Origin of the sequence: Streptomyces sp. ISL-11, from assembly GCF_018614525.1 — a bacterium.
Taxonomy (GTDB): domain Bacteria; phylum Actinomycetota; class Actinomycetes; order Streptomycetales; family Streptomycetaceae; genus Streptomyces.
The window spans coordinates 113,829-160,184 of the sequence record NZ_JAGGOL010000017.1 but is presented as its reverse complement, the minus strand read 5'-3'; the positions used below and the strand labels follow the sequence as shown (position 1 = coordinate 160,184).

The following is a 46,356-nucleotide window of genomic DNA, read 5'->3' as shown; positions in this document are numbered from 1 at the left end:
GGCACGACGGGCGCGGCGGTGGACGCCGCGCCCGTCGTGCCCGTACCGGACGCCGCCCGCCGGTGGGAGCGGGGCGCCGACCCGGCCTGCGGCCGGCGGGCGGTGCTCCGGGCGGCCGACGGCATCCGCACACCGGTGCAGATCGCCCGCGCGCTCGGACGCCCGGCCTTCGCCACCCTCCTGGACGTACGCCGGCTGGCGGCCCTGGGACTGATCCGCACCCCCGAACCGGTGGCCGCGCCGGCGGCGGCTCCGCGGCCCGCGGTCCGGGACGCCCCGGAGATCTCCCTGCTCTTCAGGATCCGTGACGCCTTGGAGGCGCTGTGACCGAGCCGCACTCCCGCCCGTACGCCTGCCGGACCCGCCGACTCCCATGATGAGGCGCGCCTTGAGACAGTTCACCGGAAGGAGACAGTCGATGACCGCCATGCCCGAGGTGCTCGCCGAGCTCCAGGGATTACGGGTACGCGTACCGCATCTGACGGGCGCGCTGGTGGCGAGCACGGACGGGCTGGTGATCGCGCACCACGTCACCGACATGGAACCCGACGGCGTGGCCGCGCTGACCGCGGCCGCCCTCGGGGTGGGCTCCCGGCTGACCGACGCCGTGGGCCACGGCGGATTCCGTGAACTGCTCGTCCGCGGCGAGCGGGGGTACGTGGCCACGTACGCGGCCGGGGCGTCCTGCGTCCTGACGCTGCTGGCCACGGGTGACGCCAACGTGGGCCGGCTGAATCTGGAGGCCCGCCGGGCGGGTGCCCGCGTCGCCGAGCTCGTCGCCGACGCGCTGGCGCACCGGCGGCAGGGCTGACCGCACCGCCCTCCCTCCTCCTCTCCCACCTTTCCTTTTCCTCATCCGACAACGGCATTGACGACGAAAGCGGGATTCTCATGGCGAACACCGAAGCGGCGCTGCAGGACGCGATGACGGCGATCGAGGGAGCCGTCGGGGTGGCCCTCGTCGACTACAGCAGCGGCATGGCCCTCGGCACGCTCGGCGGAACGCAGACCCTCGATCTGAACGTCGCCGCCGCCGCCAACACCGACGTGGTGCGCGCCAAGCTGCGGGCGATGGAGATGCTCAGCCTCCAGGACAGCATCGAGGACATCCTCATCACCCTCGGCACGCAGTACCACATGATCAGGCTGCTGACCGGCCGGAGCGGCAAGGGGCTGTTCCTCTACCTCGTCCTGGACGCCAAGCGGGCCAACCTGGCGATGGCGCGCCATCAGCTCAAGCGGATCGAGGCGGAGCTGGAGGTCTGACGGGCCCGGCGGGCCGCCGCGGGCTTCCGTGACGGCCCGGCCGGCCGGGCCCGGGTCAGGCCCGGGCGCCGCTCCGGTCGTTCTGGAGCAGCCACAGCTCGCGGAAAAGCCCCTCGGCCGCCGTGAGTTCACCGAAGGTGCCCTCCTGGATGACGCGGCCGTGGTCGAGGACGACGATGCGGTCCGCGACGGCGACGTTCGCGAGCCGGTGGGTGACCAGGACGACGGCCCGGTCCCGGGCGACCTCGCGCAGGCCGGTGAAGATGCGGTGCTCGGCCCGCGCGTCGAGGGCGCTGGTCGGCTCGTCCATGACGAGCAGTCCGGCCCGCCGGTAGAAGGCGCGGGCGATGGCGATGCGCTGCCACTGCCCTCCGGACAGGTCCACGCCGCCGAACCACTCACGGGCCAGGAGGGTGTCGAGACCGCTGCGCAGCCCGTCGACGACCTGGTCGGCGCCCGCGTGCGCGGCGGCCCGCATGACGGCGTCGTCCTCGCCGTGCGGCTGGCCGAGGGTGATGTTCTCCCGGGTGGACATGGGCCAGTGCGCGAAGTCCTGGGGCACGACGGCCGTCTGCCGCCACAGGGCCTGCGGCTCGAAGTCGCCGATGTCCTGGCCGTCCCAGGTGACCGCGCCCTCGGTGGGCAGGTACAGCCCGGCCAGGAGCTTGCTGAGGGTGGTCTTGCCGGAGCCGTTCTCCCCCACCAGCGCCAGGACCTCACCGCGCCGCACGTCCAGGCTGACCTTCTCCAGGGCCGGGTGGTCCGTGCCGGGGTAGCGGAAGGTCAGCGCCTCGGCCCGGACGGCCAGGGGCGCCGTGGGCACCTTGGTGCCGCGGCGCAGCCGGTGGCCGCCGGCCTCGTCGATGAACTCCGCCCAGTCGTCGAGGTAGAGCCCGGTGCGGAACAGGCGGGTGCCGTAGCCGACCATGCCGCGCAGGGACGAGCCGACCGTGCGCAGGGCGAAGACCGCCGTGCCGGCCGAGGCGACCGACATGCGGCCCGAGCCGAGCAGCAGCACCAGCGCCACCCATACGAGCCCGGAGGCCGCTCCCCCGGCGAGCGAGCCGAGCAGGGCGTAGCGCGCTCCCTGGTGCACGGCCCGGTCGGTGGCGCTGTCGATGCGGTTGCCGATCGAGCGGTAGCGGCCGAGGAGGAAGCCGGCCATCGTGCCGGAGCGCAGCTGATCGGCGAAGATCTTGTCGGTGGCGTGCCAGCGCAGGTGGCTCAGCACGCGGCGCTCGGCGCTCAGCGAGCGGGAGGTCCGGTAGTGGACGCGGGCGCCCTTCACGCTGGCGATGCCCTGCGGGAGGGTGGCCAGGACGAGCAGCGGCAGCAGCACGGGGTGCAGGAGGGTGACGACGCCGGCCGCGGCGACGAGGGAGGCGACGCAGGCGATGAGGTCCTGGGACTCGATGAGCAGGTCCTGGGCGACGTCCGCGCCCCGGTCGGCGGCCTCGCGCTTGTCGTTGAAGCCGGGGTGGTCGTAGGCGGCGAGTTCGGCGTTGATCGCCGCGTCGAGCATCTGCATCTCGGCCTCGCGGGAGATCCGCGGGGCGAGCCGGCTGGAGATGTTGCTGACGGTGATGCCGAGCAGGGCGCGGATCCCCGCGGCGCCGGCCAGCACCACGAGTGAGGGCAGTGCCTCCGCGAGCCGGTCCTGGATGTGGCCGGAGGCGATCAGTGCGGTGATGGTGCGGGTGGTGGCCAGCAGTCCGAACGCCTCGAAGGCTCCGGAGAGCACCTGGCAGCCGAGCAGCGCGATCACGGCGCGGCGGTCGACGCGCCACGCGAGGGAGAGCGCCTTGCGGACGAGCTGCGGGAGCCTTCTGCTCATCGAGCGTGCGGTCAGCGGGTTCTTGTCGAAGACGGCCAGGGTGGGAGATCGGAACCGTAATTCCTCGGTGGGCGTCCCGGTGATCTCGGCGGCCAACTTGTCCCTCCCGGTGATGTGTGGGCGAGTCGCGGCAGGAGCGGTTGCACGATGCCGCACGGCCCGCCGGGAGCGGGGACGAACAGCGGCAATTCACTCTAAGGTGGGGCGAGTTCGAGCACACAGGGACGGGTGGGACGCAGGTGGGGGCAGCTCCGCCGTGGTGCGGGATGCGGGCCGCGGGCTCTCCCGCTGTGCGGGGGCCGCCGCCGGCCCGAGTGGGTCCCGCGCTCACTTCTCCGGCACGACGACGCACGTACGGTCGGCGCCGGGCAGCCTCCCGTCGGCCAGGTAGGCGTTGACGGTGTCGTCGACACAGGCGTTGCCGTACGCGCCGTACACCCCGTGCCGGAACGAGCCCTCGACGATGACCAGCCGGGAGGAGTGCCACCGGGCCCGCATGGCGCGGGCCGTCGCGTACGGGACCCGGGGGTCGCCGGTGGCGTTGAGGAGCAGCGCCGGGACGTCGTTGTCGACGACGGTCGGCCGTTCGCGCGACGGCGTCCAGAAGGCGCAGGGCGTCACGTCGTTGAGGAGCGGGCCGAACAGCGGGTGCCGCGCGCGGGAGCGCTCGACGGCCCGCCGGAAGACCTCCACGTCCCGGGGGCCGGGCGTGTCCGCGCAGAGGTAGGCGGTCTGCGTGCTGCCGTAGGGCGAGCCCTTGGCGGTCAGCAGCTCCGGGAGCAGTTCGGCGAGCAGCTCGTCCGGTTCGGCCCGGCCGGTCCCGGCGGCCTGCCGGAGAGTGCGGACCATGCCGGCGACGTACGCGTCGCCCCGCGCGGTGTCGTCGCCGAGGGAGGCGAGCAGGAGGAGCGGTACGACGTGCTGGTCGAGCCGGTACGTCCCGACGGTCAGCGGCCGTTCGACGGCGGCGGTCTGGATGCGCGCGACGGTGGCCAGGACGGCGTCCGCGGTGCCGCCCAGACCGTAGGTGCCGTGGTGGGCGGCGGCCCGGTCCGCCCAGTCGCGCAGGGCGTCGTCGTGCGCCTGCTCGGTGCCGTGGATGGGCCACGGGGCGAGGCGGCCGGGCTCGTGCACGCCGTCGAGGACGACCCGGTCGGTGCGGCCGGGGAACATCGCGGTGTAGACCTCGCCCAGGTACGTGCCGTAGGAGATGCCCAGATACGAGATCCGCCGCTCGCCGAGGACGCCGCGGACGAGGTCCATGTCACGGGCGGCGTTCCGGGTCGAGGCGTACGGGAGCAGGTCGCCGGCCTGCTCCCGGCAGCGGGTGGCCAGGTCGCGTTCGAAGGCCGCCATACGGTCGAATCCTGCCCGGTCGGTGCCCGCCCAGCGGAAGTAGGAGGCGGTCGTCCAGCCGCAGTCCAGCGAGGTGTTGCGGCCGGTGAACCGGGGGTCGACTCCCACGAGGTCGTAGCGCGCGCCGACGTCCTTCATGGCGGCCCGGCGGGCCGTCAGGTTCTCGATCACGGGGTCGGCGGGCCCGCCCTCGTTGACGACGAGCGTCCCGGCGCGGTGGGCGGTGTCCGTCGCCGGCACGCGGGCGACGGCGACGGTGAGCGTGCGGCCGCCGGGGCGGGCGTAGTCGAGCGGGACGGTCACCTCGGCGCAGCGGCCCCCGACGGCCTCCAGCTCCTTGCCGGGCGCGTCCTCCGGTCCGCGCACACAGCTGTGCCAGGCGGGGCTCTGCCGGGAGAAGCGGCCGAGGGGGTCGCCGCCGGCGGGCCGGGCGGCGGCCCCCGCGGGGAGGGCTGCGGCCCCCGCGGGGAGGGCTGCGGCCCCCGCGGGGAGGGCTGCGGCCCCCGCGGGGAGGGCTGCGGCCAGGATCGCGAACGCGGCAAGTGCCGCCGCCCCGGCCCGCGTTCGATGCGTGAACATCATGTGACCGAGGGTAGCCGTCGCGCCGGGAGCGGCGCATGGGGGACAACCACCGGCGGCGGGTGGGGCCCGCCCCCATGCGCCCGCCCCCTTCCGACCGGATCGCATCACCGGGATTTCACCGGAACCAGGACGACGATTCCTACGCCGAACGACGGACCGCCGAACGAGTGAATTCCCGCCGCCGCCACCCGATCGCCCCTACGCTTTTCCCATGGTGAGCGCAGTGGATCCACGCACAGCCAAGACCTGTAGCAATCCGGTGGCCTTGCCGGTCGGTGAGGCATTCAGGCCCTTCTCCACCGTGACGATGTATTCTCTCCCGTTTCACGCGCCGGCCGGGCGGGCCGTCGACGTCGATCTGGCGGCGGAGTTGGACGATCCGACGGGCAACCCGGCACTCGGTTCGGTCGGGGTCCGGGTATTCCAGTGCTGTTCCGTACTCGACTCCGAGATCACCGATGCGCAGAAGAACGGCTCGATCGGGGCGGCCGGCCATCCCGCGGCCACGCGTCTTTCGCTGACGCTGAGCAACAAGTGCACCATTCCCACCAAGTTCGGCGAGGAATTCGTCTACTACCTTCAGCTCCGCATCAGCTTCGGCTCGGGCTCGGTGCACTTGTCGTATTCGGTGCGCTGATCCCGGTGCGCTGCGGTGGCGCCGCTCCCGGCCGCCCGGGCGGGAGCGGCATGCCGGGGGTGGCCGTACCGACATGTCCCGACACCGGCGAACTACTGCGTAAACGTTTCTCTTTTTCGCGCAACCGTACAAGCGTGCAGATCATCTAGCACTGCGGTGGCTTCGGCCGCCGCACGGCAGGAGCGGCAAGGTCGCGGCCCGCCGCTCCGTTTCTTTGGTTGCTGGAAAGGTCGATGCACGTGCACGTCGGTTCGGGCCGTCGCTCCACTCTCGTGATATCCGCTCTCATGGGCTCCCTGGTCCTCACCTCCTGTGCGGGAGGCTCCTCCGGCACCGGTTCGGAGGCCGGCGCCGAGGCGAGGATCACCATCAGCCCGGCCGGTGGCAAGGAGGTCCCGCCCGGCTCGCCGATATCGGTGAAGGCCGAGGGCGGACGGCTCACCGAGGTGGAGGTCAAGGACGACAAGGGCAACAAGGTCGACGGCGAGCTCGCCGGTGACGGCTCCACCTGGACGTCGGACAGCAAGGCCGGCCCGCAGACCACGTACACCGTGCGCTCGACGGCGAAGGGCGGCAAGAAGGGCGGCGGCAAGCAGTCGTCCTCGACCGCCACCTTCAGCACCGAGCGGGTCGAGCAGCTCAACAAGCTGACGAACACCCCGGCCAACGGACAGACCGTCGGCACGGGCATGCCCGTCTCGATCCTCTTCGACCACCCGGTGGACGCCGGAAAGCGCGCGGAGATCGAGAAGTCCCTCGAGGTCACCACGCAGCCGCGGGTGGAGGGCGCCTGGGGCTGGGTGAAGGACTGGTCGGGCCAGGACCGCGTCGACTGGCGGCCCAAGGACCCGTGGCCCGCCGGGACCAAGGTCTCGGTCAAGGGCTCGCTGGCGGGGATCAACACCGGTGAGGGCGGCTGGTTCGCGCGGAACTACGCCTTCGGCTTCTCCATAGGCGCCGACCGCAAGGCCGTCATCGACGTCCCCGGCCACACCCTGACCATGTACGAGAACGGCAGGCCGGTCGGCGACATCAAGGGCTCCGCGGGCTCCCCCGTCGACCCGACCCGCGGTGGCATCCACACGGTGCGCAGCAAGAACGCCGCGGAGACCATGGACTCGGCCACCATCGGCCATGGCAAGGAGTGGATGCTGGACTCCCAGTGGGTCACCCACCTGACCGCCTCCGGCACCTTCCTGCACTCCGCGCCCTGGAACAACTCCCTGGGCGTCGAGAACAACAGCCACGGCTGCTTCGGCATGACCACCAGCGATGCCAAGAAGGTCTACGACTTCCTGCCCATCGGCGCCACCGTGGAGGTCAAGGGCACCACCAGTACCAAGCAGACGGACGTCGGCAACGGCCTGGAGGTCTGGCAGGAGAACTGGCAGCAGTGGCAGAAGCGGAGCGCACTGAAGTGAGGTGAGCGGGCGCTGCGGGCCGTGTCGTGCGCACCACCGCTGCGCGGTGGTGTCCTCAAGCGCCGGACTGGCTGAAGGCAGCTGAGCCCAGCCACAATCAAGCCCGTCCGGCGTTTGAGGACGCGCCCGCAGGGCGCCCGCCGCCGCAGGCGGCGAAGACGGCCCGCGGCCGGGCCTAGGTGAACCGCCCGGCCGGCTCCGGCGACAGCGTCTCCAGCCCGGCAGGCAGCACCCCCGCGTGCACCACGCCCAGCCGCTGGGTCGCCCGGGTCAGTGCGACGTAGAGGTCGCTCACCCCGAACTCCGCCGGTTCCACCACGATGACCGTGTCGAACTCCAGGCCCTTGGCCTGCCGCGGGTCGAGCAACACCACCGGGCGGGTCAGGTCCGGGGCGGCGCCGGCGGAGGCGTCCGGGAGGACGGCGGTCAGGGCCGCGTGACGCTCGCGCGGCGCGATGACCGCGAGCCGCCCATCCTCGTGCCCCTCCCGCGCGACGGCGTCGGCGACCGCGCCGGTCAGGTCGTCCGCGCGGCGCGCCCAGGGCGGTACGCCCGTGGAACGGACCGAGCGCGGCGGTTCACAGCGGACGCCCGCGGACCGGAGCACCCGCGCCGCGGTCTCCATGAGCTCGGCCGGGGTGCGGTAGTTGACGCCGAGCCTGACGTGTTCCCAGCGGTCGCCGACGTACGGGGCGAGCGCCGTCTCCCAGGAACCGCAGCCGCCCGGTTCGGCGGTCTGCGCCGGGTCGCCGACCAGGGTCATCGAGCGGGTCGGACAGCGGCGCATCAGCAGCCGCCACGCCATCGGGGACAGCTCCTGCGCCTCGTCCACGATGATGTGGCCGAAGGCCCAGGTGCGGTCGGCGGCGGCGCGTTCGGCGGCGCTGCGGTGGTCGGCTTCCTCGTGCCGCTCCGCGAGCCGTTCCGCGTCGACCAGGTCGTGCGCGCCCAGCACCTCGGCGTCCTCGTCGTCGCGGTCCTCGAACTCCTGGGTACGGGAGCCGTAGGACAGGTCGAGCACGCCCTGCGCGTAGGCGATCCGTTCCTCGCGCTCGGCGTCGGCGGCGGCGCGGGCCGCCGAGTCGTCCTCGCCGAGGAGTTCGGCGGCCTCGTCCAGCAGCGGGACGTCGGCGGGTGTCCAGCCGCCGACGTGGTCCGCCGCGCGGCGGACGGCGTCCGCGTCGGCCTCCGGGAGGTGGACGGGGTCGGCGAGGAAGTCGGCGACCAGCTCCTGCGGGGTACGGACCGGCCACAGCTCGTCGACGGCGGAGCGCACGCCCGCGGAGGCGGCGACGGCCTTGCCGAGCTGGGCGATGTCGTCGGGGCCCAGGAAGTTCGGCCCGCCGTACGGGTCCGCGCCGAGCCGGTCGGCCAGTTGCGCGGTCAGCGCGTCGATGACGCGGAACGCGAAGAACGGACGGGCGAGGTTGTGGGGCAGCCCGGTCTCCCGGGCCCGGCGCCGCGCCTCCTCGGCCATGGCGGCGTCGAGCCGCAGCTCGCCGTCCTCGTGGTCGATGACGATCACGGGGTCGGGCAGGGTCTGCTGGTCCCGTACGAAGCGGGCCAGGGCGTCGGCCATCGCGGCGCCGCCCTTGACCTCGGCGGCCCTGGCGGTGTCGGTGCCGGTCGCGGTCACGCCGGGGAAGAGCTCGCCGGGGGTGGCGAGCAGGACGCCCGTCTCGCCGAGCGAGGGCAGCACCTCCGAGATGTAGCCGAGGAACGCCGGGTTGGGGCCGACGACGAGGACGGCGCGGCGGGCCAGTTGTTCGCGGTGCGCGTACAGCAGGTAGGCGGCGCGGTGCAGGGCGACGACGGTCTTCCCGGTGCCGGGGCCGCCCTCGACGACGAGCACGCCGCGGTGCGGGGCGCGGATGACGCGGTCCTGTTCGGCCTGGATGGTCCGGACGATCTCGTGCATCCGGCCGGTGCGGGCCGCGTCGAGCGCGGCGAGCAGCACCGCGTCCGCGTCGGCGCCCTCGTGCCCGGTGCGTTCGTCGTCGGTCAGGTCGAGGATCTCGTCGTGCAGGGCGGTGACACGACGGCCCTTGGTGGTGAGATGACGTCTGCGGCGCAGCCCCATCGGGGTATGGCCGGTGGCGAGGTAGAAGGGGCGCGCGACCTCGGCCCGCCAGTCGATGACCAGCGGGGTGTGGTCGGCGTCGGCGCGCCGGATGCCGATCCGGCCGATGTGGTGGTCCGCGCCGTCGCGGAAGGCCAGCCGGCCGAAGCAGAGGCCGTTCTCCCCCGCGTCGAAGGCGGCGAGCAGCCCGGACTGCTCGGCCACCAGCACATCGCGCTCCAGTCGTGCCTGGAAGGTGGTGCCGGCCGCCGACAGGACCTCCTTCATCGCCGCCTCGGCTCCGGTCCGCAGCTCGGCGAGGCGCTCGTACAGCAGGTCAATGAATTCCTGCTCGTCACGCATTTCGACGTTTGACAATTCGACTCCCGCCCGGGTATTATGGCCTCATAAAGCTTCCCCACTCCTTGAGTTGACCGACGGATCAGCCGGTCGGACGCAAGACAGGGAAACGTTTAATATACGCAGAGAAATACCTCGGACGTCAACACGGGTCCGGGGTTTTTGCATTCCCGGAGGCGTCGGCGGGTGTGCCCCTGCCGTCCGCGCGGGGCACGGGTCCAGACTGGACGCAGAGGCCGAAAAGCCCTTGTGCTCCGAAAGCCGGCCGAAGGGACGGAGGCACTGGTCATGGATCCCGTCATCACGGTAGGGCTCGACGGTTCCGCGGAAAGCCGGACCGCCGCGCTGTGGGCCGCCCGGGAGGCCGCGCTGCGCCACCGTACGCTGCGGATGCTCCACGCGTGGATTCTGCTCTCCGTCCCCGAGAAGCCGGCGACGGACGGCACGGCCGGGAGCGACCGCAATTACTGGGCGAAGAGGATCGTCGACGGTGCTCAGCTCGACGTCCACCAGCGCTTTCCCGAGCTGCCCGTCGTCGGGGACATCGCGGCGGAGGACCCCGGCCCCGCGCTCGTGGCGGCCTGCGCCGAATCGGAGATGCTCGTGCTCGGCTCCCGCGGGATGAGTCCGATCAGGGCCTTCTTCCTCGGCGACATCGGTCTGTACGTGGTGGCGCGGGCGGACCGGCCCGTGGTCCTCGTCCGCGCCCAGGAGGACCTCCCGGAGGACACCCCCCGGGACGCGGCGGCGGCAGGACCTCCGCCGGCCGCCGAGGGCGCGGTCGTGCTGTGCCTGGGCCTGCACGGCCCGTGCGAGGACCTCTTCGCGTTCGCCTTCGACATCGCCGCGCGGCGCGGCGCGACCCTGCACGCCGTCCACGGCAGGAGCCTGCCGGCGCAGGCGTACGCGCCCTGGGGCGTGGACCCCGACGTCGCGGAGGAGCTGGCGGCCGACGCGCGCGGGGCGCTCGGCGACGCGGTACACCCATGGCGCGAGAGGTTCCCGGAGGTGCGCGTGCGGGAGAGCGTGTATCTGGAGAGCCCCGCCCGGGCGGTCGCCCAGGCGGCGGCCGGGGCCGGACTGCTCGTCGTCGGCCGTCGCCGCCGGCGGCCGGCGCTGACGCCGGCCATCGGCCCCGTGCTCCAGTCGGCCCTGCACCACGCGCCGTGTCCCGTGGCGGTGGCCCCGCACGACTGAGCGGGCGGCTGCGGGCCGTGTCGTACGCACCACCGCTGCGCGGCGGGTGTCCTCAATCGCCGGACGGGCTTGATTTCGGCTGAGCTCAGCCGATCCCAGCCCGTCCGGCGTTTGAGGACGCGCCCGCAGGGCGCTCGCCGCCGCAGGCGGCAAAGACCGGCCCGCAGCCGAAGATCCGCCGACACGGCCTAGGAGCCGGGGGCCCGCTCCCCGCCCGTAGCGGTTCTGTTCGTGCGGTCGGTGACCGAGACGACGCCGTCGACCGACCGGCACAGCCGCAGCACGAGCGGCACCAGCTCGGGCGGCTCGATCGTGCCGCTGAGCACCACCTGGCCCTGTTCCACCTCGACGCCGACCGCCGCGGGGCTGACCCCCCGCACATCGACGAGGACCTCCTCCACGATCTCGTTGCGGATCGACCTGTCGTCGCGGAGGAACACCCGCAGCAGATCGCCCCGGCTCACCATGCCGATCAGCCGGCCGTCGGCATCCACCACCGGCAGACGCTTGACGTGGCGGGTGGCCATCAGGCGGGCGGCGGCCACCACGCTCTCGTCCGGCGTGATGCACACGGCGGGGCTGGTCATCAGCTGTCCGGCGGTGACCGCGGGCGGGCCGGACGGCGGCGGCGCGGGCGACGGGCCGCGCTGGTCGGCCTGCGCGGCCTGGGTGTGGATCAGATCCGCCTCCGAGACCACCCCGGCCGGCCGGTCCTCGGCGTCCACCACCGGGACGGCGGTGATGTCGAACTCGGTCAGCAGGTTCACGATCTCGCGGAAGCCCGTCTCGGGTACCACCCGCACGACCTCCGAGGTCATCACGTCCTTGACGGCCAGGTGCTGCATATCCGCTCATTCCCCGCGACCACGATCGGCCGGACGGCCGCCGTACGTCACCATCATCGCCGGTCGGGCACCGGAACCACGGCTCCGCTGCCGCCGTGTGCCGACCGGCCGGCCGGGCCGTCGCGTATCCCCCGGTGACCGTGACCGTGCGCGACGGCCGGCCCGGCACCGCCCGATCCGGCCGTCGCGCCGGGGCACCCCCGCACCGTCACCGCCTTGGACTCCATGCGGCCGGGCCGTTTCTCCCACGGATTCCGGGGGCCCGCACGGGCGCTCTACCGACGAGTAGGGGAACTCGCGACCCCCGCCGCCCACCGCGGCGGTGCGGATCGGGTGGCTCAACCGGCACTCTCCCGCTGATCGCTCCCGGCGATTAGCGTCCCACGGCGCGGGGGTCGCTTCCGGAGAGAGGGCTCACTGAGTTGTTCTACTACGTGTTCAAGGCCGTCGTGCTGGTGCCACTGCTGCGGTGGATCTTCCGGCCGCGCGTCGAGGGGCTGGAGCACGTGCCGACCGAGGGTGCGGCCATCATCGCGGGGAACCACCTGTCCTTCTGCGACAGCTTCCTCATGCCGACGATGGTCAAGCGGCGGGTCACCTTCCTGTGCAAGAAGGAGTACTTCACCGGTCCGGGCCTCAAGGGCCGGCTCACGGCGGCGTTCTTCCGGGCCGTCGGGCAGATCCCGGTGGACCGGTCGGGGATGGACGCCGCGCAGGCGGCGGTCGAGGAGGGGCTGGGCGTGCTGGGCCGGCGGGAGCTGCTCGGCATCTACCCCGAGGGGACGCGCTCGCACGACGGCCGGCTGTACAAGGGCAAGGTCGGAGTGGCAGCGATGGCGATACGGTCGGGGGCGCCGGTGATCCCGTGCGCGATGATCGGGACGTTCGAGTCCCAGCCGATCGGCCGCCGGCTGCCGCGCGTCATGCCGATCACCATCCGTTTCGGTGAGCCGCTGGACTTCTCCCGCTACGCGGGTCTGGACGGGCAGCGCGAGGTGCTGCGCGCCGCCACGGACGAACTCATGTACGCGATCCTGAAACTGTCGGAGCAGGAGTACGTCGACCGCTACGCGGCCGAGGCCAAGGCGGAGCACCAGCCTCCCGTCCTCCCGGTCCGGCCCGCCGCCCCCACCACGTCGAGGCTGCCCGCGCGGGGCCGCGCGGCGTAGGGTCGGTCCATGCTCCTGTGGCTCAACGGTCCCTTCGGCGGCGGGAAGACTCAGACCGCGCACGAGATCCGGCGGCGGCTTCCCGGCAGCGTCCTCTGCGATCCCGAGCATGTGGGGTTCGGCCTGCACCGGATGACGCCGCCGGCCCTGCGAAGGGATTTCCAGGACCTGCCGGCCTGGCGGCAGGGCGTGTTCGAGGTGCTGGACCTGGCTCTCGGCGAGCACGAGGGGGCCGTGATCGTGCCGATGACGGTCGTGGAGCCGGTGTACTTCCGGGAGATCGTCGGACGGCTGCGGGAACGGGGCCACGAGGTGGCGCACTTCGCGCTGCTGGCCGAGCGGGAGACGGTGCTGCGCCGGTTGCGCGAGCGCGGGTTCGGGCACGCGGTGCGGTTCGTCGCCGGAAGGGACGCCCCCTTGCGCCGGGAGAGCTTCGCGGTGTCGAGACTCGATCTGTGCCTGGAACGGCTGCGGGACGCGGAGTTCGCCGAGCAGGTGTGGACCGATCACCTCACGGTCCCGCAGGTCGCCGACCGCGTCGCGGCCTCCGCCCGGCTGACGCTCGTACCGAACACCGACGGCGCCCTGCGGGGGCGCCTGCGGCGGGCGTGGACGGGGGCGCGGCACATCCGGTTCGACTGACCGGCGCCGGCCTGTCCTGTTCCGGTCTTGCCGTTCCCGCGGAGGCTCCTCCCTGTCGCCACCTCGGTGTCGGTGGTCCGGCCGCGCCGGGGCCGCCGACGGCGGGGTGTGCGCGAGGGACCGCGCATCATTGCGGAGGGTCTTTTCCATGTGCCGGAAATCCCTTTTCCCGCGTGGGCGCGCACGGCCGTTCCCGTTCCCGTCTCCTGGACACCAGCCGCCCGATCGTCAACTCCGAACGCCGAAGGGCCCGTCCGGCTTCCGCCGAGGGGAGGGCGGCGAATGCGGCGCGACCGCCCGGCGCACGGGAGCGCGGTATCTCCGGTTCCCGTATTTCCGGAGTGCTTCCGGCCGGATTTTTCACGTACCGGTGAGCGGTCATGACTTATCGCGGCGGCGGGTGAATATACCCCTCCATAAATCCTGAAGGGCCCGCCGAAACAAAAAAGTTGTGATCTTACCGCCGGGTCAACTAGCATCCCAGCCATGCTGACGACGGGTCAATCCCGCTTGCTCTTATCGATCCTTTCGCTCGCCGCGTTCATGGCCGGTCTGGATCTTTTCATCGTCAACGTGGCATTTGATGACATCGGGCGTGACTTCCAGGGCGAGTCACTGTCCAATCTCTCCTGGATTCTCAACGGATACGCGATCATTTTCGCCGCGTTGCTGGTGCCCCTGGGCCGGCTCGCCGACCGGTACGGGCGCAAGGAGGGGTTCCTGCTCGGCGTCGCGCTCTTCACGCTCGCCTCCGGTGCCTGTGCCGCCTCGAACTCGCTGTGGATGCTGGTCGCCTGCCGGGTGCTGCAGGCCGTGGGCGCCGCCGCGCTGACACCGGCCAGTCTCGGGCTGCTGCTGTCGGTCTTCCCGCCCGAGGGACGCCCGGGCGCCGTGCGGATCTGGTCGGCCAGCGCGGCGCTGGCCGCCGCCGCCGGGCCGGTGTTCGGCGGCCTGCTGGTGAGCGCCTCCTGGCGCTGGGTGTTCCTGGTGAACCTGCCGGTCGGTCTGCTCACCCTGGTCGTGGCGGCCCGCAAGCTGCCGTCCTCGCGGGACGAGACGCCGTCGCGGATGCCCGACCTGGCGGGCGCGGGCGTGCTGACCGTCGCCGTCGGGCTGCTGTCGCTGGGCCTGGTGAAGATCGACGACTGGTCCGCGGTCCGGGTGGTCCTCGTCGTGGCGGTGGCGCTGCTGGGCATCGCCGGCTTCTGGCTGCGCTCCAGGCGCCACCCGTCACCGGTGATCGAACCGACGTTGCTGCGCGTGCCGGTGTTCGCCTGGTCCAACGCGACGGCGGTCGTCTTCAGTGCCGCCTTCGCGGCGAACCTGCTGTGCGCGATCCTGTGGATGCAGAACGTCTGGGGCTATTCGGCGCTGCGTACGGGCCTGGGGGTGGCGCCCGGACCGCTCATGGTGCCGTTGGGCGCGATCGCGGCGAGCAAGCTGGCGCGCCGCGTGGCGCCCGGGCGGCTCGTCGCCGCGGGCTGCCTGCTGTGCGTCGTCGGCGTGACCCTGATGTGGCGGCAGCTGGGACAGGAAGCCCACTACGCGGGAACGCTCCTGCCCGGCTGGCTCGTCGGCGGGGTGGGCGTCGGGCTCGCTCTGCCGACCATCCTGTCCACGGCCACCGCCGACCTGCCGCAGGAGCGCTTCTCCACCGGCAGCGCGGTGGTCAACATGAGCCGGCAGATCGGCAGTGTGCTGGGCATCAGCCTGCTGGTGGCGCTGCTCGGCACCCCGAGAACGTACGAACAGACCCATCGCGCCTTCGGGCATGCCTGGATCGCCATCGGCGTGTTCATGCTCCTGGGCGCCGTCACGGCCGTGGGAATGTCTCCGGTCCCGCACCGGCGGACCGTGCCGTCCCGCACTCCGAATTCCGCGTGAAGCAAAGCTCCACCAGAGGTCGAGGGGGAAGCCTCATGAACCGTAACCGTACCCGAATAGCCTACGTCGACTGTCTGCCCGATATCCGTCCGGAGGGACAGCTGTCCCTGGCCAGGTTCGGCGAGATCGCCCTCGACCGTCCCCGGCCGGACGCCTTCGAGCGTTATCTGCACGAACTCGCCGAAGGAGACGTCCTCGCGGCGGTCTTCGTCGGCGGCAGCGGATCCTCCGCTCCCGACGCCGTGCGGAAACTGCGCGGTCACCGGAAATTCGCCAAGACCCGGGCGTACGTCGTCGGAGAAGGCGCCGGCGGGCGCGTACCCGGCTGGGCGGAGACGCTGGACGTCGAGGACATTCTCGCGCCCTCGGCCTTCGCCGGTTACGGCTTCACCGACAAGGCCGAGATCGGCATGCGCGCCTACCACTCACTGGTCCAGGACGAGAACTACACGGACTACTACCTGGACATGACGTACAACAAGATCTTCGACTGGTTCGAGACCACCCGGTGGGACTGGAAAGAACTCGACCTCGACCGGATGCGGCCGGAGATGCTGGACGAGGACGAGATCGACTTCCTCACCGAGGCCGCGATCATCGAATTCGGCACCCTGCCGGGCGCGCACAACTTCCTGCGGGAGTGGGAGGGCGAGACCAGCTTCTCCTCCTGGGCGCTGATGTGGGGTGCGGAGGAGGCCCGCCACTCGCTCGTCCAGGCCCGCTGCCTCGACCGGCTGGGCGTGAAGGTGCGCTCCAAGCACGCGCTGTACAAGCGGGAGCCGTACCCCATCGGTGACACGCGCGCCGGCACGCTCATGATGAACATCATCTCCGAGTGCCGCGCGGCCGAGCTGTACAAGGCGCTCGCGGCGGACACCACCGAGCCCGTCATCAAGCGCGTGTGGAAGCTGCTCGGCCGTGACGAGTCCCGGCACGCCCGGGCGTTCTACGTCTTCACGCAGGAGCTGTGCGACGGCGGCCCGGAGAGCCGGATCGCGGCCCTGAAGATGGCCTACGTCTGGCTGGCCGACCGCAGCCAGGGCATCAAGCACCCGGCCGGCCACTTCTACCCGCACTCGACGTCGGCCAACGGCATCCGCCGGATCGAGACGGTCGAGGCGGGCGCGACGGACGCCGCCGACGAGAAGGTCCTGTCGATGGTGCGCCGGCTGGCCGAGGACGACAGCATCGAGTCGTCGAGGGACATCAAGAGGAAGCTGCGGACGCTCATCTAGCGCCACATCCGCCCGGTCGCGGCCGGGGCCGTCGGGGGACTCCTCGGCGGTGCCGGTCCAGCGGGCGGGCGCCGGTGTGCCGAAAAGGTTTGACGGGGGAAATGAACAACCGATACCAGTACGTTCCGTGCCGGTTCTTCTCGTCGATCCACAGTACGACCACAGGACATGACGAGAGGAGCCCGGAGTGCCCGAGTCCGTGACGGCGGAGACCGAGTCCAATTGCTTCGGCTGCGCCCCCAGGAATCCCATCGGTCTGCGCCTGGATTTCGAACGCCACGGTGACGTCTTCACCACCCGGGTCAAGCTCGGGGTGGACTACGAATCGTTTCCCGGAATCGTCCACGGCGGCATCGTCGCGTCGATCCTGGACGAGACCCTGGCCCAGGCCGTGTACCGCTCCGGCCGCGTCTCCGCCTTCACCACCGGTCTGCGGATCCGCTACGCGCGGCCGATGGAGACCGGTACGGAGCACACCGCGTACGCCGAGATCGTCAAGCGGGACGCGATCTCGATGCGGGCCACCGGCCGGGTCGAGACCGGCGACGGGGAGACGGTCGCCGTGGCGGACGGCACCTTCTACCTACTGACGGAGGACGCGCTCGGGCAGAACGCCGAGCGCATTCCCACGGATCTCATCAAGGTGCTGCGCTCCGCCAACGGGCCGGCACGACAGGGGGATTGATCACCATGGACATCCGTGCGCGCGTCTGCGCCATCATCAGCCGGCAGCTGTCCGTACCGGAGGCCGACCTCACCTCGGACCAGCACTTCCGCGCCCTGCCGAATGTCGACTCCATGCGCATTCTGCAGATCATTCTGGAGACGGAGAACGCGTTCGGCATCGAGATCGACGACGATGCCACCTTCCGGCTGCAGACCGTCGGCGAATTCCAGGACCTGGTCGAGCGGCTCTGCCGGCAGGGAGCCGCCACGTGACCCTGACGGCGGCGCTCAGGGATGTGGCGGAGCGCGGCACCGGGCACGGCGTACGGCTGTTCCGCGGCGACCGGGAGCGGGAGCGCGCCGGGTTCGACGAGCTGTACGCCCAGGCCGGCCGCGTGGCGTGCGGTCTGCTGGAGCGCGGGGTCCGGCCGGGCGAGCGGGTGGCCATCGCGCTGCCCACCTCGATCGACTTCGCCCGCGCGCTGTTCGGCGTGCTCGCGGCGGGGGCGGTACCGGTGCCGGTGCCGCCCCCGGCCCGGTTCGCGTCACTGGAGATCCACATGCGGCGCATCGTGATCGCGATGCGCCAGTCGAAGGTCCGCGTCGTGCTCTCCGACGCGGCGCTGGGCAGCCTGCTGGGGCCGGTGCTGGGCGGCGACGGCGAGGAGTTCCGCGTCCTGGACATCGCCGCCGTACCGGCTTCGTCCGCCGTCTACACCGATGTCGGGGTGGACGCCCCCGCCCTGGTCCAGTACACCTCCGGCACCAGCGAGGACCCCAAGGGCGTGGTGCTCACCCACGCCAACCTGCTGGCGAACGTGGAGGCGATCACCAAGGGGATCGGTCTCACCGACGCGGACGTCGGCTGCTGCTGGCTGCCGCTGTTCCACGACATGGGACTGATCGGGGCCCTGCTGTCCTCGGTGCTGGCCGGTGCGGACACGTGTCTGATGCCGCCGGAGGACTTCCTGCGCGACCCCGGGCGGTGGCTGCGCGTCATCAGCCGGCAGCGGGTGACGCTGAGCGCCGCGCCCAACTCCGGATATCTCCACGCCCTGCGCAAGGTCCCCGCGGAGGCCGTACGCGAACTGGACCTGTCCTCCTGGCGCCTCACGCTCAACGGTGCCGAACCGGTGGACGCCGAGCTGATGCGGAGGTTCTGCGCGCACTTCGCCCCGGCGGGCTTCCGCCGGACGGCGTTCCTGCCGGTCTACGGGCTCGCGGAGGGATCGCTCGCGGTCACCATTCCGCCCACCGGGCGGGAGGTGCGCAGCGTGTGGGTGCGGCGCGACATGCTCGGCGAGGGCATCGTGGAATTCGGCGGCCCGGACAGCGGTCACTGCCGGGAGATCGTCTCGGTGGGGGTGCCGGTCACCGGTACGGAGGTCCGGCTGGTGGGTGAGGGCGGCGGCGTGCTGCACTCGGACGCCGCGGTGGGGGAGATCCACATCCGTGGCGCCTCGGTGATGCGCGGCTACGAGGCCAACGAGCCGGCCACCCGGGCCACCGTGGGCGACGGCGGCTGGGTGTCCACCGGCGACCTCGCCTTCCGCAAGAACGGCGAACTCTACGTCGCCGGCCGGAAGAAGGAGATGATCATTGTCTTCGGCCAGAACTACTACGCCAGCGATATCGAGTCGGTGGCCGGGCGTCTGCCGGGGGTGGCGCATCACGGCGCTCTGGCGGCGACCGTCCCGTTCGCGGACGGAGACGGTCTGGTCGTCATGGTGGAAACCCGGGAAACCGAGCCGTACGCTCGGTCCGAGCTCGTCTCGCGCGTACGGTACGCCGTCTCCAGCGAACTGGGCATCACACCCCGGGAGGTCCTCCTCGTGCGCAAGGGCCGACTGCCCCGTACGTCGAGCGGGAAGCTGCTGCGACACGGAGCCCGGGCCGTCTACGAGCAGTGGGCGTCGGCCTCACCGGACGCGGAGCAGCCCCTGACCACCGATCAAGCCACCGTGGAGTGATCCGATGACCGAGAACGCCCATGACCCGGCCCCGCTGAGCGCCACGGAGAGAGAGGAGCTCCTGCGGAGGTCCTGGATGGCCACCGACGGCCTGTGGTACTACCAGACCGCCCAGGCACGCGGCATCGACGGCGCCAACGAGGCCAACATCCAGGTGGTCCGTGAGTTCGGCCGCCAGGAGATGCGGCGGCTGATGCGCGGTCTCGGCATCGCCCGGGTGGAGACCGTCGAGCAGTACCGGACGCTCTTCGCCACCGCCGTGGACCTCTACCTCGGCTCGCTGCTGGAGGCGGAAGAGACCCTGGAGGGTGACACGCACACCATGAACGTCACGGTGTGCTTCGCCTACAAGGGCGTGAAGAAGGCCGGCATCGACAAGGTCTACCACTGCGGTCCCGGTGAGCGCCTCACCGGCTGGTTGCAGGCCATGGACATGCCGACCGCGCTCGAACCGGGTGTGGGCCTGTGCCAGATGGCCCACACCGGAAGCTGCTCCTACCGCCTGAAAGTCGTTCCTCCGACCGGCGGTTGACGCCCGTCCCGGGGTGCACCGCGGCTCCTCCGGGCCGATCGCGTGGACCCCGGCCGGCCTCACCGCCGCTCCCCTGGAGATCCCATGACCCGGCACACGCCCGTTCGTCGCGCACCCGTCCGCCTCTCCCCCGAAGGGCTCGACCAGCACGGGGAGAACGCCCGGCTGAGGGCGCTGGGCGCCGCGGTCGAAGTGGAGCTGCCGGACGGCGTCACGGCGTGGGCGGTCACCCGCCACGAGGAACTGCAACGCCTCCTGGGCGACCCGCGCGTCGTCAAGAGCCTGGACCACTGGGCGGCGTGGGCGCGGGGCGAGGTGCCCGAGAGCTGGCCGATGCTGAGCTTCGTGACCGTGCGCGCCATGACCGCCACCGACGGGGAGGCCCACCGCCGGCTGCGCGGGCTGGTCGCCCAGGGCTTCACGGCCCGCCGCATCGAGGCGCTGCGGCCCCGCGTCGAGCGCATCGTCGACGACCTCCTCGACGGGCTCGCCACCGACGCGCCGGGCCCGGTGGACCTGCGGCAGCGCTTCTCCTATCCCCTGCCGATCAGCGTCATCTGCGAACTCCTCGGCATACCCGGGGAGCGCCGCGAGGAGCTGCACGCGCTGTCCGCCGTCATGACCGACACGACCATGGACCGTGCGGGGGTCCTGTCGGTGCAGCGCTCGATGTACGCGGGGCTCGCTTCCCTGATAGCCGCCAAGCGGGAGAACCCCGGCGACGACCTGACGAGCGACCTGATCGCGGCCCGCGAGGAGGGCGACCGGCTGACCGAGGAGGAGCTGGTCGGCACCCTGCTGCTGATGTTCGTCGCGGGCCACAACACCACCCTCAATCTGATCACCAACGCCGTGCGCGCCCTGCTCACCCACCCCGGTCAGCTGGCCCTGGCCCGCAGTGGCACGCGACCGTGGAGCGCGGTGACGGAGGAGACCCTCCGCTGGGACGCCCCGGTGGGCCGGTTCCCCCTCCGCTTCGCCACGGAGGACATCGAGGTCGGCGGCACGGTGATCCCCGAGGGCGCCGCCATCCTCGCCGCGTACGGCGCCACCGGGCGCGACGAGGTGCTCCACGGCCCCGACGCCGAACGGTTCGACATCACCCGGGACTCCTCCCGGCACCTGGCCTTCGGCCACGGCCCCCACTTCTGTCTGGGGGCCTCGCTCGGCCGCCTGGAGGTCGAGGTGGCGCTGCCCGCCCTCTTCGACCGCTTCCCCGGCCTCGCCCTCGCCGTGCCGGAGAAGGAGCTGCGGCCGCTGCCCTCCCTCGTCAGCAACAGCGTCCGCGCGTTGCCGGTGCTGCTCACCGGTTGACGGGGAGCAACACCGGCAGACGGCTCACACGGACAGCAGACGCTCCACGAGCCTGCGGTAGTCGAGGAGGACCAGCCGCAGGTCCTCCGTCCCGGGCCGGGCCGCGTCCTCGTGCCACGCCGTGCGCAGCGTGCGGCGGCGTTCGCCGAGGAGGTCGCCGAGGCGCGCGGTGAGGGTGTCGAAGACGGTGTCCACCTCCTCGACCGCGCCGCGCGGGCCGTCGATGAAGCCGTTCATGGCCTGCTGCAGCCGCGTGGTGAGCGCGTCGCGCTCGGCCGCCGGCAGGAGGGGTCCGTCGGTCGCGCCGGCGGCGGGCGCGGCGTAGGGCGGTGCCTCCCCCGCCGTCTCGACGGGTGTCCCCGCTCCTGTCGGCCGTTGTCCGGCATGCTGGTCCATCACACGTTCTCCTTCCGCGTCGCCTTCGCCTGCCCGGGGCCGCCCCGCCGCGCGTGCCGCTGCGGGCGATGATCCTCGGGGTGCGCCGTGACCAGTTCCTCGAAGAGTCCTCGCGCGCGTACGAGCGCTTCGCGCAGTTCCTCCGTCGGCGCCCGGTCCGCCCGGGCCCGCGCCGACGCGTTGTGGATCTCCCTCAGGCCGTGGACGGTCCGGGGGTGGTGCACGGAGAGGGCGTCGACCAGTTCGTCCCGCTCGCCGGCCGGGAAGCCGCGCTCGCCGGCGAGCCGGCCGAGCAGCACCTCGGCGTCGGTGACGGCCCGCGTGGGGGCGTCGACGAACTGTTCCTGGATGCCGGCCCACTGGGCGACGTACTGCTCGCGTGCCGCCGCCGGCAGGGGCAGGACGCGTACGTCCTTGTGGCGGCGCAGCCGCTCGTCGAGGTCCTTCTCCGCCGCTTTGGTGTCGCCGTCGTGCCGGGCGACCGCCGCTTCGTACTCGGGGCCGAAGCGCCGCCGCAGCTTGCGGCGGCCGCCGCCCCTGCCGCGCGCGACGGCCCGTACGGCCAGGGCGACGCCGATGACGATGACGGCCATGGCGACAACGAAGGTGAGAATGGCGCCGGTTGACATGGGTCGCCTTTCGCCGGTGCCCCCGCCTGTCGGGGGGCGATGGCGCCCGGGTAGCCCGGGCCCATGTGCCCAAACTCCCTTGTGAACAGGCACTGTTGTGCGGTGACACGGGTGCCCCGGGGGCGCTTCGGGTGCGGGCGTGGGGCTTGAGGAACAGGGCGGCGGCCGGGGAGAGGGTGCGGGTGCGGGCGGTGCCGATCCACCCGCACGCCGCCGTTCACCGATCTTGCTCATCAATCGGTCGTCAGACAAGCAAGATCAACATGGGGTGTCTCGCACCGTCACCTCTTCCGCCGCCGTGTCGTCAGCGGACGCGTGTTTGCCTTGGCGCTCGATCGCGTGCATGACGGTGTGGGCGTCTGCCGAGGGAGCGCCGGCCGCCCCTGGCGCGCCGCCGCGGCCGTGACATGCCCCACACCGCCGGCGCGGCGGTGCACGACTCTCCCGTGCCGCGCTTCCCCCGCCCCGCTCCGGCGGCGCGGCGGGGGCCCGCGCCGATTACCGCCGGGCGCGCGTCTTGGGCAGGATGGGCGCCATGACCGAGATCCGCACCCCCCGCCTCATCCTCCGCCGCTGGCACGACGACGACCTCGTCCCGTTGGCGGACATCCACGCGGACCCGCAGGTCATGCACTGGATCGGCGACGGGTCGCCCCGCGACCTGGAGCAGACGGCGGAGGACATCGAGCGGTGGGAGGAGGACTGGGACGAGGAGGGTTTCGGCGTCTTCGCCGTCGAACTGCTCGGTTCCGGTGAGCTGGCCGGCGCGGTCGGCCTGTCCGTGCCGGAGTACCTGCCGGAGGTCCTGCCCGCGGTGGAGATCAGCTGGCGGCTCGGCCACCAGTTCTGGGGGCAGGGTTACGCCTCCGAGGCCGCCCACGCCACCTTGGAGTTCGCCCTCCAGGACCGTGGCCTCGACCGCGTCATCAGCGTCGACCGGCTGGGCAACGACGCCTCCGAGAACATCGTGCGCAAGCTCGGCATGACGCCGGAGCGCGAGACGGTCCACCCGGTGTACGGGCACGCGCTGCACATCCACGCCATCGACCTCACCGAGTTCGAGGCATAGGTCTTCCGGGGGGCTCAGACGTCGCCGCCCCGCGGGTGCGCGGACGCAGGCAGCGGCTGTTCGGTCCAGACCGTCTTCCCCTCGCCCCCGTAGCGGGTGCCCCAGCGTTCGGTGAGCTGGGCCACCAGGAACAGGCCGCGGCCGCCCTCGTCCGTGCTGCGCGCGCGGCGCAGGTGCGGCGCGGTGCTGCTGGTGTCGGACACCTCGCAGATCAGGGAGGGGCCGAGGATGAGCCGCAGGGTCACCGGACCGTCGCCGTAGCGGTAGGCGTTGGTGACCAGCTCGCTGACGATCAGCTCGGTCGTGAAGGCCATGTCCTCCAGGCCCCAGGCGCTGAGCTGGTCGTTCATCAGGGATCGGGCCTGTGCCGCGGCCCGCGCCTCCGCCGGCAGGGTCCAGGTGGCGACCCGGTCCTCCGCCAGGACGTGCGTACGGGCGATGAGCAGGGCGACGTCGTCGTCGGGCTGTGCGGGCAGCATCGCCTCCACCACGGCCTTGCACATCTCCTCCAGGGGCCGGGCCGGCGCGGAGAGTTCGTGTGCCAGGCGGGCGAGCGCATCGTCCACGTCGGTGGTGCGCGTGTCGATGAGCCCGTTGGTGTAGAGCGCGAGCAGGCTGCCCTCGGGCAGTGGCAGTTCCATGCCCTCGAACGGCAGGCCGCCCAGTCCGAGCGGCGGACCGGCGGGCAGCTCCGGGAAGCTCACCCGGCCGTCCGGGGTCACCAGGGCGGGCGGCGGATGGCCGGCGCGCGCCAGCGAGCAGCATCCGGTCACCGGGTCGTACACCGCGTAGAGGCAACTGGCGCCGGTGACCTGGTCATTGGGGAAGTCCCGGCTGTTGCTCGCCTGCTCGGCGGCCAGGCGGTGCACGAGGTCGTCCAGGTGCGAGAGGACCTCCTCGGGATCGAGGTCCAGTTCGGCCAGGGTGTGCACGGCGGTGCGCAGGCGGCCCATGGTGGCCGCCGCGTCGATGCCGTGGCCGATCACGTCGCCGACGACCAGGGCGACGCGGGCGCCGGAGAGGGGGATGACGTCGAACCAGTCGCCGCCCACGCCCTCCACCGCGCCGGCGGGGATGTACTGGTGGGCGACCTCGGCGGCCGGCAGCTCGGGCAGTTCGCCCGGCAGCAGCCGGCACTGCAGGGACAGGGCGGCCTGATGCTGCCGGGTGTAGCGGCGGGCGTTGTCGATGCACACGGCGGCGCGGGCGGCGAACTCTCCGGCGAGGGTGAGGTCGTCGTCCTCGAACGCGGCCGGGCAGCGGGCCCGCCAGAGGGTGACGAATCCGAGGACGAGGCCGCGGGCGGCCAGGGGAACCATCATCACCGAGTGGACGCCGAGCTTCCGGGCGCCCTCGGCCCGTTCCTGCGCCACGGCGGCCAGGCCCGCGGTGCCCGCCACGTGCGGGACGAGGATGGGGCTCCGCTCGTCCAGACAGCGGGCCTGGGGAGTCCCCGGCGAGAAGTGGATGAGCCCGCCGACCGGGTACAGGACGTCCTCGGCGCCCGGGACGACGGAGGCGATGGCCTCCCTGCGCACCGGACCGAAGCCGTCGAGGGAGGGCTCCTCACCGCGGCTGACGGGTTCGAGCAGGTCGACGGTGGCGCAGTCGGCGAGCTCGGGCACCATCACGTCGGCCAGCTCGCGGGCGGTCGTCCCGACGTCCAGGGTGGTGCCGATGCAGGCGCCGGCGTCGTTGAGCAGCGCCAGCCGGAGGCGGGCCCGGTGGCGCTCGGTGACGTCTTCCACCAATTGGGTGACGCCCAGCACCCGGCCGGCGGAGTCCTCGGTACGGAAGGCCGAGACGGAGACGTACCGTACGTGCGCCGGATCGGAGCGCAGCCGGCAGGACTGCTCGGTGAAGATCATCGGACGGCCGGTCTCCAGGACCGGGCGCAGCCGGGCCTCGATCGTCTCGGCGTCCTCGGCCACCAGGTAGTCCCCGATGCGGTGACCGCGCGTCGTCTCGGCCGGCATGCCCCCGATGTGGGCGATGGCCCGGTTGACGCGCAGGACGGTGAGGTCCGGGGCGTGGACGGCGAGTCCGATGGGCGACCGCCGGAAGAGCCCGTCCAGGACCGACCGGTCGGTCTCCCACTGGACGACGTCCTCCGCCGGGGCGCCGACCAGGAACCACTCGCAGAACGGTCCGTCCCGCGTGACGCAGCGGGCGCGGACGCCCAGCCGCACGCGGTGCCCCTGACGGTGGACGACGGGTACGACGCCGAACCAGCCGCGCTCCCGCCGGCAGACCGCCGCCGCCTCGGCGAGCAGTTCCTTGTCGCCGGGGGCCACCAGGACCTCGGCCGCGGGCCGGCCCAGCACCTCGTCGGCGTGGTGTCCGAGCAGGTCCTCGGCGCGCTGCCCCCAGCCGACGACCGTCCCCCGGTGGTCCAGCACCGCGGAGGCCGCACGGCCGATCGAGAAGGGGTCCTCCGGGCTCTCGCTGAACAGCGTCATCGATGCGTCCGTCACCACCGGCCTCCTTCCGCGGGCCGCCGACCGTCGCCGGTGCGGTCCTTCCCCCTTCCACAGTGACGGGTGTCCGACATCGGCGCTTCTCACACACGCGGCACGGGGGGCCGGGGCCGGAGGGGACTCAGGCGGCGTGCCGCGCCCGGTCCTCGCCGGAATCCGCCGGGGACGGCTCACGGGAGGGCGGGCCCGGGACGACCCGCAGGTGGCGCCGGCCGTGGCGCGGAGTGTCGGCGTCGGCGTCGGGCGCCCCCAGAAGGCGCTCCTCGTAGCGGCCCATCGCGAGGATCCCGCACAACAGCAGAGGGGGAAGGAGGAGGGCGACGACGACCATGAGGGTGGTACTCCTTCCGCGAGGGCGGGGTTCACCTCCCTCGCGTTGCCCTGCATGGCCGCGCCAAACCCGCGCGCGGCAACACGAACGAGTGGCGAAGGTTCGTTCCGCACGCATGCCCGGCGGCTTCCGGCCACCCGTCGGGAGACCGGAAGCCGCCGGGTGGGCTCAGGCCGAGCGGCGCCGGCGGCGCAGGTGCGCGACCCCCGCGCCCGACGCCGCCAGGACGGCCGCGCCGGAGGCGGCGGGCACCCAGGGGCGGGAGGGGCCGGACGGGTCGGCGGAGGCGGAGGTGGAGGTGGACTGGTCCTCGGCGAGGGCGTAGCCGCCGGCGAGACCCTTGCGGTCGTAGGACGAGCCGGGGAGCTTGTCGCCGTAGCGCTTGGTGACGAGCTGCTGGTACGCCGCCAGGGTGACGCGCGGCTTGCCCTGGAGGGCCACGCCGGCCTCCTTGTTGAGCGGCTCGACGGCTCCGCCGTCCGTCAGCCGGTACCAGGCGTGGATCTGCGGCTCCATGAAGGTGCGCGCCCGGTCCGTGCCGCGTTCGGCGGCACTGATGTCCGCGTCGCCGTCCCGGATGCCGGCCAGCTGCCAGGACCCGTCGTCCTTGCCCGGCTTCCCCGGCGCGAGCAGGACGGCGGCCTGGTGACCGTTGGAGGCCGAGACGCGGGAGGCGAGGTAGGACAGCCGCAGGGCCGACCCGGCGGTGGGCCGGTCCTTGCCGGTGACGAACCCGGGCGCGAGCTCGTAGAGCGGCACCGGCTTCTTGAGGTCGAAGCCTGGCGCGGCGGCGGGGGCCTGCGCGAGGCCGCGCGGGGCGCCCGCCGTGCCGCCGTCCGCACCGGCGGCCGGGGTCCGCTGCTCGGCGGCCGTCAGGAAGCGGGAGACGGTGTCGTGGACCTGGCCGGAGCGCAGCGCCTGCTGAGCGGAGGCGTAGTCGGTGGGGGCGGGCGTGGTGGGGGTGTCGGCGGCCTGCGCGGGGACGACTGTGCAGAGGGTGGCGACGGCGGCCGCGAACAGGGTGGCGGCGCGTCGGTTCGTACGGTGCATGGTGGGTCGTCTCCTCTAGCCGTGGATGCCGATGCGCGTGTGGGTCCACCGGAAGGAGTTGTTTCCGGCGTAGGTGGAGTAGTTCCACCAGGTGTACGTCTGCGTGCTGGGCCAGGGGTCGCCGACCGCGACCATGTTGCTGCCGCTGTCGTAGCCGTAGACGACGTTCATGTGGCCGCCGCCGGAGGTCCAGCCGATGCGGACGGCGAACGGGCGCCCGTTGGCGACCTCGTTCTGGGTCTCGCCGAAGGAGGCGCTGCGGTAGAGGTCGGTGCCGCTGTTGCGGAAGCCCATGTTGTGGAGGGCGTTGGCCATGTCGCCCAGGGTGGCGGGCCGGTTGTTGCAGTCCAGTCCGCTGTTGCCCTGGGCGGCCAGGCGGCAGAAGTCGTACTGGTTGTCATTGGTGTAGCCCCAGTAGTTGGCGATGGTCAGGCCGGAGGCGTCCCAGCACCACTGGTCCCGGACCTGCTTCTGCATGCCGATGTTCAGGAGCTTCTGTCCGGCCGGCTGGCTGGAGTTGCAGACCGGCAGTCCGCCGGTGTCCTCCCGGATGAAGGCGTCGGCGATGTAGAAGGTGCCGGACCAGATCCAGCGGGAGTTGTTCTCGACGACGTCACCGGTGGTGCGGCAGGACATCGAGACGCGGTTGCCGACCTGTGAGGTGCCGGTGATGTTGGAGGACACGGACGGCAGGGAGCGCTGGTTGACGGTGCTGAAGTTGCCCTGTCCGCCGGTGACCGTGCCGGTGACCGCGGCCTGGGCCTCGGGGGCGATGCCCATCAGGAGTCCGCCGGACAGGACGGCGGCCATGGTGGTGAGGAGGGTCTTTCCGCGGCCCGTTATGCGGGCCGGCCTGCGGAGTCTGCGCATGGGGGGTTTTCCTTCTGCTGATCGGATGTCGGTCAGGCGCTCCGGCGGGTGCGGCGCCGCCGCAGCCAGAGCGCGGCCGGTACGCCGACGGCGGCGAGGGCCAGGGCGGCGACGCCGTACGTCACCGCGCCGGGCCCCGGTCCGCCGTCGGACGCGGCACGGGAGTCCGGCGGCGTGGCCTCGGCCGTCGCGGTGGGCGACGGTGTGGGCGGACCCGCCGGTACGCCGGTCGGACCGGCCAGGGACGCGGCGGTCACCTCGGCCCGGTGTTCGGTGCGGCCGAGCGCCGGGAAGGCCGTCTGTGCCGTGAGGGTCCAGTGGCCGGCGGGCAGCGCCTCGGCGGTGGTGAAGGTTCCGAGCCGGCCGGGCACCGGTACGAACCGCCAGGGGCCGAGCGTGGTGCCGTCGGCCGAGGTCGCGGTGAGGGTGCCGGCGACCTTCTCGTCCACGGGGTCGCCGTCGTTCTCCCAGGTCGCCTTGGTGGTGGGATGGCCTGCCGTGATGCCGGTGACGGTCAGGCGGATGGTGTCGCCGTGGGCGTGTGCGGTTGCCGCGGGCCCCAGGACCAGAAGGCCCGCGAGGGTGACGGCCGCTGCCGTGGAGCGGCGATGGCGCATGAGGGGGTGGCTCCGGTGTGAGTGGGGAGGGGGCAGGGGCCCCCCGCGGGGCCCCTGCCGTCAAGGGGTGGTTCAGGCGGCCTTCCGCCGGCAGGGGCCGGTCCGCACCGGGGCCCCTGCCGTCGCAGGGTGGTTCAGGAGGCCTTCTGCAGGGTCCACGCCTGGTAGCCGGAGCTGTCCGGGTTCTGCAGTTCGAGCAGCCAGGCCCCGTAGTAGGGCCGCTTGCCGACGCCCAGGACGAGGGAGGTGTTCTTCGCCGTGAGGCGCAGACCGTCGCCCGACCTGGTCAGCTGCCACTGCTGGGCGGCGCTGCCGGAGCAGGGCCGCTGGGCGACCCACTGGCCGGTACCCGCGTCCCCGCCGAGTTGCAGGCACTTGTCGGACGCGGCCGAGCGCAGTCGCAGGCTGCCGCCGGCCTCGTCGAGGTACCACTGCTGCGGCGTGAAGCCGTTGGGCTGGGAACCGACCAGGACGGTGCCGTCCGCGGTCTTGCCTCCCCAGATCTCGGCCGCGAGTCCGGTGCGCCCGTTGGTCAGCGTGTACCGCGTGCCGGCCTTGGTGGTGGTGCTGCCGACGGGCGGGGTGTGGAACGACACGGCACGGCCGGCCTTGGAGTCGCGTCCGGCCCGGTCGCGTACCGCGACGGCGACCGTGTAGTCGGTGTCGGGCCGCAGGTGGGTGATCCGCGCCGAGTTGCTCTGGACCCACGCCAGGTGGTTACCGCCCAGCAGCAGCTGGTACCAGGCCGCGGAGGGGGCCGCCGGCCAGCTGAGCACGGCCGAGTCGGAGGTCAGCTGTCCGACGACCGGGACGGGGCCCGTCGACGTTCCGGTGCTGCCGGTCGGCTTCGGTGTCGGCGTCGGCGTGGGGCTCGGACCGGGGTCCGGCTTCGTGCCGTTGCCGTTCATCAGGAACTGGTTGTTCGCGACGTTCCAGTGGGTCGCCAGGTAACTGCCCGGCTGTGGATTGGTGTGGTAGTAGTCGTCGTGGTTGCAGTCGAGGCGCTCGTCGTGGCCGCGTTCGGGGCAGACGGTGCGCATCGCCGGGTAGTAGGGCGCGTCGGAGTAGCACATGACGTCCCACTCGTCGGTGCAGTGGGCGGCGCGGCTGGTGTTGGGCGCGCTGTTGTTCACCGCTCCGAGGTTGTGCCCGAGCTCGTGCGCGGCGGTGGAACCGCCCCAGCACCCTGCGTCCGTACGGCCGTAGGAGGGGCCGAAGTTGCTGAGGTTGGTGGCACCGGGGCGCTCGTCACCGCTGAAGGTGCCGATGCCGCAGTAGACCTTGGCGTCCGCGAAGATCATGTACTTGCGGTCGCGCCGGTCGAACCCCTTCGCCGCGAGTGCGGAGTTCAGCGCGCTGAACTCGGCCAGTGCCGAGCTCGGCACCTCGACGTTGAGCACGGACGGTGCGCAGTCGGCGCCGGTCACGAACCGGATGTGCCGGACGCCGCCGGTCTCCTGCGCGCTGGCGAAGTAGATGGTGTCGGCGTCGGCGGCCCACTTGCGGAACGACGCCAGGTATTCGGCGTACCGGTCGTTGCCGGGTCCATGCGCGTAGACGACCTGCACGCGATTGCCGGTGCTGCCGTCGCCGTCGCACTGCACCGCCTGGCCGGCCGGCGCAGCCTTCGCGCTCGCGGTGCCCCGGGTGGGGGCGGCGGGCGGAGTCTTGGCCGCGGCGGTGCCCGCCTGGCGGGCGTCGACGGAGGCGGTGGTGCCGGCGGCCGGCTGCCCCTCGGACGCCTCGCCCGTGTCGGGGCGGTCCGGCGTCCGGGGCACGTCCTGCGTCTTCGCGGCGGGCGGCGTGTCCTTGGCGATGTCGACGCCCTTGGGCGGCTTGTCGGGGCCGTGCGTGCAGCGGCCGTCGTCGGTCCGCAGGACACCGGCGCAGCGGTCGTCCTTGGGTGCGGGGCGCAGGCCCTTGTAGACCAGGCCGTGGGTGCGGTCCTCGTCGGGTATTCGGGTCACGGGTTCCGGCGACGTGTCGTGCGCCGGAGCCGGGGCCGGACCGTCGGCCGCCGCCTGAAGGGCGGTGGCGGCCTGCGGCCGGGACGCGTCGTGGTCGAAGACGCCGCCGAGCGCCGCCGTGCCGGCGAGCGCTCCCGCGGTGACGGCGACCGCCGCGATGAGCAGGCCGCGCTTTCTTCGTCGTTGCCGCACCTGTCTTCTGCGACCGGGCATGGCCACACCTCATTTCTGTGGGGGAGTTGTGGGTGGCGGGAAGTGTGCCAGAACGGACGGGCCGTCAGGCAGGGTGTTTAGCGGGGTGAAATCTTGTACATGATTCAAGGAATGAATCGGGGGCGGCAGCGAGCGCCATCAAGTGACCCTTGAGATAAGGCGACTTGAATAGTCCGCCACTAAAGGTCTATTCCAATGCGCAGCGATTTCAAAGGCGTTGCTTAATGAGATCGTTACCATGGAATGAACAGATCCACTTGTGTGCAATTGCACAGCGTGGCAGCGCTATCACCCTTGATCACATTCCTTGAGCATCCTTTGAGGTATCCCCAAGGGCGCCTTATGGAGCGGCAATTACTCTTCAGACCCGGGTGCGAGCGGAGCGTCGTCGCGAGGCCACCAGCAGGACGACGGAACCGGCTGCCAGCACCCCGGCGCCGCCGACGGCCAGCACGGTCGTACGGCTGTCACCGCCGGTCTCGGCGAGGCGCCCGCCCTGTACGGCCGGGGCGTTGGCGGCCTTCACCGCGCCGTGCGGCTCGTGCCCGTCCCCGCCTTGAGCTTTCGCGCCCTGCCCGTTCTCGCCCTGTCCGTTGTCCTCGTGGCCGCTCTGGGGGAGCCCGCCCTCTCCGTGGCCGCCCTTGCCGGGGCCGTCGCCGCCGTGTCCGCCGTGGTCGACCGTCGACTTTCCGGCCTCCTCGGCGATCTGCTCGTCGCTGGGTGCGGACGCGGCGGGCGCCGACGCCTTCGTCGTTACCGCCGCCTTCCCGCCGAGGTCCACGTCGGAGCAGGTGTAGAAGGCCTCGGGGCTGTCCGAGCGCTGCCAGACGCTGTAGATCAGGTGCCGGCCGGACCGCTTCGGGACCGTGCCGTCGAAGACATAGCTCCCATTGCCGAGCGTGGGGTTGGTGACCTTGGCGAACGGCTTCGCCTCCAGGTCGGCCCACTTCAGCGGCTTCTTCGGGTCGTAGCCGTCCTTCGTGATGTACAGCTCGAACGTGCCGCGGTGCGGGGCGGTCGCCCGGTACCGGAAGGAGTGCTTGCCCGAGTCGATCTTCGTGCCGGGCCAGTCGGCGCGCGGCAGGTCCAGCCCCTTGTACTTGGCGCGCCCGGCGCTGCACAGCTTGCCGTCCGGGATGATCTGGCGGTGCCGCCCGGCGGCGTCGCCGATGTTGACCTCGTTCCAGTCGTAGAGCGGCTGGGTGCCGCCGGCCGCGACCATCGCCTTGCAGGCCGCCGAGCGCGGATGCTCCGGTCCCTCGGCGAAACAGGCGGACACCCGGCTGACCGGGTCCGTCATGGAGCCGTGCGCCACGGCCTGTCCCGCGGCCAACGCGGTGAACGCGAGGGGTGCGATGCCGAGCAGGGATATCCGTACGGCCTGATGACGCATGCGCATGGGATCTCCTTCGTGGTGGGGGGTGCCCCGCACGCAGGCCGGGGTGGGGGGTGCCGTGCGTGCGGGGCGGTGTGGGGGGTGTGGGAGTGGTCTTCGGGGAGAGGAGGCGTCAGCGCCGGAGTGCGGCGAACGCCTTGGTGAAGGCGAGCTCGTCCTGGAGGATCGAGCTACAGGTCGCGGACGCGGAGTTCTGGGCGCCGCCCGGGCATTGCTTGTCACGCGTGGCCGACCACATCGACAGCCAGCCCAGGCCCTTGGACCGGGCGAACGCCACCAGTTGCGAGGCGTCGTCGACCTTGAAGACCTCGGCGGCCACGTCGTTGACGCCGATCATCGGGGTGACCGCCACGGCCTTCCACGCCGCCGCGTCGCTCAGCCCCAGCACGCCCTTGACCTGGGCGTGCGTCGCGGTGGCCGCGTCGATCGCGTACTGCCCCATGTCGCCGTTGAAGGACGGTCCGTAGTCCATCGCCATGATGTTGACCGCGGAGACGGCGACGCCGTTGTTCTTGGCGTTCTCGACCAGACCGACGCCGTCCTGGGTGAGCCCGGTGGGCATCACCGGCAGGGTGAAGGACACGTCGAGGCCGGGGTGCTTCTTCTGGAGCAGGGCGATGGCCCGGGCGCGCCGGGTATTGGCGGCCGTGTCGGGCAGTGCGCCTCCCTCGATGTCGAAGTCGACCTTGGTGAGCTTGTACGCGTCCACGACCTTGCCGTACGCGGCGGCGAGCTCGTCGGGGGTGGAGCAGGCGAGCCCCAGTTCGGAACCGGCCGCGCCGCCGAAGGAGACCCGTACGTCCCCGCCCGCCTCGCGCAGCGGGCCGATCTGCCGGGCCACGGGGTTGGCGCCGAGGTCGCTCACGCCGCCCCACTTGGGGGTGCAGCCTCCCCCGGAGGTGATGAAGGCCAGGTTGAAGTTCTTGACGCCGGTCTTCTTGGCGGTGTCCACGAGGTCGTAGGCGGGGTTGAGGAGGGTGTCGACGTACGGTGCGAAGGCGGCGGTCCCGCCGCCCGGGGCCGGCGGGGTCGCGGTCGGCGCCGGGCGCGAGGGCGACGGCTCGGCCGACGGGGTGGACGACGGTTCGGTGGGCCGCGGGTCGGAGGACCCGTCCAGCGAACACGTGCCGTTGTCGATCCGGCACGTGACGGGACCGGCCGCCCCGTCACCGGCCGCGACGAATCCGACGGTCACGGACTTCCCCGGGGCGATGCTCCCGTTCCAGCTCTCCGGCCTCACGGTGACGTTCCGGCCGCTGACCGTGTGCTTGCCGTTCCACAGCGACGTGACCTTCGTGCCTTCCGGAAGCTCGAACGTCAGCGTCCAGCCCGACAGCTCCTTGTCGGTGTCGTTGGTGACCACGAATTGACCGGTGTAGCCGCCCGTCCAGGAGCCGGTGCGGGAGAAGGCCGCGCCGACCGACGCGGCGCTCGCCGTGCCGGTGAGCGTGAACGCGGCGCCCGTCGCGAGCGTCGCGGCGACGCCGATACCGATCAGCTTCGCCTTGCGGCTCACTCGCCGGCGGTGTGCGGAGGAACTCATCGCGTACCTGCCTGTCGTGTGTTGGGGGGTGACGCGGCAAGACGCTAGCGAGAACGAATCGGACCAATCGTCAAATCATGTTTCCGGGGCCGCTATTTATGGCGGGCTTAAGCAACGCATGGGTGACGGTTAAAGGACCGCGATCCAGTCGGCGAGGGACCGCCGGGTGCGGGGGCGTTGACGAGCCGGCGGGCTCAGGAGGCGCGTCGGCCGGGCTGCCGGCCCGCACCGGCGCGGCGGATCCGGCGGCGCCGTCCGCCACGTCGCGGCATGCCCCCCGACTCCAGCGAGAGCCATACCCGTACCTCCGTCCCGCCCAGTACCGACCGTCCGATCCGTACGTCGCCCCCGGTGGACTCCGCGACCCGGCGCACGATGTCCAGGCCGAGGCCCGTGGAGCCGGGGCCGCCGGCGCCGTGGCCCCGCCGCAGCGCGGCGTCCGGGTCCGCGATGCCGGGGCCCGCGTCGGAGTCGAGCACGATGACGGCCTCCTCGCTGCGGTGCACGTCCACGGCGAAGGCGGTGCCCTCGGGGGTGTGCCGGAAGACGTTGCCGAGCATCGCGTCGAGCGCGGCGACGAGTTCGGGGCGCGCGACGGGGACCCGTACGGCCGCCTCGACGCCCGCGAGGCGCACCGTGCGCCCCTGGTCCTCGGCGAGCGCGGACCAGAAGTCCATCCGGCCGCGGATCACTTCGCAGGCGTCGCAGCCGAGGGTGGGCCGCGCCGCGCGCTCGCCCTGCTCGCGGGCGGCGCGGATCAGCTGGTCGACCTCGCTCTCCAGCTGGGCGACGGCGGCGCGGGTCTGGTCGGCGGCCGGGCCGTCCCCGAGCGAGGCCGTGTTGAGGCGCAGGACGGTGAGCGGGGTGCGCAGCCGGTGCGAGAGGTCGGCGGCGAGCTCGCGTTCGTTGGAGAGCAGCCGCACGATCTTGTCGGCCATGGAGTTGAACGCGACGGCCGCGGCGCGCAGTTCCGCCGGGCCGTCCTCCCGTACGCGCACGCCCAGCTTCCCCTCCCCCAGCTCGGCGGCGGCCTTGGCGAGCCGCTCCGCCGGGCGGACCAGGCGCTGGCCGAGGCGGTCGGCGGTGGCGAGGGAGCCGGCGATCAGGCCGAGGCCCACGGCGGTGAGGATCGCCCAGGAGGTGGTGACCCCGTTGACGACCGCGCGGTGCGGCACGTAGACCTCGACCACCGCGAACGCGCCGGTGCTCAGGGCCGTCGGCTGGAGCAGGGCGTAGCCGCCGGGCACGGCGGTGACGGCGGAGCGGCCGCGGCGGGCGGTCTCCACGTCACGCGCGTCGGCCCGGCGGTGTCCGATGGCGTACGGCTCACCCGGGTCCCCTGCCTCGGCACTCGCCTTCCGCTGCGGGCCGTCCCGGCCCGGTACGTGGACGGCCATCCGCTCGTCCCCGCCGGCCTGCGAGCTGGCGACCGCCCGTTCCAGCTGGTCGCGGTCGGTGGTGATGGCGAGGGCGGGCCGGATCTGGGCCGCCTGGCGTTCGGCGTCGGCGAAGGCGCGGTCGCGGGCCAGCTCCTTGACCACCAGCCCGAGCGGTACGGCGAAGGCCAGCACCACCATCACGGTGACGGCCAGCGAGACCCTGATGAGTGCCCATCTCACGTCTGCTCCAAGGGCTCCTCCGCGGGCGCCGTGGGCGGTGCCTCGGGGGGTTCGAGCTTCACCCCGACCCCGCGGACGGTGTGCAGATAGCGGGGCCTGGCGGCGGTCTCGCCCAGCTTGCGGCGCAGCCAGGACAGGTGGACGTCGATGGTCTGGTCGTCGCCGTACGACTGCTGCCAGACCTCGGCGAGGAGTTCCTTGCGCGGTACGACGACACCCGGGCGGCCGGCCAGATAGGCGAGGAGGTCGAACTCACGCCGGGTCAGGCCCAGGACGGCGCCGTCGAGTTCCGCCAGCCGGCGCAGCGGGTCGACCGACAGGCCGCCGACCCGCAGCGCCGCGGACGGTACCGCTTCGCCGGCCGCGCCGCCGCCCCTGCCCGTACGGCGCAGCACGGCGGCCATGCGCGCGGTGAGATGCGCCACGGAGAACGGCTTGATCAGGTAGTCGTCGGCACCGTCGGTGAGCAGCCGGATGATCTCCGCTTCGTCGTCCCGCGCGGTGGCCACGATGACCGGTACGTCGGTGATGCCGCGCAGCATCTTCAGCGCCTGCGCCCCGTCGAGATCGGGCAGCCCCAGATCGAGAATGACCAGGTCGAAGCCGACCTGTGCCACTTCCCGCAGGGCTTCGAGGGCGGTGCCGACGCTGCGTACGGTGTGCGAGGCCTCGGTCAGCTGCCGGATGAGGGCGGAGCGTACGAACGGATCGTCCTCGACTACGAGCAGTCTTGCCATGGCCCGCACCGTACGCCATTCGAGTGAGGCACTATGAGCCAGGTGAGGCGAGGAATCATGCAGGCCCTGGCGTGGGCACTGGCGACCGCGGCCGCCATGGCGGTGTCCTGGTACGGGGTGCGTACCGTGCTGGCGGGCACGGCCTACGAGCCGCCGCGCGCGCTGCCGATCTCCGGCACCGCGGCGCCGGCGGCGGGCCGTTCGGCACCCTCGGCCCACGTGCCGCAGCCGTCGGCCTCGCCCTCTCCCCCGGCCCCCACGGCACCGTCCCCGCAGAGCGCCCCGCCCTCGCCCACGTCCGGGATCGGGACCGCGCGGAGTTCCGAGACCTCGTCCTCGCCGGGCGCGGGAGAGGTGAAGAACTATCCGGTCCGGGGCGGGCAGGTGGTCTTCGATCTCGGCGGGGACTCGGCCGCGCTGGTCTCGGCGACGCCGGAGGAGGGCTGGCAGATGCGGGTGTGGAAGCAGAGCGCCTGGATCCGGGTGGACTTCGTGTCCGGCACCCGGACCACCTCGGTGTTCGTCACGTGGAACGGCCATCCGCCGCAGGTGCAGACGGTGGAGAGCTGACGGCCCGGAAGACGTTCACCGGCACGGGGCCCGCGGGGGCTGCGGTGCGGTGCGCCGGCAGGCCCGTGCGTCCGGGACCACCCGGGCGTGCGAGGGCGGACGGGGGGTGGTGCAGGATGACTTCTCGCGCCGGGTTCACCACCGTGACCAGGGGCGATCACGATCCGTCAGGACAGGCAGGTAGAAGTTGACGAACCATTACTCGGCACATCCGGTGGCGTACGACGCGGCCGCTCCGCTCTCCGCGACGCAGGAGGGAAGCCGGTGACCCGGGATCTGACGCTGCACGACGCCATCGCGGCCGGCATCGCGCTCGCCGCCGGGCTGGCGCTGGCCCTCGTCCTGCGGGTCATCCTGCGCTGGCTCGGCGAGCGGGCCCGCAGGACCAAGTGGAGCGGCGACGACATCATCGTCGACGTGCTGCGCACGCTCGTCCCCTGGTCCGCGGTGGCGGCCGGCGTGGCGTCGGCCGCCGCGGCCCTCCCACTGACCCACCAGGTCGGACACACCGTCAATCAGGTCCTGACGGCCCTCGTCATGCTGACCGCCACGCTCACCGCCGCCCGGGTGGTCAGCGGCCTGGTGCAGTCGATGGCGCAGTCCAGATCCGGTGTGGCCGCGTCGGCCACGATATTCGTCAACATCACGCGCATCGCGGTGCTGTCGATGGGCTTCCTCGTCATCCTGCAGACCCTCGGCATATCCATCGCCCCGCTGCTCACCGCCCTCGGCGTGGGCGGTCTGGCGATCGCCCTGGCGCTGAAGGACACGCTGGCGAACCTCTTCGCGGGCGTGCACATCCTCGTCTCGAAGACGGTACAGCCCGGCGACTACATCCAGCTCAGCAGCGGTGAGGAGGGCTACGTCCGCGACATCAACTGGCGCATCACGGTGGTGGAGGAGCTCTCGAACAACCTGGTCATCATCCCCAACGCCAAGCTCGCCGGCACGAACATGACCAACTTCACCCGGCCCGAACAGAGGCTGTCCGTCACGGTGCAGGTGGGCGTCGGCTACGACAGCGACCTGGAACAGGTCGAACGCATCACCAACGAGGTCGTCGAGCGCGTCATGAAGGACGTCCCCGGCGCCGACCCCGATCACGAGCCGGCCGTCCGCTTCCACACGTTCGGGGACTCCCGGATCGGCCTCACGGTGATCCTCGGTGTCGGCGAGTTCAGTGACCAGTACCGCGTCAAGCACGAGTTCATCAAGCGCCTGCACCAGCGGTACCGCGCCGAGGGCATCCGCATCCCCTCCCCCGCCCGGACCGTCTCCCTGCAGCAGTACGGGGAGGCCGTGATCCCGCACCCGCGCGTGTCGCCCGACGCCGCGGCGGACCGCGCCGGCACGGTGGGCTGAGCGGCGGGTGCTGCGGCCCGTGTCGTGCGCACCACCGCTGCGCGGCGGTGTCCTCAGGCTCCCCCGGCTACCGCTGGGGGAGCTCGAGTACGCGCCCGCAGGCGGCAGGGAAAGCCCGTAGCCGACGATCCGCCGGACACTGCCTACGGTGTGTCTCCGAGCGCGGCCGGCAGGTCCGCGCGGCGGCGGATGCCGAGCTTGCGGTAGCAGTGCGTCAGATGGGTCTCCACCGTACGCACGGCGAGATGCAGCAACTCCGCCGCTTCCTTGTTGCTGTGCCCCGTCGCGGCCAGCTGCGCGATGCGCCGCTCGGAAGAGGTGAGCGCGCTCGCGCCCGTATGCTGCGCCCGCAACCGCCGGGCCCCGCACCGCCGCAGGGCCTGTTCCGCCGTCAGCCGGGCTCGTGCGGCGCCGAGCCATTCGGCTTGCTGCGCCGCCTCCCGCAGTACGTCGCGGGCCTGTTGACGCTGGCCGGAGTCGTGCAGAGCCTGCCCGAGCGAGATGAGCGCCGGGACGAGTTCGGGGAGCGGCTCCGCCGCGCCGCGGAGGGTTTCCACCGCCTGCTCGGCGAGCTCCAGGCCGTGCCGGCCGCCGAGGGACACGGCCAGGGCCCGCAGGGCCCGGCCCATGGTGCGCGGGGTGCCCCAGATCCGGGCGAGCCGTAGTTCCTCCTCGGCGAGCGGCACCGCGTGCTCGGCGGAACCCAGGGCCACATGGCAATCGGCGGCGGCGGACCGCCAGGGCGTCACGATCGGGCTCACCGACTCCCGGGCGGACTGCCGCCGACCACATTCCAACAGGTCGGGGAGGGCGCCGGCGGGGTCTCCCGCGGCGCTGCGCAACAGTCCCCGCGCGTAGAGGAATTCGCTCCACTCCCAGGAACCGTGCGGCCCGCGAGCGGCGACGGTGTCGGCGAGCCGTTCGGCGTCGGACAGCCGCCCGGTCTCGGTCAGGGCGATGAGGGCCTGGGACCGGAGGTGGATGTTGCCCGGGTAGGGGTCCGTCCGCCGCTCCGGGGCCGCCGGCCACAGAGGACGGGCCGCGAGCAGGACGTCGTAGCGGCCACGCATCACCTCGCCCTCCGCCTGTACGCTCAGCAGACTCTGGTGAGCGGGGTGCAGGAGCGGTGGCCGGTAGGCGGCGAGCCCGCGTGCCACCAGCCGGTCGGCTTCCCCCAGTTGGTCCGCCCATTGGGCCAGGGTCGCGGCGGATGCCAGGAGATACGGTTCGAGCAGCGGATCGAGCGGGACGGCCGTGAGCGTCCGGACGCGCTCCATGACCTCGCGTGCCGACAACCGCCCGGCGGTCGCGTCGTATTCGGTGAGCAGGGCCAGTGCCGTCGGTGCCAGTCCGCCGGGGGACCGTTCCTCGGCGCGCCTGAGCTGGGCCACGACCTGGAGCCAGGTGCCGCCGTCGTGCGAGGAGATCAGGGCGGTCGCGGCCTGCGCCGCGTGCGCCAGATCCGTGGAGTCCGCGAACGCCTCGGAGAGGTCGCTCAGTACCTCCAGGGCGGTTTGCACCTCGCCGCGGGCGACCAGGGCCGTACCGAGGGTGGTGGCGGCCCGCACCTTCCCGCCGTCGCGCTGCTGCAGGCGGAGCGCCTCGGCGAGATGCCGTACGCCGGCGGCCCGTTCGGCCGGGACCTCGAGGCAGCCGAGCTCGGTGAGCACGTCGCCCCGCCGCCGGGCGGACAGGGGCTCGGCCAGCGCCCGCCGCAGGGCGGCCACGGCGTCGTCCGTCCTTCCGTCGCGGACCGCCCGGCCGGCGGCGTCGACCAGCACGTCCGCGGCCCAGGGAGCTCCGACGGCGGGCACCGGCAGCAGATGGCGCGCCACCGCCTCCACCGGATCGCCACGGTGGTGGAGCAGTTCCGCGGTGTGCCGGCGCACCTCCGTGCGCTGGTGCGCGTGCCAGGAGTCCGTCACCGCCTCCCGCAGCAGGGGGTGGGCGAAGGCCGCGCGACCGGCCGCCGGACAGTGCCGGAGGAGCCCCTGACGCGCGACTTCGGCGGCCCAGCCGGGCACGCGCACCGGGTCGCATCCGGTCACCTGAGGCAGCAGCGCGAGGGCGTCGTCCTCGTCCTGGAGCTCGGCGAACGCGCGGGCGGTGTCCGCTGTCCGTGGGCCGCAGCTGTTCAGCCACCGGGCCACCGCGCCGGCGAACATGCCCGGGTGGAGTTCCGCGCAGCTTTCGGGCAGGCGGGACGCGTGTGTGCCGTCGGCGGTGATCTCGCGCAGGTCGGAGAGAAGCGCGTGCAGCAGCATCGGGTTGCCGCCGCTGACGCGATGGCAGTCCGCTGTCAGCGAGTTCGGGGTCTCTTCTCCGAGGGCGGTGCGGACCAGTGACGCGGAGGCGGCCGGGCCGAGCGGCTTGAGCGTGCACAGGTGGGCGGGGGACTGCCCGACGACGTGGGCGAAGGCGGGGGCCGGCGGGACGAGGTCGTACTGCCACCGCTCGGTCACGGCGAGCAGGACGGGCAGTCGGTCCAGCCGGCGGGCGACCTGGGCGAGCCAGCGCCGTGAGGGCGCGTCGGCCAGATGGATGTCGTCCACGGCGAGCAGGACGGGCCCTGCCGAGGCCTTGGACCGGAGCAGTCTCCACAGCCGGGACGGCAGGTCGTCGCCGTGCAGGGATCTGCCCCGGTGCTCGCGGCCGACGGCCGGTGGACGGCCCGGTACGGACTGGAGTTCGCTCTCGAAGAGCTGGAGTACGGCACCGTGGCCGGCGTCCGACTCGTCGGCGGAGCAGCGGGCGCCGAGGACGGCCGTCCCACGGTGCGCCTCGTCCCGGGCGAACGATTCGAGCAGGGTCGTGCGGCCGGTGCCGGTGCCGCCGCGGATCACCAGTAGGCCCCCGGCACCCCCCTCCACCCGGCAGGCCAGTGCCGTCATCCGGCTCAGGACGGTGTCGCGCTCCCACAGCCGATCGGTGTGCCCGCCGGTGCCGACCCTTGGCGAGGTCATGGTCATCTCGGTTCTCCCGGGTGCTCAAGGCGGCAGTGCCGGCGGATCACTGTCCGGTCTTCCGCCCACTGTCCGTTGTCGACGCAACGTTGATCATGAAACTCCGGTTCCCCCGGCAAGTGCTGTGATCCACCTCACTCGGCCGCCTGTGGCCGCCGGTTTCCTCACCGGTCCCGTGGCCGATCTCGTGGTCGATCTCGTGGTCGACCACGATGGTCCGGCGGTTGCCCGTGGAGGAATGTAGGACCGGGAAGTGCCGGATCGGCCCCATTCCGTACGGACCGGGAGATACACACCTGATGAACCACGAGAACGCCGTCGCCCTGGTGGGTATGAGCTGCCGTCTGCCCGGGGCCCGCGACGTCGCGGAGTACTGGCACAACCTCCGGACGGGAGCGGACGGCATCAGCCGGTTCGGCACGGCCGAGTTGCTGGAGGCGGGGGTGGACCCCGCTCTCGCCGCGCACCCCGACTTCGTTCCCGCCCGCGGGGTGATCAGCGGCGGCGATCTCTTCGACCGGGACTTCTTCGGCTACAGCGCCGCCGAGGCCGCGAGCATCGATCCCCAGCACCGGATCTTCCTGGAGTGCGCGGCACAGGCGTTCGACGACGCCGGGATCGACCCCGCTCGCGCCGGGCAGTGGACCGGCGTCTACGCCGGGTGCGACATCACCCCGCCGGTGGCCCCCGGCCCCGCCGACCCCGCCCTCGCCACGCAGCGGATCATCGGCCGGGAGAAGGACTTCCTGGCCACCCGTGTCGCCTACAAGCTCGGCCTGCGCGGGCCGGCCGTCACCGTGCAGACGGCCTGTTCGACCGCCCTCGTCGCCGTGCACCAGGCATGCCGGGCGCTGCTCGGTTACGAGTGCGACGTGGCCCTCGCCGGCGGTGCCTCGCTCCGGCTGCCCACGGCCGGTGGCCACCTGCACCAGGAGGGAGGCATCCTCTCCCCGGACGGCCACTGCCGTGCGTTCGACGCCGAGGCGGCCGGCACGGTCAACGGCGAAGGCGTCGGCGTGGTCGTCCTCAAACGCCTCGCCGACGCGCTGGACCACGGCGACCGGATCATCGCCGTGATCCGGGGGTCGGCGGTCAACAACGACGGTGGCGACAAGGTCGGTTACACCGCGCCGTCGGTGACCGGGCAGCGCGACGTGATCCTGACGGCCCTCGCCCAGGCCGGGGTCGGCGCCGCGGAGATCGGTTACGTCGAGGCGCACGGCACCGGCACCCCGGTCGGCGATCCGGTCGAGCTGGCGGCGCTCACGGCCGCGTTCCGCGAGAGCGGCGGCCCGGACCTCCGTACCGGGCACTGTCTGATCGGAACGGTCAAGGCCAACATCGGTCACACCGGCGCCACCGCCGGCATCGCCGGACTGATCAAGGCCGCGCTGATGCTCCAGCACCGCGCGTTCGTCCCCACACCGCATTTCACCCGGGCCAATCCCGCACTGGAACTGGAGGGCTCGCCCTTCGGCATCAGCACCGAGCACCGGGTGTGGGAGTCCGCGAGCCCCCGGCTGGCCGGTGTCAGTTCCTTCGGCATCGGAGGTACCAACGCCCATCTCATCCTGGAGGAGGCCCCGCTCCCCGCGGCCGGCCGACGGACTCCCGCAGAGGCGGCAGAGGTCACAGGAGCCACCGAAGGCGCCGGCACCCCCCGTGCCCTGTGCCTGTCGGCGGCGACCCCGGAGGCCCTCCACACCCTGCGCGAGCGGCTCGCCGACCGGCTCGCCGCCGACGACGCACCCGTGATCCAGGACGTGGCGCACACCTTGACGGAGCGTCGCCGGTTCCCGCACCGCCTCACCGTGGTCGCGGACAGCAGCGCGCAGGCGGCCGACCGGCTGCGTGCCGCCGACCGCACCACCCGGGCGCTGCCCGGCCCCGGGGCCGCCTTCCTCTTCCCCGGCCAGGGCACCCTGCGAGCCGGGCAGGGCCGGGCCGCCCATGCTCTGCTGCCGGTCTTCCGCGAAGTCTTCGAGGAGTGCCGTGCCGACTGCCGGACGCGCTTCGGCGTCGACCTGGGCCGCGTCCTCGATCCCGGCACCGACCGTGACTGGTTCACCGACACCCGTCACCAGCAGCTCGGCCTGTTCGCCCACGGCTGTGCGATGGCGGCGCAGCTGGCGTCCTGGGGCATCACCCCGGCCGCCATGTACGGCCACAGCGTCGGGGAGTACGTGGCGGCCGCCGTCGCGGGAGTCTGGAGCCGCGAGGACGCTCTGGGCCTGGTGTGGGAGCGCGCCACCGCGATGCACGAGGCCGGCCCCGGCAGCATGCTCGCCCTGCGCCTGCCGCCCTCGGAGGCCGCCCCGCTGCTGGGTGACGGCGTGGCACTCGCCGTCGCCGGCACCGGTCACGTCGTGCTGTCCGGCCCGGCCGCCCGCATCGAACAGCTGGCTCTCGAGCAGGGCGCACGAGGAGTCGCCGCGCGCCTGCTCGACACCGTGCACGCCTTCCACTCCCCGCTGATGACCGGCGCGGCCGACTCCCTGCGCCGCGCGGTGGCGGCCGTCCCCGCCCGGGCGCCGCAGGTGCCGTACGTGTCGAATCCGACCGGCACCTGGGCCGAGGCCGACCGCGCCGGCGACCCCGGCTACTGGGCGGACCAGCTGCTGGGGACCATCCGGCTGGAAGAGGGGATGCGCACCCTGGCCGGAGCCGGCGCCCGGCTGCTGATCGAGCTGGGGCCGGGCGATTCCCTCACGCGCGAAGCCGCGCGCCAGGCCGTGGACGCCGTCCCCGTCACCCTGTTCGGCCGCCACCCGGAGCAGGAGACCACCGCCCTGCTGAGCGCTGTGGCCCGGCTGTGGGAAGAGGGCCTGGACGTGCCCTGGGAGACGCTGGAACACCCCGAGCCCGCTGCGCGCTGCTCCCTGCCGCCCCACCCCTTCGCGCCCACCCCCACCGGCTCGCACGCGCGCCTCCTTCCCGTGCCGGGGCGGGCGCCCGTGCCGGCGATCGCCGCGGCCCCCCTGACCACGCCCACCTGGAGCCAGACGCCCACCGCCCGCCCGGGCGCGTACGACGGCGTCTTGCTGGTCGGCGATGCCGAGCCCGGTCTGGAGTCGCTCGCCGCCTCGGCACTGGCCGACGCCTCCGCCGCACCGGCCGCCGTCATCCGGACCCCCTGGCAGCCCGGTTCCCCGGGCGCGGCGACGGCCGCCCTCGCCGCGTCGGGAACGCGGACACCGCTCGTCCTCGCGGCCCTGCCCCCTGCCGCCGACCCCACGGACCCGGGCACCTCCGCCGTACTCGACACGCTCGCCGCCACCGCCCGGCGGCTCGGCGCCCCGCTCCTGCTCGCCGGACACGCCCTGACCGGCATACTCGCCGAGCACGCGCTCTCTCCGGGCGCCGCCGCGCTCACCGCCTGGGCCGAGCACCAGGACCGTTCCGCCCTCCGTGTGGCGTTGCTCGACCTCGGTGCCGGACCCGGCCCCTCCCGCCTGCCGGCCCTGGACGGCCCGGCCGCCTGCTACGCCTGGCGGGGCCGGAGCTGGTGGGCCCGCACCGCCCGTTCCGTCCCCGTGCCGCCCGTACCCGTGTCCGGCGCAGCCGCCGCCGCGTCCACCTCCCCGGAGCGGGCCCCCGCCCGCTGGACGCTGATCGCCGACGGACGGCCGGACGGTGCCGGCCTCGCCGCCGACCTGGCCGGTCACGGCCTGCCGCTGGTCGCCTACGTCGACCTCGCCCCGGACCCGGACCGTACCGGCCTCTTCGCCACAGCGGTGGCCGACGCCCCCTGGAACAGCGCCGAGCCGCCCCTGACCCGCCGGTCCCGGCTCGGCCGTGACCTGGACCGCTATTGCGCCGGTCTCATAGGCCGCCAATTCCTCTCGCTCACGGGCCTTTCCGGCGGGCAGCGGAGGGGCGACGAGGATCTGCGCCGCCGGATCGACCCGGAGGACCGGCTCCCGGCCCTCGTCGGCTTCTGCCTGCGCATGCTCGCGGAGGAGGGGTGGCTGCGCCGCGAGGAGGACGGCTGGTACACCGCCGATGACATCGCCGAAGGCGTCGCCGACGCCCTGCGCGCCGGTGACGGGCTCGGCGAACTCCCGGGCCTCACCCGCATGCTGGACCACGTCACCGACGCCTACCCCGCCGTCTTCGCGGGCCGCCGCACCCCCGTCTCCGTCCTCTACCCGGACGCGGAGGACGACTTCCTCCACACCTGCCTCATGGACAACCGGGTTCCCCTCGACGAGAACGCGGCCGCCCTCGACGCCCTGCGTACGGTCGTGCGCGACGTCACCGCCCGGCGTGACGACGACAGGCCACTGCGCGTCCTGGAGATCGGAGCGGGCACCGGACGGCTCACCTGGCCGCTGCTCACCGACTGGCCCGGCCGCCACGGTGTCGAATACCACTTCACCGACATCAGCCCCCTGATCGTGCGCCGCGCACAGACCCGCGCCGCCGAACTGGGCCTGCCCGACATGCGGTTCTCCACCTACGACATCGGCCAGGACCCCGCCGCCCAGGGCCTGGTGCCGGGCAGCTACGACCTCGTCCTCGGCTACAACGTCGTGCACGCCACCCCCTCGGTGCCGGTCGCACTGCGCCACCTGGCCGGGCTGCTGCGGCCGGGCGGCCGGGTCGGCCTGGTGGAGGTGACGGACATCCCCCGCTGGTCCCATGTGCTGTGGGGCCTCGCCCCGGGCTGGTGGGGCTTCGCCGACGAACTGCGGACCGACTCCATCCACCTCGACGCCAAGACCTGGCTGCGGGCCCTGGACGAAGCCGGGTTCGCCGACGCCCGGCCGGTGCCCGCCAGCCTGGACAGCGACCACCTCGTCGTCCTCGCCGCACGCCCCGCCGACGCCGACGCCCGCCCGGTCGCACGGCTGCGGCGGACGGTGGCCGGTCTCCCGCGGACGGACGGCGCCGACGCGTTGCTCTACGTGCCCGGCCTGGAGCACGCTCCGCAGGCCGCCGCCCGGTGGGAGGAGCTGCGTACGGCGGTGCCGGCCACCGGTCCCGCCTGGGTCGTCACCGACGACCCGGCCGACTGGCGGGCGCAGCAGGTGCGCCGCCTGCTCGACCCGGACCCGGACAGCCCCGCGTGGGGGCACCTGGAGATTCCCCGGACCGCTCCGGCGGACATGGCCGCGCTGCTCGGCAGCGGGCTGCCGCCCGGCACGCTGCGGCTGACCGGGCCGCTGAGCCGGCCGGGCGCACCGGAGGACGTCCCGCCCCTGGACCCGGTACGTCCGGCGCGGGGCGGTACGGCAGGGGCGCCCGGTCCTGTGGCGTCGTCGGAGGAGGCGGCACCGCGTCCGACGCGGGACGCCTTGGCCGCGGCGGTCGCGGACCTGTGGTGCGAGGTGCTGGGCACACCGGCCGCCGCCGAACGGGACGACTTCCACCTGCTGGGCGGGGACTCCCTGATGCTCGTTCAGCTCACCGGTCTCGTCCGGAGCAGGCTCGGCCACCGGGTCTCCGCGGTCTCGCTGCCGCGCGAACTGACCTTCGCCGGGCTGGTCGCCGCCGTCCGGCAGGCCGCCCCCGCGGCCGTGACGCCGCCCGCCGCCGACGCCGTGCCGGACGACCCGGCCCCGGCCGCACTCCCCAG

The 46,356-nt window shown here is 72.8% G+C and carries 35 protein-coding genes and 1 pseudogene (1 of these 36 cut by a window edge); 19 read left to right on the top strand and 17 right to left on the bottom strand.

The annotated features are described in order from the left end of the window. From J7E86_RS05150 to J7E86_RS05140, 3 genes and pseudogenes are all read left to right on the top strand, one after another. Window positions 1–327 (top strand): annotated as a pseudogene (locus J7E86_RS05150) (transcriptional regulator); the annotation flags it as partial. Between the two features lie 91 nt (window positions 328–418). Beyond that, window positions 419–811 (top strand): roadblock/LC7 domain-containing protein, encoded by a 393-nt coding sequence (locus J7E86_RS05145; RefSeq protein ID WP_251018664.1) that lies wholly within the window; start codon window positions 419–421, stop codon window positions 809–811. Between the two features lie 80 nt (window positions 812–891). Further along, complete coding sequence (locus tag J7E86_RS05140; RefSeq protein ID WP_215080186.1) at window positions 892–1,266, top strand: hypothetical protein; 375 nt, start codon at window positions 892–894, stop codon at window positions 1,264–1,266. Between the two features lie 55 nt (window positions 1,267–1,321). Here the strand turns inward: J7E86_RS05140 and J7E86_RS05135 are convergent, their stop codons facing one another. Together J7E86_RS05135 and J7E86_RS05130 are read right to left on the bottom strand one after the other, a co-directional pair. Continuing rightward, window positions 1,322–3,196, bottom strand: a complete 1,875-nt coding sequence (locus tag J7E86_RS05135) for an ABC transporter ATP-binding protein (protein WP_251018663.1) — start codon at window positions 3,194–3,196, stop codon at window positions 1,322–1,324. Window positions 3,197–3,427: 231 nt separating this feature from the next. Next, window positions 3,428–5,038, bottom strand: coding sequence for an alpha/beta hydrolase (locus tag J7E86_RS05130; protein ID WP_215080184.1), 1,611 nt, complete (start codon window positions 5,036–5,038; stop codon window positions 3,428–3,430). Window positions 5,039–5,249: 211 nt separating this feature from the next. On the opposite strand from J7E86_RS05130, the gene J7E86_RS05125 reads away from it, so the two are divergent. Beyond that, on the top strand, window positions 5,250–5,675 hold the full coding sequence (locus J7E86_RS05125) for a hypothetical protein (RefSeq protein ID WP_215080182.1): 426 nt from the start codon (window positions 5,250–5,252) through the stop codon (window positions 5,673–5,675). Between the two features lie 233 nt (window positions 5,676–5,908). Further along, window positions 5,909–7,096: an Ig-like domain-containing protein gene (locus J7E86_RS05120; protein ID WP_215080180.1), complete on the top strand. Its 1,188-nt coding sequence runs from the start codon at window positions 5,909–5,911 to the stop codon at window positions 7,094–7,096. Window positions 7,097–7,271: 175 nt separating this feature from the next. Here J7E86_RS05120 and J7E86_RS05115 read toward each other — a convergent pair whose 3' ends face one another. Then, window positions 7,272–9,518 (bottom strand): ATP-binding domain-containing protein, encoded by a 2,247-nt coding sequence (locus J7E86_RS05115; RefSeq protein WP_215080210.1) that lies wholly within the window; start codon window positions 9,516–9,518, stop codon window positions 7,272–7,274. A gap of 285 nt (window positions 9,519–9,803) precedes the next feature. Between J7E86_RS05115 and J7E86_RS05110 the strand changes: the two genes are divergently transcribed. Beyond that, window positions 9,804–10,712 carry a universal stress protein gene (locus J7E86_RS05110; RefSeq protein ID WP_215080178.1) on the top strand — a complete coding sequence of 303 codons (909 nt, stop codon included), beginning with the start codon at window positions 9,804–9,806 and terminating at the stop codon, window positions 10,710–10,712. A 188-nt stretch (window positions 10,713–10,900) separates the two neighbouring features. Here J7E86_RS05110 and J7E86_RS05105 read toward each other — a convergent pair whose 3' ends face one another. Further along, window positions 10,901–11,557, bottom strand: a complete 657-nt coding sequence (locus tag J7E86_RS05105) for a CBS domain-containing protein (RefSeq protein WP_215080176.1) — start codon at window positions 11,555–11,557, stop codon at window positions 10,901–10,903. Between the two features lie 422 nt (window positions 11,558–11,979). On the opposite strand from J7E86_RS05105, the gene J7E86_RS05100 reads away from it, so the two are divergent. From J7E86_RS05100 to J7E86_RS05060, 9 genes are all read left to right on the top strand, one after another. Beyond that, the gene (locus J7E86_RS05100; protein ID WP_215080175.1) at window positions 11,980–12,726 is read left to right on the top strand and encodes a 1-acyl-sn-glycerol-3-phosphate acyltransferase; all 747 of its coding nucleotides are present in this window, start codon (window positions 11,980–11,982) and stop codon (window positions 12,724–12,726) included. 9 nt (window positions 12,727–12,735) lie between these two features. Further along, on the top strand, window positions 12,736–13,368 hold the full coding sequence (locus tag J7E86_RS05095) for an AAA family ATPase (RefSeq protein ID WP_215080173.1): 633 nt from the start codon (window positions 12,736–12,738) through the stop codon (window positions 13,366–13,368). 486 nt (window positions 13,369–13,854) lie between these two features. Then, window positions 13,855–15,252, top strand: a complete 1,398-nt coding sequence (locus tag J7E86_RS05090) for an MFS transporter (RefSeq protein WP_215080171.1) — start codon at window positions 13,855–13,857, stop codon at window positions 15,250–15,252. A 35-nt stretch (window positions 15,253–15,287) separates the two neighbouring features. Beyond that, complete coding sequence (locus J7E86_RS05085; protein ID WP_215080169.1) at window positions 15,288–16,487, top strand: ferritin family protein; 1,200 nt, start codon at window positions 15,288–15,290, stop codon at window positions 16,485–16,487. Window positions 16,488–16,674: 187 nt separating this feature from the next. Then, on the top strand, window positions 16,675–17,172 hold the full coding sequence (locus J7E86_RS30760) for a PaaI family thioesterase (RefSeq protein WP_215080168.1): 498 nt from the start codon (window positions 16,675–16,677) through the stop codon (window positions 17,170–17,172). Between the two features lie 5 nt (window positions 17,173–17,177). Beyond that, a complete protein-coding gene (locus tag J7E86_RS05075) occupies window positions 17,178–17,426 on the top strand; it encodes an acyl carrier protein (protein WP_215080166.1) in 249 nt (82 codons plus the stop codon). Then, the gene (locus J7E86_RS05070; RefSeq protein ID WP_215080164.1) at window positions 17,423–19,123 is read left to right on the top strand and encodes an AMP-binding protein; all 1,701 of its coding nucleotides are present in this window, start codon (window positions 17,423–17,425) and stop codon (window positions 19,121–19,123) included. The genes J7E86_RS05075 and J7E86_RS05070 overlap by 4 nt, the downstream gene beginning before the upstream one ends. A gap of 4 nt (window positions 19,124–19,127) precedes the next feature. Beyond that, the gene (locus tag J7E86_RS05065; protein ID WP_215080162.1) at window positions 19,128–19,655 is read left to right on the top strand and encodes a DUF6125 family protein; all 528 of its coding nucleotides are present in this window, start codon (window positions 19,128–19,130) and stop codon (window positions 19,653–19,655) included. 84 nt (window positions 19,656–19,739) lie between these two features. After that, window positions 19,740–20,969, top strand: coding sequence for a cytochrome P450 (locus J7E86_RS05060; protein WP_215080160.1), 1,230 nt, complete (start codon window positions 19,740–19,742; stop codon window positions 20,967–20,969). Window positions 20,970–20,993: 24 nt separating this feature from the next. On the opposite strand, the gene J7E86_RS05055 is transcribed toward J7E86_RS05060, so the two are convergent. After that, on the bottom strand, window positions 20,994–21,365 hold the full coding sequence (locus tag J7E86_RS05055; protein WP_215080158.1) for a hypothetical protein: 372 nt from the start codon (window positions 21,363–21,365) through the stop codon (window positions 20,994–20,996). Then, window positions 21,365–21,994 carry a hypothetical protein gene (locus tag J7E86_RS05050; RefSeq protein ID WP_215080156.1) on the bottom strand — a complete coding sequence of 210 codons (630 nt, stop codon included), beginning with the start codon at window positions 21,992–21,994 and terminating at the stop codon, window positions 21,365–21,367. The genes J7E86_RS05055 and J7E86_RS05050 overlap by 1 nt, the downstream gene beginning before the upstream one ends. 535 nt (window positions 21,995–22,529) lie before the next feature. Between J7E86_RS05050 and J7E86_RS05045 the strand changes: the two genes are divergently transcribed. Continuing rightward, entirely contained in the window at window positions 22,530–23,063 is a 534-nt protein-coding gene (locus J7E86_RS05045) for a GNAT family N-acetyltransferase (protein ID WP_215080155.1), read from the top strand. 14 nt (window positions 23,064–23,077) lie between these two features. Here the strand turns inward: J7E86_RS05045 and J7E86_RS05040 are convergent, their stop codons facing one another. The 10 genes from J7E86_RS05040 to J7E86_RS04995 form a co-directional block, all read right to left on the bottom strand. Further along, window positions 23,078–25,522: a SpoIIE family protein phosphatase gene (locus tag J7E86_RS05040; RefSeq protein WP_215080208.1), complete on the bottom strand. Its 2,445-nt coding sequence runs from the start codon at window positions 25,520–25,522 to the stop codon at window positions 23,078–23,080. A gap of 139 nt (window positions 25,523–25,661) precedes the next feature. Beyond that, on the bottom strand, window positions 25,662–25,871 hold the full coding sequence (locus J7E86_RS05035; protein ID WP_215080153.1) for a hypothetical protein: 210 nt from the start codon (window positions 25,869–25,871) through the stop codon (window positions 25,662–25,664). Between the two features lie 168 nt (window positions 25,872–26,039). After that, window positions 26,040–26,921: a hypothetical protein gene (locus tag J7E86_RS05030; protein ID WP_215080151.1), complete on the bottom strand. Its 882-nt coding sequence runs from the start codon at window positions 26,919–26,921 to the stop codon at window positions 26,040–26,042. Between the two features lie 15 nt (window positions 26,922–26,936). Further along, on the bottom strand, window positions 26,937–27,791 hold the full coding sequence (locus tag J7E86_RS31530; protein WP_285439640.1) for a papain-like cysteine protease family protein: 855 nt from the start codon (window positions 27,789–27,791) through the stop codon (window positions 26,937–26,939). Between the two features lie 32 nt (window positions 27,792–27,823). Further along, window positions 27,824–28,408, bottom strand: coding sequence for a hypothetical protein (locus J7E86_RS05020; RefSeq protein WP_215080149.1), 585 nt, complete (start codon window positions 28,406–28,408; stop codon window positions 27,824–27,826). 134 nt (window positions 28,409–28,542) lie between these two features. Next, on the bottom strand, window positions 28,543–30,588 hold the full coding sequence (locus J7E86_RS05015; RefSeq protein ID WP_251018662.1) for an RICIN domain-containing protein: 2,046 nt from the start codon (window positions 30,586–30,588) through the stop codon (window positions 28,543–28,545). Window positions 30,589–30,949: 361 nt separating this feature from the next. Next, window positions 30,950–31,987, bottom strand: a complete 1,038-nt coding sequence (locus tag J7E86_RS05010; protein ID WP_215080147.1) for a lytic polysaccharide monooxygenase — start codon at window positions 31,985–31,987, stop codon at window positions 30,950–30,952. Between the two features lie 109 nt (window positions 31,988–32,096). Beyond that, on the bottom strand, window positions 32,097–33,527 hold the full coding sequence (locus J7E86_RS05005) for a cellulose binding domain-containing protein (RefSeq protein WP_215080145.1): 1,431 nt from the start codon (window positions 33,525–33,527) through the stop codon (window positions 32,097–32,099). A 194-nt stretch (window positions 33,528–33,721) separates the two neighbouring features. Continuing rightward, a complete protein-coding gene (locus J7E86_RS05000; RefSeq protein WP_215080144.1) occupies window positions 33,722–35,146 on the bottom strand; it encodes a HAMP domain-containing sensor histidine kinase in 1,425 nt (474 codons plus the stop codon). Beyond that, window positions 35,143–35,883, bottom strand: a complete 741-nt coding sequence (locus J7E86_RS04995; RefSeq protein ID WP_215080142.1) for a response regulator transcription factor — start codon at window positions 35,881–35,883, stop codon at window positions 35,143–35,145. Before J7E86_RS04995 ends, J7E86_RS05000 begins: the two co-directional genes overlap by 4 nt. Window positions 35,884–35,916: 33 nt before the next feature. Here J7E86_RS04995 and J7E86_RS04990 point away from each other — a divergent pair, with 33 nt between their 5' ends. After that, complete coding sequence (locus J7E86_RS04990; RefSeq protein ID WP_215080140.1) at window positions 35,917–36,453, top strand: hypothetical protein; 537 nt, start codon at window positions 35,917–35,919, stop codon at window positions 36,451–36,453. Between the two features lie 264 nt (window positions 36,454–36,717). After that, window positions 36,718–37,815 carry a mechanosensitive ion channel family protein gene (locus tag J7E86_RS04985; protein ID WP_215080138.1) on the top strand — a complete coding sequence of 366 codons (1,098 nt, stop codon included), beginning with the start codon at window positions 36,718–36,720 and terminating at the stop codon, window positions 37,813–37,815. 143 nt (window positions 37,816–37,958) lie between these two features. Here J7E86_RS04985 and J7E86_RS04980 read toward each other — a convergent pair whose 3' ends face one another. Then, complete coding sequence (locus J7E86_RS04980; protein WP_215080136.1) at window positions 37,959–40,784, bottom strand: AAA family ATPase; 2,826 nt, start codon at window positions 40,782–40,784, stop codon at window positions 37,959–37,961. A gap of 293 nt (window positions 40,785–41,077) precedes the next feature. Between J7E86_RS04980 and J7E86_RS31525 the strand changes: the two genes are divergently transcribed. Next, a protein-coding gene (locus tag J7E86_RS31525; RefSeq protein WP_215080135.1) for a type I polyketide synthase crosses the window boundary here: on the top strand, window positions 41,078–46,356 show its 5' portion. 811 nt of this gene lie beyond the right edge of the window; only the first 5,279 of its 6,090 coding nucleotides appear in the window; its start codon is at window positions 41,078–41,080; its stop codon lies beyond the right edge, outside the window.

Bases quoted from the DNA above. Each gene is read 5' to 3' on its own strand.
- J7E86_RS05145 (WP_251018664.1), top strand. From the start codon at position 419: ATGACCGCCATGCCCGAGGTGCTCGCCGAGCTCCAGGGATTACGGGTA.
- J7E86_RS05140 (WP_215080186.1), top strand. From the start codon at position 892: ATGGCGAACACCGAAGCGGCGCTGCAGGACGCGATGACGGCGATCGAG.
- J7E86_RS05130 (WP_215080184.1), bottom strand. From the start codon at position 5,038: ATGATGTTCACGCATCGAACGCGGGCCGGGGCGGCGGCACTTGCCGCG.
- J7E86_RS05125 (WP_215080182.1), top strand. From the start codon at position 5,250: ATGGTGAGCGCAGTGGATCCACGCACAGCCAAGACCTGTAGCAATCCG.
- J7E86_RS05120 (WP_215080180.1), top strand. From the start codon at position 5,909: ATGCACGTGCACGTCGGTTCGGGCCGTCGCTCCACTCTCGTGATATCC.
- J7E86_RS05115 (WP_215080210.1), bottom strand. From the start codon at position 9,518: ATGCGTGACGAGCAGGAATTCATTGACCTGCTGTACGAGCGCCTCGCC.
- J7E86_RS05110 (WP_215080178.1), top strand. From the start codon at position 9,804: ATGGATCCCGTCATCACGGTAGGGCTCGACGGTTCCGCGGAAAGCCGG.
- J7E86_RS05105 (WP_215080176.1), bottom strand. From the start codon at position 11,557: ATGCAGCACCTGGCCGTCAAGGACGTGATGACCTCGGAGGTCGTGCGG.
- J7E86_RS05095 (WP_215080173.1), top strand. From the start codon at position 12,736: ATGCTCCTGTGGCTCAACGGTCCCTTCGGCGGCGGGAAGACTCAGACC.
- J7E86_RS05090 (WP_215080171.1), top strand. From the start codon at position 13,855: ATGCTGACGACGGGTCAATCCCGCTTGCTCTTATCGATCCTTTCGCTC.
- J7E86_RS05085 (WP_215080169.1), top strand. From the start codon at position 15,288: ATGAACCGTAACCGTACCCGAATAGCCTACGTCGACTGTCTGCCCGAT.
- J7E86_RS05075 (WP_215080166.1), top strand. From the start codon at position 17,178: ATGGACATCCGTGCGCGCGTCTGCGCCATCATCAGCCGGCAGCTGTCC.
- J7E86_RS05065 (WP_215080162.1), top strand. From the start codon at position 19,128: ATGACCGAGAACGCCCATGACCCGGCCCCGCTGAGCGCCACGGAGAGA.
- J7E86_RS05060 (WP_215080160.1), top strand. From the start codon at position 19,740: ATGACCCGGCACACGCCCGTTCGTCGCGCACCCGTCCGCCTCTCCCCC.
- J7E86_RS05055 (WP_215080158.1), bottom strand. From the start codon at position 21,365: ATGGACCAGCATGCCGGACAACGGCCGACAGGAGCGGGGACACCCGTC.
- J7E86_RS05050 (WP_215080156.1), bottom strand. From the start codon at position 21,994: ATGTCAACCGGCGCCATTCTCACCTTCGTTGTCGCCATGGCCGTCATC.
- J7E86_RS05045 (WP_215080155.1), top strand. From the start codon at position 22,530: ATGACCGAGATCCGCACCCCCCGCCTCATCCTCCGCCGCTGGCACGAC.
- J7E86_RS05040 (WP_215080208.1), bottom strand. From the start codon at position 25,522: ATGACGCTGTTCAGCGAGAGCCCGGAGGACCCCTTCTCGATCGGCCGT.
- J7E86_RS05035 (WP_215080153.1), bottom strand. From the start codon at position 25,871: ATGGTCGTCGTCGCCCTCCTCCTTCCCCCTCTGCTGTTGTGCGGGATC.
- J7E86_RS05030 (WP_215080151.1), bottom strand. From the start codon at position 26,921: ATGCACCGTACGAACCGACGCGCCGCCACCCTGTTCGCGGCCGCCGTC.
- J7E86_RS31530 (WP_285439640.1), bottom strand. From the start codon at position 27,791: ATGCGCAGACTCCGCAGGCCGGCCCGCATAACGGGCCGCGGAAAGACC.
- J7E86_RS05020 (WP_215080149.1), bottom strand. From the start codon at position 28,408: ATGCGCCATCGCCGCTCCACGGCAGCGGCCGTCACCCTCGCGGGCCTT.
- J7E86_RS05015 (WP_251018662.1), bottom strand. From the start codon at position 30,588: ATGCCCGGTCGCAGAAGACAGGTGCGGCAACGACGAAGAAAGCGCGGC.
- J7E86_RS05010 (WP_215080147.1), bottom strand. From the start codon at position 31,987: ATGCGCATGCGTCATCAGGCCGTACGGATATCCCTGCTCGGCATCGCA.
- J7E86_RS05005 (WP_215080145.1), bottom strand. From the start codon at position 33,527: ATGAGTTCCTCCGCACACCGCCGGCGAGTGAGCCGCAAGGCGAAGCTG.
- J7E86_RS04995 (WP_215080142.1), bottom strand. From the start codon at position 35,883: ATGGCAAGACTGCTCGTAGTCGAGGACGATCCGTTCGTACGCTCCGCC.
- J7E86_RS04990 (WP_215080140.1), top strand. From the start codon at position 35,917: ATGAGCCAGGTGAGGCGAGGAATCATGCAGGCCCTGGCGTGGGCACTG.
- J7E86_RS04980 (WP_215080136.1), bottom strand. From the start codon at position 40,784: ATGACCATGACCTCGCCAAGGGTCGGCACCGGCGGGCACACCGATCGG.